50 protein-coding genes and 1 pseudogene (2 of these 51 only partly in view) are annotated in these 57,671 nt (G+C 61.7%); 25 read left to right on the top strand and 26 right to left on the bottom strand.

Annotated features, from left to right (window positions below):
- The 3 genes from AC07OP_RS20540 to AC07OP_RS20530 form a co-directional block, all read left to right on the top strand.
- Positions 1-907, top strand: the final stretch of a protein-coding gene (locus AC07OP_RS20540) for a DNA polymerase II (protein ID WP_495102322.1). 1,451 nt of this gene lie to the left of the window's left edge; only the last 907 of its 2,358 coding nucleotides appear in the window; its start codon lies beyond the left edge, outside the window; it ends in the stop codon at positions 905-907.
- A gap of 31 nt (positions 908-938) precedes the next feature.
- A complete protein-coding gene (locus tag AC07OP_RS20535; protein ID WP_495102321.1) occupies positions 939-1,571 on the top strand; it encodes a glutathione S-transferase family protein in 633 nt (210 codons plus the stop codon).
- 164 nt (positions 1,572-1,735) lie between these two features.
- Positions 1,736-2,311, top strand: a complete 576-nt coding sequence (locus AC07OP_RS20530; protein WP_027603094.1) for a DUF4174 domain-containing protein — start codon at positions 1,736-1,738, stop codon at positions 2,309-2,311.
- Positions 2,312-2,347: 36 nt separating this feature from the next.
- On the opposite strand, the gene AC07OP_RS20525 is transcribed toward AC07OP_RS20530, so the two are convergent.
- The 15 genes from AC07OP_RS20525 to AC07OP_RS20455 all read right to left on the bottom strand — a co-directional run bounded on the left by AC07OP_RS20525 (position 2,348) and on the right by AC07OP_RS20455 (position 22,171).
- A complete protein-coding gene (locus AC07OP_RS20525; protein WP_495102320.1) occupies positions 2,348-3,382 on the bottom strand; it encodes an acyltransferase family protein in 1,035 nt (344 codons plus the stop codon).
- Positions 3,383-3,396: 14 nt separating this feature from the next.
- Positions 3,397-4,815, bottom strand: a complete 1,419-nt coding sequence (locus AC07OP_RS20520) for a lipid II flippase MurJ (protein WP_495102319.1) — start codon at positions 4,813-4,815, stop codon at positions 3,397-3,399.
- On the bottom strand, positions 4,815-6,242 hold the full coding sequence (locus tag AC07OP_RS20515; protein WP_027603097.1) for an O-antigen ligase family protein: 1,428 nt from the start codon (positions 6,240-6,242) through the stop codon (positions 4,815-4,817). The genes AC07OP_RS20520 and AC07OP_RS20515 overlap by 1 nt, the downstream gene beginning before the upstream one ends.
- 2 nt (positions 6,243-6,244) lie before the next feature.
- Positions 6,245-7,348, bottom strand: coding sequence for a glycosyltransferase family 4 protein (locus tag AC07OP_RS20510; protein WP_495102318.1), 1,104 nt, complete (start codon positions 7,346-7,348; stop codon positions 6,245-6,247).
- A complete protein-coding gene (locus tag AC07OP_RS20505) occupies positions 7,339-8,556 on the bottom strand; it encodes a glycosyltransferase family 4 protein (protein ID WP_495102317.1) in 1,218 nt (405 codons plus the stop codon). Before AC07OP_RS20505 ends, AC07OP_RS20510 begins: the two co-directional genes overlap by 10 nt.
- An 8-nt stretch (positions 8,557-8,564) precedes the next feature.
- Complete coding sequence (locus AC07OP_RS20500; protein WP_495102316.1) at positions 8,565-9,893, bottom strand: GH39 family glycosyl hydrolase; 1,329 nt, start codon at positions 9,891-9,893, stop codon at positions 8,565-8,567.
- Entirely contained in the window at positions 9,883-11,073 is a 1,191-nt protein-coding gene (locus AC07OP_RS20495; RefSeq protein WP_495102315.1) for a glycosyltransferase, read from the bottom strand. The genes AC07OP_RS20500 and AC07OP_RS20495 overlap by 11 nt, the downstream gene beginning before the upstream one ends.
- On the bottom strand, positions 11,073-13,064 hold the full coding sequence (locus tag AC07OP_RS20490) for a GumC family protein (RefSeq protein ID WP_495102314.1): 1,992 nt from the start codon (positions 13,062-13,064) through the stop codon (positions 11,073-11,075). Before AC07OP_RS20490 ends, AC07OP_RS20495 begins: the two co-directional genes overlap by 1 nt.
- A gap of 14 nt (positions 13,065-13,078) precedes the next feature.
- Positions 13,079-13,855: a polysaccharide biosynthesis/export family protein gene (locus AC07OP_RS20485; protein ID WP_027603103.1), complete on the bottom strand. Its 777-nt coding sequence runs from the start codon at positions 13,853-13,855 to the stop codon at positions 13,079-13,081.
- Between the two features lie 29 nt (positions 13,856-13,884).
- A complete protein-coding gene (locus AC07OP_RS20480; RefSeq protein ID WP_495102313.1) occupies positions 13,885-14,796 on the bottom strand; it encodes a glycosyltransferase family 2 protein in 912 nt (303 codons plus the stop codon).
- Position 14,797: 1 nt separating this feature from the next.
- Entirely contained in the window at positions 14,798-16,258 is a 1,461-nt protein-coding gene (locus AC07OP_RS20475; protein ID WP_495102312.1) for a mannose-1-phosphate guanylyltransferase/mannose-6-phosphate isomerase, read from the bottom strand.
- Positions 16,258-17,697, bottom strand: coding sequence for an undecaprenyl-phosphate glucose phosphotransferase (locus AC07OP_RS20470; RefSeq protein ID WP_115488783.1), 1,440 nt, complete (start codon positions 17,695-17,697; stop codon positions 16,258-16,260). Before AC07OP_RS20470 ends, AC07OP_RS20475 begins: the two co-directional genes overlap by 1 nt.
- A 430-nt stretch (positions 17,698-18,127) precedes the next feature.
- Complete coding sequence (locus tag AC07OP_RS20465; RefSeq protein WP_495102311.1) at positions 18,128-20,614, bottom strand: TonB-dependent siderophore receptor; 2,487 nt, start codon at positions 20,612-20,614, stop codon at positions 18,128-18,130.
- Between the two features lie 104 nt (positions 20,615-20,718).
- Positions 20,719-21,669 (bottom strand): FecR domain-containing protein, encoded by a 951-nt coding sequence (locus AC07OP_RS20460; RefSeq protein WP_495102310.1) that lies wholly within the window; start codon positions 21,667-21,669, stop codon positions 20,719-20,721.
- Positions 21,656-22,171, bottom strand: coding sequence for a sigma-70 family RNA polymerase sigma factor (locus AC07OP_RS20455; RefSeq protein ID WP_053132260.1), 516 nt, complete (start codon positions 22,169-22,171; stop codon positions 21,656-21,658). The genes AC07OP_RS20460 and AC07OP_RS20455 overlap by 14 nt, the downstream gene beginning before the upstream one ends.
- A gap of 161 nt (positions 22,172-22,332) precedes the next feature.
- On the opposite strand from AC07OP_RS20455, the gene AC07OP_RS20450 reads away from it, so the two are divergent.
- Positions 22,333-22,962, top strand: coding sequence for a LysE family translocator (locus tag AC07OP_RS20450; RefSeq protein WP_495102309.1), 630 nt, complete (start codon positions 22,333-22,335; stop codon positions 22,960-22,962).
- 183 nt (positions 22,963-23,145) lie between these two features.
- Here the strand turns inward: AC07OP_RS20450 and inhA are convergent, their stop codons facing one another.
- Complete coding sequence (gene inhA, locus AC07OP_RS20445; protein ID WP_495102308.1) at positions 23,146-23,826, bottom strand: isonitrile hydratase; 681 nt, start codon at positions 23,824-23,826, stop codon at positions 23,146-23,148.
- A gap of 90 nt (positions 23,827-23,916) precedes the next feature.
- Here inhA and AC07OP_RS20440 point away from each other — a divergent pair, with 90 nt between their 5' ends.
- On the top strand, positions 23,917-24,885 hold the full coding sequence (locus tag AC07OP_RS20440; RefSeq protein WP_065939402.1) for a GlxA family transcriptional regulator: 969 nt from the start codon (positions 23,917-23,919) through the stop codon (positions 24,883-24,885).
- Here AC07OP_RS20440 and AC07OP_RS20435 read toward each other — a convergent pair.
- From AC07OP_RS20435 to AC07OP_RS20425, 3 genes are all read right to left on the bottom strand, one after another.
- Positions 24,882-25,781, bottom strand: coding sequence for an alpha/beta fold hydrolase (locus tag AC07OP_RS20435; protein WP_495102307.1), 900 nt, complete (start codon positions 25,779-25,781; stop codon positions 24,882-24,884). The genes AC07OP_RS20440 and AC07OP_RS20435 overlap by 4 nt on opposite strands.
- Positions 25,782-25,861: 80 nt before the next feature.
- Positions 25,862-27,688 (bottom strand): glycoside hydrolase family 15 protein, encoded by a 1,827-nt coding sequence (locus tag AC07OP_RS20430; RefSeq protein WP_495102306.1) that lies wholly within the window; start codon positions 27,686-27,688, stop codon positions 25,862-25,864.
- On the bottom strand, positions 27,681-28,481 hold the full coding sequence (locus AC07OP_RS20425) for a glucose 1-dehydrogenase (protein WP_098479958.1): 801 nt from the start codon (positions 28,479-28,481) through the stop codon (positions 27,681-27,683). The genes AC07OP_RS20430 and AC07OP_RS20425 overlap by 8 nt, the downstream gene beginning before the upstream one ends.
- A 247-nt stretch (positions 28,482-28,728) precedes the next feature.
- Between AC07OP_RS20425 and AC07OP_RS20420 the strand changes: the two are divergent.
- The 15 genes and pseudogenes from AC07OP_RS20420 to AC07OP_RS20350 form a co-directional block, all read left to right on the top strand.
- A pseudogene (locus AC07OP_RS20420) lies at positions 28,729-29,325 on the top strand (HAD family hydrolase); the annotation flags it as partial.
- A gap of 123 nt (positions 29,326-29,448) precedes the next feature.
- A complete protein-coding gene (locus AC07OP_RS20415; RefSeq protein ID WP_495102325.1) occupies positions 29,449-30,672 on the top strand; it encodes a transaldolase family protein in 1,224 nt (407 codons plus the stop codon).
- On the top strand, positions 30,669-31,397 hold the full coding sequence (locus AC07OP_RS20410) for a sulfotransferase-like domain-containing protein (protein ID WP_027603117.1): 729 nt from the start codon (positions 30,669-30,671) through the stop codon (positions 31,395-31,397). The genes AC07OP_RS20415 and AC07OP_RS20410 overlap by 4 nt, the downstream gene beginning before the upstream one ends.
- A gap of 10 nt (positions 31,398-31,407) precedes the next feature.
- Entirely contained in the window at positions 31,408-32,133 is a 726-nt protein-coding gene (locus tag AC07OP_RS20405) for an SDR family NAD(P)-dependent oxidoreductase (RefSeq protein WP_495102305.1), read from the top strand.
- Complete coding sequence (locus AC07OP_RS20400) at positions 32,130-33,266, top strand: Rossmann-fold NAD(P)-binding domain-containing protein (RefSeq protein WP_495102304.1); 1,137 nt, start codon at positions 32,130-32,132, stop codon at positions 33,264-33,266. The genes AC07OP_RS20405 and AC07OP_RS20400 overlap by 4 nt, the downstream gene beginning before the upstream one ends.
- 7 nt (positions 33,267-33,273) lie before the next feature.
- Positions 33,274-34,044, top strand: a complete 771-nt coding sequence (locus AC07OP_RS20395) for a class I SAM-dependent methyltransferase (protein ID WP_495102303.1) — start codon at positions 33,274-33,276, stop codon at positions 34,042-34,044.
- A gap of 10 nt (positions 34,045-34,054) precedes the next feature.
- Positions 34,055-35,284: an MFS transporter gene (locus tag AC07OP_RS20390; RefSeq protein ID WP_495102302.1), complete on the top strand. Its 1,230-nt coding sequence runs from the start codon at positions 34,055-34,057 to the stop codon at positions 35,282-35,284.
- Entirely contained in the window at positions 35,281-35,895 is a 615-nt protein-coding gene (gene cysC, locus AC07OP_RS20385) for an adenylyl-sulfate kinase (RefSeq protein WP_495102301.1), read from the top strand. Before AC07OP_RS20390 ends, cysC begins: the two co-directional genes overlap by 4 nt.
- Before the next feature lie 96 nt (positions 35,896-35,991).
- On the top strand, positions 35,992-36,627 hold the full coding sequence (locus AC07OP_RS20380) for a CGNR zinc finger domain-containing protein (RefSeq protein ID WP_495102300.1): 636 nt from the start codon (positions 35,992-35,994) through the stop codon (positions 36,625-36,627).
- A 91-nt stretch (positions 36,628-36,718) separates the two neighbouring features.
- Positions 36,719-37,219 carry a sigma-70 family RNA polymerase sigma factor gene (locus AC07OP_RS20375; protein WP_495102299.1) on the top strand — a complete coding sequence of 167 codons (501 nt, stop codon included), beginning with the start codon at positions 36,719-36,721 and terminating at the stop codon, positions 37,217-37,219.
- Positions 37,220-37,248: 29 nt separating this feature from the next.
- Complete coding sequence (locus AC07OP_RS20370; RefSeq protein WP_495102298.1) at positions 37,249-38,202, top strand: FecR family protein; 954 nt, start codon at positions 37,249-37,251, stop codon at positions 38,200-38,202.
- A gap of 97 nt (positions 38,203-38,299) precedes the next feature.
- Positions 38,300-40,705, top strand: a complete 2,406-nt coding sequence (locus AC07OP_RS20365; protein ID WP_495102297.1) for a TonB-dependent siderophore receptor — start codon at positions 38,300-38,302, stop codon at positions 40,703-40,705.
- Positions 40,706-40,903: 198 nt separating this feature from the next.
- Positions 40,904-41,881, top strand: a complete 978-nt coding sequence (locus AC07OP_RS20360) for a type III secretion effector protein (protein ID WP_495102296.1) — start codon at positions 40,904-40,906, stop codon at positions 41,879-41,881.
- 141 nt (positions 41,882-42,022) lie between these two features.
- Positions 42,023-42,340 (top strand): type III secretion protein, encoded by a 318-nt coding sequence (locus AC07OP_RS20355; protein WP_495102295.1) that lies wholly within the window; start codon positions 42,023-42,025, stop codon positions 42,338-42,340.
- A 127-nt stretch (positions 42,341-42,467) separates the two neighbouring features.
- The gene (locus AC07OP_RS20350) at positions 42,468-43,373 is read left to right on the top strand and encodes a hypothetical protein (RefSeq protein ID WP_495102294.1); all 906 of its coding nucleotides are present in this window, start codon (positions 42,468-42,470) and stop codon (positions 43,371-43,373) included.
- Positions 43,374-43,430: 57 nt separating this feature from the next.
- On the opposite strand, the gene AC07OP_RS20345 is transcribed toward AC07OP_RS20350, so the two are convergent.
- Positions 43,431-44,582, bottom strand: a complete 1,152-nt coding sequence (locus AC07OP_RS20345; protein ID WP_495102293.1) for an MFS transporter — start codon at positions 44,580-44,582, stop codon at positions 43,431-43,433.
- A 343-nt stretch (positions 44,583-44,925) separates the two neighbouring features.
- On the opposite strand from AC07OP_RS20345, the gene AC07OP_RS20340 reads away from it, so the two are divergent.
- The 5 genes from AC07OP_RS20340 to AC07OP_RS20320 all read left to right on the top strand — a co-directional run bounded on the left by AC07OP_RS20340 (position 44,926) and on the right by AC07OP_RS20320 (position 52,018).
- Positions 44,926-45,912 carry a diaminopimelate epimerase gene (locus AC07OP_RS20340; RefSeq protein ID WP_115488764.1) on the top strand — a complete coding sequence of 329 codons (987 nt, stop codon included), beginning with the start codon at positions 44,926-44,928 and terminating at the stop codon, positions 45,910-45,912.
- A gap of 310 nt (positions 45,913-46,222) precedes the next feature.
- Complete coding sequence (locus tag AC07OP_RS20335; protein WP_495102292.1) at positions 46,223-48,244, top strand: type VI secretion system Vgr family protein; 2,022 nt, start codon at positions 46,223-46,225, stop codon at positions 48,242-48,244.
- On the top strand, positions 48,244-49,080 hold the full coding sequence (locus AC07OP_RS20330; RefSeq protein ID WP_495102291.1) for a DUF4123 domain-containing protein: 837 nt from the start codon (positions 48,244-48,246) through the stop codon (positions 49,078-49,080). Before AC07OP_RS20335 ends, AC07OP_RS20330 begins: the two co-directional genes overlap by 1 nt.
- On the top strand, positions 49,073-49,855 hold the full coding sequence (locus AC07OP_RS20325) for a hypothetical protein (protein ID WP_495102290.1): 783 nt from the start codon (positions 49,073-49,075) through the stop codon (positions 49,853-49,855). Before AC07OP_RS20330 ends, AC07OP_RS20325 begins: the two co-directional genes overlap by 8 nt.
- 12 nt (positions 49,856-49,867) lie before the next feature.
- A complete protein-coding gene (locus AC07OP_RS20320) occupies positions 49,868-52,018 on the top strand; it encodes a lipase family protein (RefSeq protein WP_495102289.1) in 2,151 nt (716 codons plus the stop codon).
- A gap of 9 nt (positions 52,019-52,027) precedes the next feature.
- On the opposite strand, the gene codA is transcribed toward AC07OP_RS20320, so the two are convergent.
- From codA to AC07OP_RS20290, 6 genes are all read right to left on the bottom strand, one after another.
- Positions 52,028-53,263, bottom strand: a complete 1,236-nt coding sequence (codA, locus tag AC07OP_RS20315) for a cytosine deaminase (RefSeq protein ID WP_495102288.1) — start codon at positions 53,261-53,263, stop codon at positions 52,028-52,030.
- Positions 53,264-53,290: 27 nt separating this feature from the next.
- The gene (locus AC07OP_RS20310; protein ID WP_495102287.1) at positions 53,291-54,496 is read right to left on the bottom strand and encodes a PucR family transcriptional regulator; all 1,206 of its coding nucleotides are present in this window, start codon (positions 54,494-54,496) and stop codon (positions 53,291-53,293) included.
- On the bottom strand, positions 54,493-55,755 hold the full coding sequence (gene codB / locus AC07OP_RS20305; RefSeq protein WP_495102286.1) for a cytosine permease: 1,263 nt from the start codon (positions 55,753-55,755) through the stop codon (positions 54,493-54,495). The genes AC07OP_RS20310 and codB overlap by 4 nt, the downstream gene beginning before the upstream one ends.
- Before the next feature lie 190 nt (positions 55,756-55,945).
- Entirely contained in the window at positions 55,946-56,569 is a 624-nt protein-coding gene (locus AC07OP_RS20300) for an NUDIX hydrolase (RefSeq protein ID WP_495102285.1), read from the bottom strand.
- 88 nt (positions 56,570-56,657) lie between these two features.
- Positions 56,658-57,014: a 6-carboxytetrahydropterin synthase QueD gene (gene queD / locus AC07OP_RS20295; RefSeq protein ID WP_003237990.1), complete on the bottom strand. Its 357-nt coding sequence runs from the start codon at positions 57,012-57,014 to the stop codon at positions 56,658-56,660.
- 76 nt (positions 57,015-57,090) lie between these two features.
- Positions 57,091-57,671 carry the 3' portion of a patatin-like phospholipase domain-containing protein gene (locus AC07OP_RS20290; protein ID WP_495102284.1) on the bottom strand. It continues 499 nt past the right edge of the window, so the window shows 581 of its 1,080 coding nt (coding positions 500-1,080); the start codon falls outside the window, past its right edge; it ends in the stop codon at positions 57,091-57,093.

Genomic DNA, 57,671 nt, shown 5'->3' with positions numbered 1-57,671 from the left:
CAACGCGCCGCTGTCCCAGGCGCTGAAAATCATCATGAATGCGTTCTACGGCGTACTCGGTTCCAGCGGTTGCCGCTTTTTCGATACACGCCTGGCTTCCTCGATCACGATGCGCGGCCACCAGATCATGCGCCAGACCCGCGAACTGGTTGAAGCTCAGGGGTATGAGGTGATCTACGGCGACACCGACTCCACCTTCGTGTGGCTCGGCAGCGCGCATTCCCAGGACGACGCCAGCCGTATCGGCCAGGCGCTGGTCAAGCACGTCAACACCTGGTGGCGCGAGCACCTGCACAGCGCGTTCGGTCTGCAAAGTGCCCTGGAGCTGCAATACGAAACCCACTTCAGCCGCTTCCTGATGCCGACTATTCGCGGCGCGGAGGAGGGCAGCAAGAAGCGCTACGCCGGCCTGGTGGTACGTGCCGACGGCAGCGAAGAGATGATCTACAAAGGCCTGGAGACCGTACGCAGCGACTGGTCGCCCCTGGCCCGCCGGTTCCAGCAGGAACTCTACCAGCGCATCTTCCACCGCCAGCCCCATCAGGACTACATACGCGACTACGTGCGCCGGACCTTGAGCGGCGAGTTCGATGAACTGCTGATCTACCGCAAACGTCTGCGCCGTCAACTGGATGACTACGAGCGCAACGTGCCGCCCCATGTACGCGCGGCGCGCCTGGCCGATGAATACAACGACCGCCTGGGGCGCCCGCGCCAGTACCAGCGCGGCGGCTGGATCCGCTATGTGATCAGCGTCAACGGCCCCGAACCGCTGGAAGTACGCCAGGCGCCGATTGATTACGACCACTACGTCACCCGGCAATTGCAACCGGTCGCGGATGCGATACTGCCGTTCGTGAGTGACGATTTCAGCACCCTGGTCGGCGGGCAAATGGGCCTGTTCTAAAATCCTTGATTCATCCAATGGAGGAAAGGCTATGTACACACTCTATGGCATCGACGAATCCGGCTCCTGCATGATCGAAATCGCCCTGCAACGGTGCGCGGTACCATGGCGACGGGTGGACGCCGCCTCCTGGGCCGACGGCGAGGGCAGCGACGAGCTTGCCCGTATCAACCCGCTCAAACAGGTGCCCACCCTGGTCACCCCCGATGGGCAGGTGCTGACGGAAAGTGCCGCGATCCTGATCCACCTGGGCCTGGCGTTTCCCGATGCGCATCTGCTGGGCGGCGACCGTGACCAGATCATTCGCGGCCTGGTGTACATCGCGGCCAATTGTTATTCGGCGATCGGCATCATCGACTACCCGCAACGCTGGCTGGGCAACGTCGATGAAGCGGTGCAGACGCAATTGACCACCGGCACGCGCCGCTATCTGCATCAGGCCTGGGTGGTGTTTGCGGAACAGTTTGCCGGCCAGCTGTTCGCGCCCGACGGCGCACCGAATGCGTTGGGCATCATGGCGGCGGCGGTGTCGCGCTGGGATGAGGCGCGTGAGGCCTTGACTGCCTTGGCGCCAGGCTTTGCCCAGATCCTGGCGCAGGTGGATGCCGACCCGATCGTGGCGCCTGTCTTTGCCCGCCATTGGCCGGGCTGGAAGGTCTCGTAATGTTTCCGCAATCAAAGGAAACAATGCCGCATGTCGCCGCCAAGTCCTTGCGGAGCGGGCGTCCTGGCCTACGCTTTCTGAACGCGGTGTAGGAATCATCCTTGAATTTGACTGTCGCAGACATGAAACTCAAGAACCCTGCATGGAATTCAAAGGAGGTGCGCATGCTCATCCGGTCGCTGACCCTGGCTACCTTGATGGCTTTTACGGGGCCGCTGTTGGCTGCTGATGATATCAACCCGCTCAAGCAGGACCTGGGCAAAGCCCGGCCACTGGTGGTGGTGGAGCTTGATTCCGGCAACGACACACTGGCGACCCTCAAGAAACAACTGGACGAGCCTGCCACCAAGCAGTCCTTTGAAGAGCGCAGCATGGTGTTCTACACCGTGAAGTTCGGCAGCATCGGTGCCGAAGGGGAGAAGTTCGCCAAGGACCCCAAGGACAACAAGAAGCTCACGCCGCCCGAGACCAATGCGCTGATCCGCGCCCTCAAACTGGGCGCCGGCAGCGGCACCAAAGTGATCCTGGTGGGCAAGGATGGCGAGAAGAAAGTCGAGAAGACCGTGCCGCCGGATAGCCTCGACTTGAAAGAGTTTTTCAGCGCCATCGACCAGATGCCGATGGCCGAGAAAGAAACCGCCGCCGCCCCGGAACCCGAGCCCGTTGCTCCGGCTCCGGCCAAGGGCGCCAAGCCGGCTAAACACGCCGGCAAGCCCGCCGCGCAACAACTGGATGACTGAACCTGATACTCGGTAGGAGCACGCTCGCTCCTACCGTTATCTGGCAGCCTTGCGCAGCGGAAATGGAAAGTAGAAAAACCGCAGGAACGCCACCCGCTTGATCACTTCCCCGATCAACAACGGCACCACCACCGCCACCACAAAGCCGATACAGGCCGCGACAAACGCGTGCAGCCCCAGACGCTCCATCAAGTCGAATGTCTTGTGCTGGATCTCCCCATGGAAGATCAGCAGGATCAGGGTCGACTGGCCGATGTAGGTCATGACCCGGGTGATCAGGGCCGACGCCATCAGCACCCGCGCCAACGCCCAGCACAGGTACACCCCAATCACCGCCAGCAGGCTGGTCCACAGCCAGTGGTCGTAGCGACGCTGCGCCAGGTCCATGGTGTCGCCCCGGTAGAGGAACACCGCCGCGAACAGCGCCACCGACACCAGCAGGGTCAGCAGGGAGCCCGCATGGGTACGCAGCCAGTCACGCAGCAGGTAGCCGTAGACGAAACACGCGCTGCTGATCAGGGTGATATCCAGGCTGAAGGGCAGGCCGGGCAGCACCCAGGTTTGCCCGCCGAGAGTCACCGGCAGTTGCCAGAACCACGGCAGCATCCAGATGCCGATCAGCAGCGGCACCAGCATCACTGCGCAACTCAGCGCCAGCGGCGGGCGCTGGATCAGCCGCAGTACCGCCCAACTGAACAGGATCGCCACCCAGAAGTGCGGCAAAAACCACAGCGCCTGCCACGGGATGGTGTCCACCGAGGCGTACAGCACGCCGCCGATATCCGGCAGCAGCGGTTGGCCGCGCAGCACATCGCGCACGATCACATACACCAGCATGGTGAAGAAAAACGGCTTGAGCAGGCCGTCGGCCTTACGCACCGCCATCTCGACAAACGGCTGTTCAGGTTTGAAAAACACCCCCGACAGAAAGAAGAACAACGGCAGTACGAACGACGCCAGGATCGGGTACATCAAGTCCGGCGACGTGGCGACAAACCAACTGTGGGCGTACACGATCACCAGGATGCCGATGCCCTTGGCGATATCCATTTGAATCCAGCGATTTTTCACCTGAGTGCTCCCGATCAATCATTCAATGCCTTGCGCCACGGCTTGAGCCACAGCCCCATGCCGAGCAGCACCACGGCGCCGGCCAGGGTGCTCAGCCCCAGTTGCAACCACACGCCTTCAATACCAAACAGCATCAGCGCCGCCAGCCCCATCAGCAGTGCACTGAGCAGCCAGTGCCGGGCCCAGGGCAGGGCGTCGAGCAAGGCCTGGCGCTGCATCAGCAACAGTGCGGTGCAGATCACGCCGGCCAGTGCGGCCAAGGGGATACCGGCCAGGCCAAACACCCAGGGCAGCGCTCCCAGCAACAACACGTTGACCAGGCTGCCCAGCAACTCGCAGCGCAGTGGCTGGCGCGTATCGCCAGCGGCGTAGGCATAGCGCGCGAGCAAGGCGTTCCAGGCGCCGAACACCAACGGCACGGCAAACCAGGCCAGCAGCAGCGGCAACGGTGAATCCGCCGATTGCTTGGGCAGCAGCAGTGCCACCAGGCTCGGGGCTGCCGCCACCAGGCCGACGCCGGCGGGCAGGGTCAGTACGCTGGCGGTTTCCAGGCCGCGCTTGAGCAGGGCCAGGCGCTCATCGCCCTGACGGCGGCTCATCATGCCCAACAGCACCTGGTTGAGACTCATCAGCGCAATCAGCGGCAGGTTCATCAGCTTGCGCGCCAGGTTGACCCAGGTCACCGCGCCTTCGCCCAGCAGCGATGCCACCAGCCGCTCGATCAGCGCCAACCCCTGGCTGGCGCCATTGCTCAGCAACAGCGGGCCGATGCGCTGGCCCAGCTCCCGCAAGGGTGCGACGCTCAGTTGCCAGCGCCATGGCCGCCAGCCTTGGCGCCACATCGACGGCAACAGCGCCAGCGGCATCAACAGGCTGCCGGCCAGGCAGGCCAGGGCCAGCGCGTGCGGTTGGCTGGTGGTGCCCGCGAGGGCGAGGTACGTCACTGGCGGCAGGTTGAACAGCAACGAGCCCAGCCCCGCGAGGACAAAACGTTCACCGGCCTGCAAGGGAATGCTGAACAGCCCATGCAACATCAAGCCCGGCACACACCAGGCGACGATCTGCAGGTTGCTGCTGGCCAAAACTGTGGCGGTGTCGGCCAATCCCGGGCCGAGCACTTGCACCAGCCACGGCGCCAAAAGCGTCAGCAGCAGGCTCATGACCAGCGCGATCAGCAGCAACGCCGGGAACAGCACCGCCAGCCACTCCAGGCGTTCGCCATGCTTGCGTTGCAGGTACAACGGCAGCGCGGCGGCGCTCAGCACACCGCCGGCCAACGACATGCGCAGCGCTTCCGGCAAAAACAGCGCGATCAGGAAGGCATCGCTGCGCTCTCCGGCGCCCCAGGCCGCCACCAGCAACCATTCACGGGCGAACCCCAGGCACAGGCCCAACAAGGTCGCCAGGGTCAGCCAGGCGGCAGAGCCGAGCATCAGGGCCGTGCCCCATCAGGCAGGTGTTTGCGGTAGGCCACGGTCTTCACCTGCGGCAGCCGCGCCGGAAACAACCGCCGCGCCTCCAGCACATTGATGCCCACCATCAGCCAGAACAACGCCACCATCACCACTGCAAAACTGAAGTAGTGGTCGAACAGGCCGCTGACCAGCGCCGACAGAATCCCGCCGGTCGTCCCCAGCCACAGGGCATTGTCCTTGGTCAGGCGGATCGGGCCTTTTTGCGGACGCGCCTCACGCCACCAGCGCACGGTCACCGCCACAAAGAACAGCATGCCGACGATGCCGGTCTTGTAGATGAAGTTCAGCCACAGGTTGGAGATCCCCAACAGGTGGGTGCCCGGTACCGGCGGGTCAACCTTGAAGCCGATCCCGAACGGATAAGACACCACCGCCTGCGGGAACATGCGGTACTCATCGAACCGCACTTCGGTACTGGCGTTGTCCGACGAGAAAATCGTCGCCAGGCGTTCCTGTAACGGTGGGTAGGCCATTACCAGTGCCACGGTCAGCGCCGCGCCGATCATCAGCAGGCGCCCGGTGTAGGGCACGCGGCGCGTAGCCATCCACACCAGCACCAACGCCAGGCTGACCATCGCGCCACGGCTGCTGGCCAACAGCAACGCCGCCGCGCCCAGGCAGGCGACGCCCAGGCCCAGCGCACGTTTCCAGCCCTGTTCGGTCACGCCGAAGCAGAAGGCCAGGGGCAGCAGCAATGCCATGATCCCGCCGATGGCATTCGGGTGCATCCACGGCGAACCCATGCGCGAAGACATGGCCTCCAGACCAAATTTCAACATGTCGAAATTGCCGTAGTTGAACAACGCCAGAATCGGCGCAATGCCGGCCCCGGAGCGCGTGCGCACGAACACCGCAATCGACAGCACCAGCATCGCCAGGCTGCCCAGCAACAGTGCGATCACCAAGGATTCACGCTGCTTGCGGTCCACCAGTAACCTGGCGCAGAGGAACACCGCCGACAGGCTCAGCAACCAGCGCAGCCAGTTGGCCACGCCGCTGCTGTCGGCGTGGACGGTGACTTGGCCGACGATAAACGGGAACACGCTGAACAGCATCAGCCACAGCAGCATCTGGTCGGTGGGACGGCGGGTCAGGCTGGGCGTATCGGGCAGGCGGGCCAGGAAGTTGTGCCACAGCACCGCGCCCCAGGTCAGGGCCAGGATCGCTTCGCTGACGGTGCTGCGGATCCCCAGGTTGATAGTCGAGTACGGCATGAACGTGGCGATCATGGCGAACAGCAACAGCCCCCACAACGGAAAGCGCAGGATGGTCACTGCCCCCGCCAGGCCGACTACGGCCAGGAACGCCTTGGCCGGCGACAGCAGCAGGGCGAGGGCGCCAAACAGCAGGCCGAAGAGGATCGCGACGAGGCTTGCCAGGTTCACTCTCACTGAAGTTCCTCGATCAGTTCGGCCAGGCGTTGGCGATAAGCATGATGGTTGAAACGTTGCGCCCACAGGCGCCGTTGCTCGGCGCAGTCTTCATCCGGGCGCGCGCCCAGGCTGAGCATCAATTGCACCAGCGCCGGGCCATCGGTGGGCGAAAACCGCGGGGCCGACGGCGGGGTGATTTCATCCAGCGAAGTGCCGCTGGCCACCGCCACCGGCGTACCGACGCTCAGGGCCTCGATCACCGGCAGGCCAAAGCCTTCGGCATAGGACGGCTGCCACAGGCGTGATGCCTGGCGGTACAGCGCCTGCAACTCCGCGTCCGACACGCCACTCAGCGCGCGAATCCCCGGCAATGTGCGCTGGGTTTCGGGCAAGTGTTCCAAACTGCCCACCAGCACTAACTCCGGCACCGAAGGGGATTGGCGCCGCGCCTGCTGCCAGGCGTCCACCAAAAACGGCACGTTCTTGCGCAACTCACGGGTGCCCACCAGCAGCCAGTAGCGCTCGGGCAACTGATGCCGGCTCAGGTCCGCCACCAGCCCGGCAAAGCCATCGACCTGATTGGGCAGCACACGAATCTTGCCCACCGCCTTGGGAAACAGCCGCGCGGTTTCATCGGCGCTGTATTGCGACGGCGTCCACACGCGGTCGGCGCTGTGCACCGCGTAGGTAATCGACAGGCGATCGCTGGTCTTGTAGATCAGCGCCTTCAAGCGGTTGGCATGGTAGTTGTCCAGGGTGATCTGGAACAGGTCATGCAGCAGTACCACGGTGCGCAAGCCTTTCGGTTTGGGCGGCAAGGGCAGGCCCATGTTGAAGGTGCTGATGTACAGGTCGATACGCTCCTCGCGCAAGGCACGCGGCAGAAAACCGGCCTCAAAGCGCAGACGATTCTGCGGCTGGTGCATGGCGGTCTTGGCACAGCCCCACGCCGGGCAGTGGGCCTGCAGGCGCGTTTCATCGCCCAGTGGCGCCACGGTAAACCGTTCAAGCTCAATGCCCGGCAAGGTGTGCAGGGCGCTTTCCAGTGCATACACCTGGCGGCTGATGCCCGATTGCGGCGAAGTGCCGACGGTGCGGTAATCCAGGCCTATACGCATGCGTGCTCCCTCTGGCTCAGCGGCACGAGGGTGGCGTACACCTGCTCCAGTTGGCTGGCGGCGACGCTCCAGTCATGGGCGCGGCGTACGTAGGCGCGGCCCGCCTCACCCATGGGCGCGGCGGCTTCAGGGCATTGCAGCAGGCGCACCACGGCATCGGCCAGGTCGTCGGCGCTTTGCCCACCGAGGTAGTCCAGGCCTTCCACCAGGTCCAACCCCGACACGCCTTGTTCGGTGCTGGCCAGCGGCAGGCCGGCGGCCAGGGCTTCGAGCACCTTGAGCTTGGAGCCGCCGCCATGGCGCAACGGCGCCAGGAACACCGAACAGCTCGATTGCAGGTCGAGCAGGTCGGGCACGAAGCCTTGCCACTCGATACGCGGGTCTTTCCAACGCTCGCGCCAGCTGCCGGGCATGCCGAAGCCGCACACACTCATGCGCACATCCGCACAGCGCGCCCAGACCTTGGGCAGGATTTCATCCAGGGCCCATTCGATGGCGTCCACGTTCGGCGCGTATTCATAGTTGCCGAGGAACAGCACGCGGCGTGTCGACGGGTCGGGATGGGCGGCGGCGAAGTGATCGCAGTCCACGCCATTGACCACCACCGGCACGGGTTTTCCGGCGATTTTCTCCAGGGTGTGCGCATCGCTTTGAGTGACCGCCACCACCTGCGTGGCCTGGCGCATCACCCGGCGTTCCCAGCGGGCATAGCGCCATTGATCGTAGCGAATGAACGGCAGCGACCAACGCGGCAAGCGGTCGTAGGTGGCCGCGCCCAGGGCCGATTCCACATTGTGTTCGGTCAGCACAAAGGGCTGTGATTTACGCGCCAGCGCATCTTCGTAAGGCTGGAAACTGTAGCTGTGCTCGATCTGCACAACGTCCCACTGCTCACCCAGCAACCAGTTGAAGGTGTCCTGCAACTCGCCCGCCAGCCCATTCACGCTGGCCAGCAGCGGGTAGGGGGCAAACAGCCCCGCCACCAGGGTCTTGAGGCTGCGCAACGGCCGGCGCGGCAGGATGATCAACTGTTCGACAAACGCTTCCAGCATCTGGCGGTCGGCAGGGGACACCGGATGCTTGTCATGCAGCAGCAAGGTGATCCGATGCCCCCGCGCCGCCAGGCTGCGCAGCAGGTGGAACTGGCGGGTCTTGCCGCCGCTGGTGGCGGGCCAGGGCGTGTAGGGCAGGATCCATAAAATGCGCATGGCGGGCCTCACTCCCATAACAGAATTTGCAGGTTCGGCTTGACCATGACGGTCAGCCCGTGGGTGCCGCTTACCGGGGTTTGCGTACCGCGCAGCGGGTCATACAGGGTGGCGCTGGCCAGGTTGGGCAGGTGTGCGTTGCCGCCCCCGGCCGCCCAGAAGAACCATAGCTTGCGCCCGTCGGCGCGGGTCCAGCCGATGCTGAACAGGCCGTCGGGCAACTGATCGGCGCTGGGCGGATCACCGGGGGTGAGCGCCGGACCGCTGACGTCGAGGAAATTTTTCAGCGCGGTGTAGACCGGCTTGGGATTGGCGTCGATGTCGAGCAAACCGTAAGACTGATCACGCACACTGGCGCGCTGGTCCAGATCACTGAGGGTAAACAGGAAGATCCGGTCGTAATCCAGCGCACTCATCAGCGCCAGGCGGCGCACCACGTAATCGGCCTGGGCCTGTGGGGTGATGATGTCCTGGGCGTCTTTGGGACCGGTGTAGGTCGACCAGCCCCACTCGGTGCTCCACAGGGTCTGCACGCCGCCGTTGCGCAGGGCCTGGTTGAGCGTGGTGGTCCTGGCGATAAAGTCCAGGTTGGCCGGGTCGTTGCCTTCGGGCAATTGGGTATAAGGGTGGTACGAGACGACGGTATTGAGGCTGGCGACGCCCAGGGCGCCGAGGGCATCGAACATGCTCTGGCCGTTGGGCATTTCGCTGAAGAATGCCATGCCGGCGGCCACCACCGGTTTGCTCGGGTTCATTGCGCGCAACGCGGCGGCGGTGGTGGTCAGCAGTGCGGCGTAGCCGGCCGGGTCGGCTGCCGGGCGCCAGAAGCCCAGCAGGTTCGGTTCGTTCCATACCTGCCAGGCGTCGACACTGGGGTAGCGCTGGGCCAACAGCGCCATGCGGTTGGCGAACACGTTCGGGTCTTTCGGCGGGTACTGGTCCTGATACGGCGCACCCACCGGCGCAGTGGTGGCGAACGGCGCCGACCCCACCAGGTAGAACACCGACTTGAGCTGGTTGTCCTGCAGTTTGCCCACCAGCTGATCCAGCGTCGCAACCTGGTACTGCCCTTCGACCGGCTCCAGCTGGTCCCAGTGCAAATCCAGGCGTACCCACTCCAGGCCCAGCGCCTTGAGACGGTCGATCTGCTTCTGATAGCGCTCAGGGGCGAACCACAGGAACTGCGCGTTCACCCCGAGGAAATCCTTCCACACCACGGTTTTGTTGCCCTTGAGCACATGGCTCTCGGCATCGGCCTGGCGCCCCCACAAAAACGCGGTCAGGCCCAGGGCGGCGACTACGACCAGGGTGGCGATGTAGGTGCGTTTACGCGCCATGGTGGCTGCCCTCGATGGCTTGCTCAAACAGAGCCTTGAACTTTTGCGCGGTCAACGGCCATAAGCGCTCGCGGCCGATTTCGCCGGCGCGTTCGGCCCACTCCCGGGCCAGCAGCGGCGTGCGCGCCAGGCGCAGCAGTTGCGCGCTGAGGGCATCCACATCGCCTTCGGGGTAGATGGCACCGTTGCCGCTGGCGACTTCCTCGGCAAACGCGCGAGCGTCGGAGGTAATCGCCCCACGCCCGCAGGCGGCAGCCCAGGACAGCGCGCCACTGGTACCGCGCTGGCGCCCGAGCAGGCCGAGTTTTTTCGATTCGCGATAGGGCAGCACCATCACATGGTGGGCCTGGATGGTCTGGGCAATCTCGTCGGCCGGCAGGTTCAGCTGCCAGTCGATGGTATCCGCCAAGCCGAGTTCGGCGATCTGGCGGTTCAACTGCTCCAGGTAATTACCACTTGCGCCAAACGCCATTTCGGCGGCGGTGCCACCGGCCAGGGTCAGGCGCACACGCTCACGCAATTCGGGGGCCTGCTTGAATACGCCGGCCAGGGCCTCTAACAGGTCTTCGATGCCTTTACCCCGGTAGATAAACCCGAAGTACAGCAGGCGCAGCGTATCCAGGGGCGGCAACGGCGCCGATGCAATCGCCAGGTTGGCATGGTTGATCACCGCGACTTTCCCCGCCGGCAGTTGCATGCGTTGGCCCAGGCACTCGGCGCCCAGGCGGGTGAGGGTGATCAAGCGGGTCAAGCCGGCGGCGACCTGGCGCTCTTCACGCAAGGTCAGCGGATCGGCCAGCACCACTGCGGCCTCTGGCATCGGGCTGGGCAAGCGCTCCAGCAGGTTCAACGGGAATGGCAAGCGCTCGCGCCGCCAGACGATGCGTTCCGGATCATGCACCGTGGCGGTCAAGGGCAGTGCCGGGTAGGCCTTGCGCAATTCGCGCAGGGCCAGGAACTCCCCCAGCCGTCCGCCGCCCAGCTCGGCGTGGACCAGGTCCACGCTGTGCCAGTCGAAACCACCGATGGCCTGTTTGATCGCCTCGCTGTTGCCCGCCACCCCGGCCAACGGCGTCAGCACCGTCACCTCCAGTTGTTCCAGTGCCGTGCGGAAATGGTTCGCGTAGTCGGCGATGCCATTTTTCTCCGGTGGCAACGGGGCGAGCAGGGCGACGCGCATCAGAATGCCCCTCGGTACTTGGCGATGGTTTTCAGCACCTTGGCCGGCACTTCGAATTTGCGCCGGTTGATGATGATGCCGTCGACCTTGCCGAACGCGGTGTTGAGGATCGACAGCGCGTGCTCCACCACCGGCACCGTGCTCTTCTGCGCTTCCACCACCAGCGCAATCAGGTCGGCCCGACGCAGGTTGATAAACGCATCGCGGTTATCCAGCAGCGCCGAGGCGTCCAGCAGCACCACTTCACCTGGCGCCGCCGGTTCGGCGCCGCCCACACGCACGTTGATACCGTTTTCCTGCAGCAACTGACGCAGTTGCTCCACCACGAAGGTCACCCCTTCGCCATGACGTGCCGAGGTCAGCCCCAGGGTCAGGCCCTGCTCGGCGATGCGCTCCAACTGCAGCAACCCGTATAGCCGGTAGATGCTCGCATTGAACGCGTTGGTGCTTTGGGCGGTGCTGGTGTCCAGCTCGGGCAAGGTGGTCCACAGCGGCAGGCCGAACTTGCGTTCCGCCAGGCCGCCATCGTGGATGCGCTGGTCGAGCAGGTAGCACAGGTAGATCACCAGCAGGCCGACGACGAGGGCGAATGGGACCGCCAGCACCAGCATCACCAGGGTCTTGGGGAAGATACGGCCGGGGTTCAGGGTGGCCTCTTCGATCACCGCGATGTTGCTGATCTGGCTGTTATCCAGTTCACGGTCAATGCGTGATTTTTCCAGGTTGTCCACATACAGCGCGTAGTTGCGTTCGGCGGCGCCCAGCTCCCGGGCGAGGCGTGTCAGTTCCGGTTCGATCTCCAGGGCTTGCTTGCGCTGGGTTTCGAGGTTGGCCAGTTGTTTCTGTTGTTGAGTCAGTTGGGTACGCAGCGCGAGGTTGTTGCTCGACTCATCCAACAGTACTCGCTGCAAGTGGATTTCCAGGGTATTGGGCGCGCGGTTTTCCGAGCTTTGCACGGTGTTGCTTTCACTCGCGACATGGGCCTGCATTGCGCGGATCGACGCATCCAGGGCTTTGACCGGCGGCGCGTTGTCCGTGTAGGTGCGCATCATGTCGGCCTTTTCCAGCAGCTTCTGGTTCAGCAGGCGGCGCAGGTCCTGCTGCTGGGGGTTCAGTGCGATCTGGCGCACCGTGGTGACTTCCTTGGGCTGGCTCTTGAGCTGGGTGCGGGTGCTCTGGATGGCGCTGTCGGAGGAGGCGATCAGGCGCGTGGTGTTGAACGTTTCGCCCCGCAGTACGTTGATGCGCTCGGACAAGTCTTCCAGGCGATCGGTGATGCTCGCCGCGCCGATCTGGTTCAGGTGCGTGAGGATCTGCTGCTTGTAGCTCTGGATCTCGGTGGCGCTGGTGGCTACCTGGCCTTCATAGAAGACGTACAGGCTCTTGCGCCCCAGGGCCTGGGTGCGTTCGTTGACATAGGTCTCGACCCAATCCTTGACCACCGCCTGGGCTATCTCCGGGTCGCCCCAGGTAAAGTTGATGTCCATGACCGTGGAGCCGGCCGCGTGGCTCACCTCGAAGTTCTTTTCCAGGCCCGCCGCCAGGCGCTCCACCGGCGTGGTTTTTTCCACCACGCCGACAGTTTCCAGTACCACGCGGATGCCATCGAACACCGCGCCTATGCCACTCTTGACGTAATACTTGGTGCGCTTCCAGAAGCCTTCCGGTGGCGGTGCGTTACTGATCACTTCCAGGTAGTGCTCGGCCACCGCCCGCACAATCGGGCGCCCGGTGAGCAGGCGCTCCTCGTCGACAATCGGGTCGCGCTGGGTGCTGGGCATTACCAGCGCCTGGCGATTGCTGATCTCGATGGGCAAGGTCGAATCACGCCCCGGCTTGACCAGCAGGCGCGCCGTGGATTCGTACTTGGCCGGTAGCAGGAAAGCCCCCAGCAGAATGATCACCAGTGCCGCAATGGCGGCCAGTTTGAACTCGTGGCGGAAGATGAAGAACAGGCGTAGCAGATCACGAAAAGAACGGATCTCGATCATGGGATGTCGCTCCTTTAATTGCTGCCGCCGCTGGTTCGCGTGTAGTTGTAGCCGACCCCGATGGACTTGGTGAACGGGATCAGTTGGTTCATGTAGGTGTCCACGCCCTGGATGCGCTCGCCGACGTTGGACTTGGGCACGAACACCACATCGCCGCGTTGCAGGCGCACCGGCTTGCGCCCGTTGGCGCCGGTCTTGAGGAGCTGGCTGAAGTCCAGGAAGTAAGCACGATAGGCGCCCTGGGCATCTTCGCGCAGCAGCGCGACCATGCTCGCGTTGCCCGCCGGGCTGACCCCGCCGGCGCCGACAATCGCCTGTTCCAGGGTGTTGGCCGTGGCGATCTGCACCGCCGTGGGGTTATTCACCGCACCGCCGACGATCACCGAGTTGCTCGGCGCCTGGTTGATGTTCACCGTCACCCGGGGTTCGCGGTAGGTCGCCGCGAGCTCGTGGGTCAGTTGGGTGGCCAGCTCCGATGGCTGGCGCCCGGCAACCTGGATCGGCCCCAGGAACGGGTAGTTGATCTTGCCGTCGGTCTGCACCGTGTACAGCGTCAGCTCGTAGATGGTGCTGACGTTGAACGCCGACAGCGTCGGCATCTCGCCAGCATCGCGGACGATGCGCAACTGGTCGCCGATACGGATTCGTTCCACTGCCGGTGGCAGCTGGGCCAGTTGGTCGAGGGCGCGCTTGCCGTCCTCGACGGTCTTGCTGTCCGGTGGTTCGATACGCGCCGGGGTGTTGCAGGCGGCCAGGGCCAGCATGGCCAGGGCGAGCACGCTTCGCTTCATCAAGGGGGACTTCCTGTGGGTCATGCTGCTCACCTCCAATAACCGGGAAACATGCTGATGCGCCGCTTGAGGGCGAGCGGCAGGCGGCGTTCAAGATGGCCCAGGCGGTAACCGAGCAGTTTGAACGCACTGCGCACCAGCACCTCGGGCACGCGGTGCAAGGCGCCGGCTTTGCGCAGCGCCGCGAGTTCGGCCAGCACATAGCGTTTGCCCTCGCCACCCGCGTCGCCAAAGGCCTGCTTGATCCACGGCTCGCGGCCGTAGAACACGCCAATGTCGAAGTAGCGGTGAAACTCGTCCATGAGTTTGTAATCGTGGGAGTGATGCACCAGCGCGGTGGCGGCATAGCGCACCTTGTAGCCGTCGAGCAGCATGCGTGCGGCCACAAAGGCGTCTTCGCTGCCGATCACGTCGGCAGGGAAGCCACCGACGGCCTGCAACACACTGCGCCGGTACACCGAAAACGAGTCGGAGCTGAAGCAGGTCTTGATCCCAAGCTCCGGAGCATCGGCCAGGCTTTTGCTGCGGCTGTGTTCCGGGTAGTTGAAGTGCCGCGATTGCGCGCCCAGTACGCCGGCATCGGGGTGGGGCAATTGCCGTCCATAAGCGACGCCGTTGAGCGGGTCCTGCTGCAATTCATCGAGCAGGTTGGCAAAGGTCTCGGGCGTCGCCGGGATGGCGTCCTGGGTCATTACGATCAGCGCGTCGCCACCCACCTGTTCGCTGGCCCAGCGGCGGGTGCCGCCATGGTTGAAGTCACGGGCGTCGATCACCTCGACCCGCGCGCCGAACGTGCGAAAGCGCGCCACGGTGTCATCGCTGGAGGCGCTGTCCACCACCAGCATCTCGTCAGGTTGCAGGGTTTGCATCTTCAGCGCAGGCAGCAGGCGTGCCAGGTGGCTGGAGGCGTTACGGGTGGGGATGATCAATGAAGTGCGCATGTCATTTTTTCACCTCGGCGGGCGCGCGGCCGTAGATGTCGTCGAAGCGCACGATGTCGTCTTCGCCCAGGTACTCGCCGCTCTGCACTTCGATCATCACCAGGTCGATGATGCCGGGGTTGGTCAGCCGGTGTTTGTGCCCGGCGGGAATGTAGGTGGACTCGTTGGCGTTGATCAGGAACTCGCGGTCGCCATTGGTGATCTGTGCCGCGCCACTGACCACCACCCAGTGTTCGCTGCGGTGGTGGTGCATCTGCAACGACAGCGAGGCCAGGGGCTTGACCACGATGCGCTTGATCTTGAAGCGGCTGCTTTCCTCCAGCACGGTGTAGGTGCCCCACGGCCGGGTCACCGTGCGGTGCAGGCTGTACGCCGGATGGTTCTGGCGCTTGAGCTCGGCGACGATATAGCGCACATCCTGGCTGCGGTGGGCGTCGGCGATCAGCAGTGCGTCGGGGGTATCCACGATGATCAGGTCGCGCACCCCCACGGCGCCCAGCACGCGCTTGGGCGAGTCGATGTAGCAGTTGTGCACGTCATGCAAAATCGCCTCGCCATTGACCTGGTTGCCATGGGCATCGCTGGGGGTGAGCTGGCGCAGCGCTTCCCAGGACCCGATGTCGCTCCAGCCAATGTCACAGGGCACCACGGCCACTTGCCGGGACTTTTCCATCAAGGCCACGTCGATGGAAACATCCGGCGCACTGCCGAACGCATCCGCATCCAGTTCACGTTGGCGCGAGGTTGTGTTCTGCAGGCTCTGGCTGTGCTCCAGCGCGGCGCGTGCGGCCTCCAGCACGTCGGGTGCATGGGTGGCGAGCTCATCCACCAGGGTGCTGGCCTTGAAGCAGAACATGCCGGCGTTCCACAAGTGCTTGCCGCCGTCCAGGTAGGCCTGGGCGGTGGCCAGGTCGGGTTTCTCGACGAAGCGTTTGACCCGGTAGCCGTGGCTCAGCGCCTCGCCTTGCTCGATATAGCCAAAGCCGGTTTCGGGGTGGTCGGGCTGGATACCGAACGTCACCAGGTAGCCGGCTTCGGCCAGGTCGCGGGCCTGGGTCACGGCCTCGGCGAACGCCACTTCATTGAGGATCAGATGGTCGGCGGGCATTACCAGTAACTGTGCGTCGCCGCCGAAATGCTCCTGCACATGCAGGGCCGCCACGGCGATGGCCGCCGCCGTGTTGCGACCGAACGGTTCCAGCAGCAGGTCCAGGGGCAGGCGGGCGTTGTTCACTCCGCGGTAGTCGTCGAGGGTGCGAAACAACAGGTCGCGGTTGGTCACCGTGAGCACGCTTTCCACGCCGGGCAGTTTGGCCGCGCGCAGGAAGGTTTTTTGCAGCAGGCTCTGGCCATCGCGCATGCGCATGAAGGGCTTAGGCATGTTCTGCCGCGACACCGGCCACAGTCGAGTGCCCGAACCACCGGAAACGATGCAGGGAATTAATCCGTTGAGGGTCTTCATCAATAGACTTCCTTGGTGGAAAGGACGGCCGGGACCGTCATGAAAACGATGTACAGGTCAAACCACACCGACCACTTGGAGATGTACTCCAGGTCGTACTCGACACGTTTCTGGATCTTGAACAGGGTGTCGGTCTCACCCCGGTAACCGTTGATCTGCGCCCAGCCCGTAATCCCCGGCTTCACGCGGTGGCGCGAGCTGTACTCGCTCACCGCCACTTCGAAGGGAATGCCGGCGGCTTTGGTCGCCGTGGCATGGGGGCGCGGGCCGACCATGGACATGTTGCCCAGCAGCACGTTGAACAACTGCGGCAGCTCGTCGATGCTGGTCTTGCGGATAATGCGCCCCACCCGGGTGATGCGCGGGTCCTGGCGGGTGGTCTGGCGTTCGGCGGTGAAGTCGCTCTGGTCGGTGTACATCGAGCGGAACTTGAACACGCGGATCTCGTTATCGTTGTAGCCAAAGCGATTCTGGCGAAACAGGATCGGCCCTTTGGAGTCGAGCTTGATCGCAATCGCCGTCGCGACCATCACAGGGGACAGTGTCACCAGCGCCAGGCTGGCCAGCAGCACATCCTCCAGGCGCTTGATCACCGGCGACCAGCCACGCAACGGCAATTGCGAGGTGTTGAACATCAGGATCCCGCCCACGTCGGTGATACGGCTATGGCCATAGCGCAGGGCGGCCATGTCGGGCACCAGCATCACGTTCACCGACATCTGCCGCAGGCGATTGACCAGCCCGTGGATGCGCTGCTCGGCGGCCCAGGGCAGGCAGATCATCACTTGGTTGACCTGCTCGGCGCGGATGAGTTTCTCCAGGTCACGGGTGTTGCCCAGCAGGGGCAGGTTGCTCAATTCCTTGGGGATCCGCTCGGTGCGATCGTCGATAAAGCCGATCAGGCCGGAGCGGATATCACCGTTGCGTTGCAGGTGATCGGCGACGTGCATGGCGGTGTCGGTAAAGCCCAGGATCACCGTACGTTGCAGGTATTTGCCCTTGCGCATCAGGCTGCGGTACAGGCGCAGCATCAGCAGGCGCTCAAGGCAGAACAAGCCCAGGCTGGCGACGTACCAGGCCACCAGGTTACGCGGGGTCAATTGCGGGAAAAACTGCAGGATCTGGTACATGAACAACAGGATGCAAAACGCCGCCGACCATGCCTTGACCTTGGTTTTCAGGCGCAGCCGGTTGCTGAACAGTTCTTCGGAATAGATGCCCAGGGCCTGGAACAGAATGATCGTCAGGACCGCGAAAAATACCAGCAGGCCGAGGAAGTGCCCGCGCAGTTCGGGGTCCATCGGGTCGATGAACATCACCAGGATCAGCGGGGGCAAAATGGCACTCAGGCCATGTATGAACTTGACGAAAACAACAAAGAACTCAACAAAACCGGCGCGCGTTAAAAACAGGCTGTCGACGGACGACTTCTCTCGCATAAAACATCCCTCATTGCACGCCAGAGCTATTGTTTGGATGTTTGTTCAATAAAGCAGCGAACTGCTTTAGAGGGCACTTCCAACTATGGCTACTCTGGGTAATACGCAACTATCAATTCAAATGCGGCTATCCATTTGAAGGGAATTCGCGGGGGTAGTGACTACAGGAGTGTTCCCTTAATCAATTTGTCAATGAATTGACGATGGTGCGGAGGTGGCAGGGCAGACAGGTTTATCAGTGTTTTGTTCGGCATTTTATTGACATTCCTTGTCCGGGTAAGCGGTGATTGGGTGTGTTTTTGAGTGTAGAAACAAATGCAGGATTTTTCCTGCATAAAGGAAAAACCTTTTTTCAAAGGCGGTAGGAAGGGGGGACAAAGAGGGGGTGGCAGGGCGCACGAAGTGCCCTGCCTGCGGGACTTTCGCCAGATCAGAAGTTGCCTTTCAAACTCACCGTAAAATTTCGCGGCTCGCCATAAAAGTTACCCCAGGAGGCTGTACCCACCGTGTTGTAGTAACTTTTATCGAACAGATTGTTGCCGTTGAGTGCGACGGTCCAAGTGTCGTCGATACGGTACGCCACACGGGCACTCCAGGTTGCGTAACCGGCCTGTTCGAGCTTGATGGTCTGCACGCGGTAATTGCTGCTCTGAGCGTTGACGCCGGTGCCCACGCTCCATTTCGACAGGGCGCCGTCGAGCTGGTAGTCGCCCCACATGCGCAGCATGTGTCGAGGTACGTAGGTGTTGGACGTACCGCCCTCCAGGGCGGTATCGATGTTCTTCAAGGACTTGGTCTGGGTGTAGGTGTAGCCGCCGGATACCTGCAGGCGCTCGAGCACTTCACCGCTGATTTCCGCCTCCACGCCCTGGGCGCGCACCTTGCCGCTGTCGGTGTAGCAATAGCCGTCGGCGGAGGTCGGGCACTGGGCGATGTAGTCGGATTCGGCCGCGTTTTTCTCGACGGCGCGGAACAGCGCCAGGGAGCTGTTGAGGCGCCCGTCGAACCATTCGCCCTTGATACCCAGCTCGTAGTTGTCACCGATCTTTGGCTTGAGCGCGGCGCCATCAAGCGTGGCATAGGAACTTTGCGGCTGGAAGATATCCGCGTAGCTGGCGTACACCGACAGGTGCTCATTGAGGTCGTAGATCAGTGCGGCAAACGGCGTCACTTCACCGGTTTCCCGGGTGCGGGCATCCTGCAAGGCCCACTCGCCCCAGGCCAGGTTGTTGGACTGGCGACGGTTCTCGTACCAGCTCACGCGGCTGCCTACGATAAACATCAACGGCTCGGCCAGGCGCAGGCGCAAGGTGGTGTAGGCGCCGTACTGGGTGGCGGTTTCTTTCACCGTGCCGCCGCGATACATGTTCGGCCAGAAGGTGCTGTTGGCCGGCTCCGGGAAATGGTGGTCGGGTTGGTAGATGCTTTGGCGTCTGGGCAGGTTCTGGATCGCGTACACATCGTCCTGGGTACCACGGCTGCCATTGGCACCGAGGATCAGTTCGTGTTCCAGCCCGAAGGCTTCGAACTTGCCGTCCACATAGGCGTCGAGGCCGAAGTCCTTGTGGTCGTAGTCCATCAGCGCCGCATAGGAGTTGGCCGTAGGCGTCGGGTTGCCGTAGGCAATGGTGCCTTCGCTGGCGGCGTATTTGGTGTCTTGCAGGTTGCGGCTGTGCACGGCCGCAACCTTGAGTTTCCAGTCATCGTTGAAGTGATGGGTGAGGTCGGCGAAGAAGGTGGTGCGCCGGCTTTGCCAGTCGTTCCAGGATTGGCCCAGGCAGGTGGAGCGGCTGAGGTGGGCGCTTTTGCCGTCGGCATAGCGCGGCAGGCCGCCCCAGCACGGTGTGGCGTCGACGTCTTCATAGCTGGCGCCGAAGCCCAGGGTGGTGTCGGCGCTGAGATCGACATCCAGGGCGCCATAGAAAGCCTGGTCCTGGCGCTTGGAAATGTCCATGTAGGAACCGCGATTCTGTTGGCTGATCGCCGCGCGGCCGCGCACCGTACCGCTGTCATTCAGCGGGCCGCCGGTGTCGACGTCGGCGCGGTAGTTGTCCCAGGTGCCGGCGGACAGCGACAGGCTGGTGGTGGGCTTGGCCTGGGGCCGCTTGCGCACGAAGTTCACCGCGCCGCTGGCGGTGCCGGCACCCTTGAGCATGCCCGCCGCGCCCTTGAGCACTTCCACGCGGTCGTAGATCGCCATGTTCGCGCTGAAGCTGTCGGCCTGCACGTAGTCCTTGCCCATGTCCAGGGGCACGCCGTCGTACTGGTACTGGCCGAGCATCTTGAAACCACGGGAATAAAAATATTTGCCGCCCATGGGTGATTCGTAAGTGGTGATCCCGGGCGTGCGTTCCATCACGTCATCGATGGTGGTGAGGTTCTGGTCATCCATCAATTGGCGGGTCATCACACTCACCGATTGCGGCGTTTCCCGCAGGCTGTGCTCGCCCTTGCCGATCGTCACCGCACCCGTGGTGTAGGCACCGGTGCCATCGGTGGTGGCGCCCAACCGCTCACCGGTGACCGTGGTGGCGCCCAGGTTCAGCGCGCCGCCGTCGGCCACTTGCGGCAGCAGCAGCCAGGTACTGTTGCCCTGGCGCTGGGCTTGCAGGCCCTGGCCACGCAGCAACTGGCCGAGCGCCTGCTCGCGGTCCAGGCGAGCACTCAGGCCCTGGCTGGTCTTGCCGGCGACGCTGGTGGCGTCGTACGACAGGCTGATGCCGGCTTGGCGGGCGAACTGGTCCAGCGCGGTGGCCAGGGAACCGGCGGCGATGTTCCAGTCGCGGGCCTGGGTGTCGCTGGCCGGCGTTTCGGCCCATGCGAACGGCGGCGCGGTTGCGCAGCTCAGGCAGGCGCCGAGCAAGGCGGCGTGCACCGCGTGCTTGAGGGGTGAGCGTGGGAAGGGGAACGCTTGCATGACCGCGGGATGCTCCTGAAGGAAGTGAACAGAACCGGCCTGTTGATCGGCCTTTCCTTACAGGTCGAGCGGCAATGAGAATTCACCTCATTTATTTTCGAATGTTAAACGCGGGCGGTGACGGTCACCCAGTAGCGGCTGCGGTAAGTGACATCGAGCTTGAGTGAGTGGGCTACCAGGCCCAGCACCTCATCGGTGTCGTCCAACTGATAAGTGCCCGACACCCGCAATCCGGCCACCGCTTCGCTGCAGCGCAGCAGGCCGTTGCGGTAGCGGCCCAGTTCGGCGAGGAAAGCATCCAGGCGCATGTCCCGGGCGCTGATCACGCCTTCGCTCCAGGCCCAAGGGTCCAGGCCATTGGAGGCGAGAGAACGAATGCCACTGCGGTCGAACAGCACCTGTTCGCCGGGGTTGATCACTTGGCGCGCGCCGGCGGCGTGGTTGTCGGCAAACACCGCCACCGTGCCCTGCTGCACGGCGAGCATGGTGCCTTGGGTCTCTTCGCGCACCAGGAAGCGCGTGCCGAGGGCGCGCAGGTAACCGTCACGGGTCTGTACCCAGAAGGGCCGCGTGTCGGCACCGGTATTGACCAGTATTTCACCCTGGCGCAATTGCACCAGGCGCCGTTCCTGAGTAAACGCCGTGTCGAATGCGCTGGCGCTGTTCAGTTGGATGCGGCTGCCGTCGTTCAACGCCACCCAACGCCGTTCGCCGGTGGCAGTGCGATAGTCGGCCATCAAGGCGGGCAGCGGGGTGTAGTCGCGGCCAAACCAGGTCAGGCCGGCCGCACCAGCCACCAGGCCGAGCAGCTTCAACCCTTCGCGACGGCTGATACGTCGACGTGCACCGTGCAGGGCGTGGCGGCCGACCTGCGCGGGCAGGTGGCTGAACTCATCATTCATCGCCGCCACCCGCTGCCAGACCTGCTGGTGTTCGGCGCTGGTGTGCAGCCAGCGCTCGAACGCAGCGGTGCTGGCGTCGTCGGCGACGTTGAAGCGCAGCTTGATCATCCACTGGATGGCCTGGTCGAGCAGGCGCGGGTCAGAGGTCGGCATAGCGCAACCGATAGCAGGCGTGCAGCGCCTTGGACAGGTCACGCTCCACCGTGGCCTTGGACACCCCGAGGCGCAGGGCGATCTGCGCGCAGGTCAGGCCGTCCAGTTGCGCCAGCAGGAACGCTTCACGCACCCGCGGCTTGAGCTGGTCGAGCAGGCGGTCGATACGTTCCAGGCTGTCGAGAATCAGCAGGCGGGTTTCTTCCGACGGCACGTCGGCCTGGGGGAAATGCGCAAGGCTTTCGAGGTAGGCGCGCTCCAATTCCCGGCGTCGGTACTGGTCGATCATCAAGCTGCGGGCGATGCTGCTCAGGTACGCGCGCGGCTGCAGCACGGCCTGCTGTTTGCGTGCGTTGAGCAGGCGCACAAAGGTTTCCTGCGCCAGGTCGGCGGCACGTTCACGGCAACCGGTACGTCGGCTCAACCAGCCGCGCAGCCAGGAGTGATGGGTGTGATAAAGCTGGCCGATGGCGGCATGGTCCAGTGGGTGATCGCTCGACATGGGCATCCTGGCGCAGCAGTCTTAATTGATAATGTTTCGCATTCTAGACGCTGGTCGTGGCCATTCGCAATTGCCGATGAACAATGTATCCAGCACAATTTTTTGTTCGCCCCGGGCCCACGCACTAATCTGCAGGCTTTTCCCCGGTGGACGGCTTGAGCATGATCGACTTTGCGACCCTGGCGGTTTTTTCAGGTGCTGTGCTGTTGTTGCTGTTATCCCCGGGGCCGAACATGGCCTTTGTGATCAGCCATGGCGTCACCCACGGCTGGCGTGGGGGAGTGGCCTCGGCCCTGGGCATCGGTGTCGCCGACATACTGCTGAGCGCATTGACCGCCAGCGGTGTGACGGCGTTGGTCGCCAGTTGGCCGCCATCCTTTGACGTGATCCGCTATGCGGGTGTGGTCTACCTGCTGTGGCTGGTGTTCAAGACGCTGCAGAAAAAACCTGGGCCAGATACTGCCCACCTGCACCGTGTGCCCCTTGGCCGGGTGTTTCTGCAGGCCATGCTGAACAGCCTGCTCAACCCCAAAGCGTTGCTGTTTTTTGTGGTGTTTTTGCCGCAGTTCGTACGGCCCCAGGCCGGCTCCATCGCCGTGCAGTTGATGCTGTTGGGCGGCGTGCTGACCTTGATCGCTGGGGTGTTTCACCTGCTGCTGGGCATTTTCGGCGGGGCGCTGAGCCGCTTCTTCGCCAGGCGCCCAAAAGGCGCCTGGCTACAGAAATGGGGCTTGGCGACGGTGCTGAGCGTGCTGGCGGTGCGCCTGGCGGTGATGTCGCGCCCAACCTGACCCCATGGGGTGAAGGGATTGTGCGGCGAGCAAGCGGTCTGGGGCCAAACGAGCTTGTTGTGGCCAGACGAACTTGTTGTGGTGAACGAGCTTGCTCGCGCCGGGGCTGCGCAGCAGCCCCTCCAAAGCTTGGGGCCGCTTCGCGCCCCAGCGCGAGCAAGCTGGCTCACCACAGGTACAGGCTCAGCCCAGCCGTGCTGCTGCGCGCGCGACGATTTCACCGCGCACCCTGCGCGATTCGGCGGTGCGTTTGTTGGCTTCTTCCCGCACATGCGCAGGCGCTGTGTCCGGGCGACCCGAATTGAACGGCGGCGCCGGCGCGTATTCGATCTGCAACTGCACCAGTTGCGCCGCCGCTTCGCTGTACAGTTCCGCCGCCAGCACCAGGGCAAAGTCGATACCGGCGGTAATGCCACCGCCGGTGAACAGGTTGCCGTCACGCACCACGCGCTCCTGTACCGGGATGGCGCCGAGCGGGGCGAGCATGTCGTGGTAGGCCCAGTGCGTCGTCGCCTTGCGCCCGCGCAGCAACCCCGCCGCGCCGAGCACCAGCGAGCCGGTGCACACCGAGGTCACGTAGCGTGCGGTATGCGCCTGGGCCTTGAGGAAGTCCAGGGTCTGCGGGTCTTCCATCAATGGGCCCACGCCGGAACCGCCGGGCACGCAGATCACATCCAGCGTCGGGCAGTCGGCATAGGTCATGGTAGGGGTGAACACCAGGCCCGTGCTGGAGGTGACCGGCGCCAGGTCCTTCCATACCAGGTGCAGTTTCACGTCCGGCAGCGAACCCAATACGTCGTAGGGGCCGGTCAGGTCCAGTTGCTGAGTGCCGGGGAACAACAGAAAGCCGATCTGCAAGGTCATGAATGAAGCTCCGAGAAAGGGGTAGACGACCTCACTCTAGCGGCCTAGGCTTTGGCGAATACGCCATTGAACCCACGAATCACGCCAACTATGCCCAGAATTGTCCACGTACTCGCTTTCGAGAATGCCCAGGTGCTCGACGTCACCGGGCCGCTGCAGGTGTTTGCGTCGGCCAATGACCTGGCGCGCCAGCGTGGCGTGCCGTTGCCTTACGCGGTCACGGTGATCGCCGACCAGGCCGGACCGGTAATGACCTCCGCCGGCCTGGCGCTGGTGGCCGAGCCGTTGCCTGCGGTCGACCAGCCCTGCGACACCCTGGTGATCGCGGGTGGCTGGGGCGTGTACGGCGCCGCTGAAAAGCCTGCACTGGTGGATTGGGTGCGCGAAAAAGCCCGGCATACCCGGCGCATGGCCTCGGTGTGCACCGGTGCGTTTTTGCTGGCGGCCAGTGGCTTGCTCGATGGTTGCCGCGTCGCCACCCACTGGACCCGTTGCGAAGAACTGGCGCGCAAGTTTCCGGCGCTGACCGTGGAGCCCAACCCGATCTTTATCCAGCAGGGCGCGGTGTGGACCTCCGCCGGTGTGACCGCCGGCATCGACCTGTGCCTGGCCCTGGTCGAAGAGGACCTGGGCCGCGCCGTGGCCCTGGAAGTGGCGCGGCACCTGGTGGTGTTCCTGAAGCGCCCCGGCGGCCAGTCGCAATTCAGCGTGACCCTGTCCCTGCAAAAGGGCGGCAGCCGTTTCACCGAACTGCATGCCTGGATAGCCGAACATCTGACCCTCGACTTGAGTATTCCGACCCTGGCCGCCCAGGCCGGCATGAGCGAGCGCAGCTTCGTGCGCCACTACCGCGCCGAAACCGGCCAGACGCCCGCGCGCGCGGTGGAGCTGATCCGTGTCGAAAGCGCGCGCCGGCAACTGGCCGACAGCACCACGTCGATCAAGCGCATCGCCGTGCAGTGTGGTTTCGGCTGCGAAGAAACCTTGCGCCGCAGCTTTATGCGGGCCTTGTCGGTGACGCCCCAGGCCTACCGCGAGCGGTTCTCGCCGGTGGCCTAGGCGAGCAATTCAAACAGGGCGTCGAGGGTAGCCTGCGGTGCTTCCTGGGGAATATTGTGGCCCACGCCCGGCAATACCTGGCGTCGGTAAAAAGCGCTGAAATGCTCCACGTCGTCATCCTCTTGCGACGGCGGGCCCACGCCGTCATCGGCGCCGCACAGCGAAATGCTCGGCACCGCAATCGCCGGTTGCCGCGCCAGGGCCTGCTCGATGGCTTCCAGCGCCGGATCGCCAGGCGCATACATGAAACGATGGCGATAGGAGTGAATCACCACCTCGACAAAGTCCGGGTTATCGAATGACGGCGCCGTCTGCCCATACAGCCCCGGCCCTTCGGCCCAGGACGGCGACCACAGCGACCACAGCAACTCACACAGTTCGCGGCGATTGGCCGTCAGCCCGTCCACACCGCGCTGGGTGTGGAAGTAGAACTGGTACCACAACCGATGTTCCGTCACCGGCGCCCGTGGCTGGCGCGACCTGGCAATGTCCTGGATGTTATAGCCATCGCCCGTTACCAGCCCGCGTACCCGTTCGGGCCACAGCGCCGCGACGATACACGCGGCGCGCCCGCCCCAGTCATACCCGGCCAGGGTGGCGCGCGGGATCGACAGCGCATCCATGAAATCCAGCAGATCCTTGCCCAGCGCCGCCTGTTGGCCGGAGCGCATCACCTGCGCGTTGATAAACCGCGTAGGGCCATAACCGCGCAGGTACGGCACCAGCACCCGGTAGCCGCGTTCGGCCAGCACCGGCGCAATCTCGTCATAGCCGCGTGGGTCGTAAGGGAAACCATGCAGCAGGATCACAGGCTCGCCGTCGATGGGACCGTGGGTTTCATACGCCACATCGAGCATGGAGGTGCGCACGTAGAGGAGGGGGGCGGTGATGGTCATGGTGGGCTCCTGTCAGGTGTTGGAACTCTAGTCGAAAGACATGACGGGATGCCCTGCCTGTAAAGGCAGGGCAGGGCGCCTCAGGGCTGCCAGGTCGTCTTCTCGCCACTGAGCTTGCGGTCCAGGAACGTCGCCGCGCTGATCAACGCCAGATGGCTCAACGCCTGGGGCGTATTGCCCAGGTGGCGGGCCTGGCTGTCGAACTCTTCGGCATACAGGCCCAGCGGGTTGGCGTAGCGCAGCAGTTGTTCGAATTCCAGGTGGGCCTTCTCCACTTGCCCGGCGCGGGCCAGGCATTCGACGTACCAGAACGAGCAGGCGGCGAATGCGCCTTCGGTGCCTTGCAGGCCGTCGATCGCGTTGTCGTCGTTGCGGTAGCGGTAGACCATGCCGTCGCGCACCAGGCTTTTCTGGATCGCCTGCAACGTGCTCAGCCAGCGCGGGTCGGTGGCGGCGACAAAACGCACCAGCGGCATCAGCAGCATCGAACCGTCCAGGGCGGTGCTGCCGATGTGCTGCACGAAATGCCCGCGTTCTTCGTTCCAGAAGTTGCTCCAGATATCGGCATAGATCGCCTGGCGGGTCTGGTCCCAACGTGCAAACGGCGCCGGCAACGAGCGCTTGGAGGCCAGGCGGATCGCACGGTCCAGGGCCACCCAGCACATCAGCCGCGAATGCAGGAAGTGATGCTGCTCGCCGCGCATTTCCCAGATGCCCACGTCTTTCTGGTTCCAGATTTCACACACCTGGTCAGCGACTTCCACCGTGTGTTTCCAGCCCTCGTGGGAGATGGCTTCGCCGTACTTGTTGACCAGGTACACCGCGTCCATCAACTCGCCATAGATATCCAGCTGGACCTGGTCGACCGCGCCATTGCCGACGCGCACCGGCTTGGCGCCGCCGTGGCCGCCGAGGTGTTCCAGCGCGGTTTCGGGCAGCTCCTGGCGGCCGTCGATGCCGTAGAGGATATGGATCTTGGTCGGCTGGCCACAGCAATCGCTGACCCGGCCCTTGAGCCAGCGCATATAGGCGTTGGCCTCGTCGACAAAACCCAGGCGCATAAACGCGTAGACGGTAAACGAGGCGTCGCGGATCCAGGTGTAGCGGTAGTCCCAGTTGCGTTCGCCCGCAGGCGTTTCCGGCAAACCGAAGGTGGCCGCGGCGATGATTGCGCCGTGTTTGCGCGAGGTCAGCAGCTTGAGGGCCAGGGCCGAGCGGTTGACCATTTCGCGCCAGCGCCCGCGGTAGTTCGACTGCGCAATCCAGCCGCGCCAGAACTTCAAGGTGTGGGCCAGGGCCAGGTCGGTGCAGACACTGCCCACACGCTCATCGTCCTGGCCGCCGAGTACAAACTCGGCGCCTTCTTCCTGATCCAGGGTGAAGCGGGCCACGGCGGCGTTATCTTCGATCTGCAACGGATGGCTGCCGCACAGGCGCATGCCCGGCTGGCCATCGGCGTTGAAACAGACGCTGGCGTTATCCAGGCTCGTCTCGGTGGGCGCTCGCGCATAGTCATGGCGCACGGCGCAGCGCAGGTGGAGGGTGGCTGTGCCGCTGACCACGCGTACGCGGCGAATCAGCAGGGGCAAGTCGTCGATTTCTTCGCTGATGACCAGCAGGTCGGTGATTTCCACCACGGCTTCATCGCTGAGCCAACGGGTTTGCAGCACATTGGTGTCGGGCAGGTAGATCTGTTCGCGGCGGGCGTTGGGCAGGTCCGGGGTGAGTTGGAACGTGCCGGCATCGGGGGTGTCGAGCAGTGAGCAGAAGATCGACGGGCTGTCGAACTCCGGCCAGCAGAAGAAATCGATGCTGCCTTTATCGTTTACCAGCGCTGCGCTGCGCATGTCGCCGATGATGCCGTGGGCATCGATGGCGCTTTGTGGTTCTTTTTTCAAATCAACCATTGTCACGAAACTCCGGGTAAAGGCTCATGCCGCCATCAATGAACAGGGTGCTGCCGACCACGTAATCCGAGGCGTCACTGGCCAGCCATACCACGGCGTTGGCCACGTCCTCCACATCGCCGACCCGGCCATAGGGGATCAACTTGAGCAGCGCCTGTTCCGCCGCACCTTCGGTGGCGGCACGGTTGATCGCCGTACGAATCGCCCCCGGCGCAATGCCGTTGATACGGATGCGCTGTTCACTGACCTCCTGGGCGAGGGTGCGCATCAGCATCTCAACGCCGCCCTTGGACGCCGCGTAATTCACATGCCCGGCCCAGGGGATCAACTGGTGCACCGAGCTCATGTGGATGATTTTGCCGGCGGCGCGGGATACGCCTTCACGGATGCCCTGGCGCTTGAAGAGGCGCACGGCCGCACGGGCACAGAGGAACTGGCCGGTGAGGTTGACGCCGATCACGGCGTTCCAGTCGTCGAGGGTCATGTCGACGACGGCGGCGTCCTTCTGCATGCCGGAGTTGGCCACCAGAATGTCCAGATGGCCGAACGCCTCGAGGGTCTTTGCGAACAGGCGTTCTACATCGGCTTCTTTAGACACGTCGGCGCCGATGGCAATCGCCCGGCCGCCCTCGGCGTTGATCTGCTCTGCCAAGGCCTCGGCAGGCGCGGCCTGGCTGTTGTAATTGAGCACCACCGCAGCGCCGGCTTGCGCCAGGGCCCTGGCCGCACCGGCGCCGATACCGGAACTGGCGCCCGTTACCAGTGCCACTTGTTGCTCCAACGAGATATGCATTGCCCACCCGACCTTGAATTCGTGAGTTCAAGTAGCTGACTGGCGGTGCGTAACGGAAGTTCAGCCGTGTGAAATTAGCGACTACAACCATGGTGAAAAATGGAATAACAGAATAATAAAAAATAACCATAAGATACTAAAAAACCGCTAAAAAGCGTTTGACAGGGTTTTTTGCCCCGTGTCTTATAAGCACACCTCAACCCGTTCCGCTGGTAGTTCGGAAGTCATGCGGAGTCACCTATAAGAGATGCCTATGTGTTTATCGGCAGCTATAGGGGAACTACCAGAGCAGGGAGCTACGCCGTTGCCTAAGTTAGTCATCTTCGATTGCGACGGTGTACTTGTCCAAAGCGAAGAGATCACCCTGTCTGTATTGATCGGCATGCTTAATGCTCACGTACAGGACGGCAAGACACTGGATAGTGCGTATTTCATTGAGCACTTTCGTGGAAGGAAGATTGCCGATTGCCTGCGCGAAGTAGAACCGTTATTGGGTATTTGTTTGCCCCCTCAGTTTGAAGAGGACTTCCGAGTTCGAGCGCTGGAAGCATTGACGCTTAATGTGAAAGCGACTGATGGGATACTTGACGTATTGGAAGTGCTGGAAACTCCCTATTGCGTAGCCTCGAGTGCGCCGCGCAATAAGATAGAACAGTGTTTACGCCTTGTGGGGTTGTTGCCTTATTTCGAGGGGCGAATATTCAGTTGTTATGAATTGGGGCGTTGGAAGCCTGATCCGCTGGTGTTTTTAACGGCGTGTGAAACTTACAGCGTTGAACCCTGTGATGCGCTGGTGATTGAAGACAGTGTCACAGGGATTCAAGCCGCCGTGGCAGCCACTATAAAAGTCCTGGGTTTTGGTCCGTTATCTCGACATCGAATATTGGCCGAAGCCGGCGCGTTACCTTTTGCCGATATGCGTGAGTTACCGACCCTCATTGATCACGTTACTCAAGGAGCAAGTGTTGTGGGAACACTGGGTTATATAGAGCGACTTAAACGTAATGATCCACGTTCGGAAGTGTGGTGGGATTCGTCGCCCGTGGTGTACGCACCGTATAAACAGCATTTGTTGGACAAGTACCCCGCGGCCGCCGCCCATATCGAACAGTTGATGCCGCAGGATCTCTCCCAGCCCTGGGGCTTCAGCAGTGTGACCACCAATCCCCGGCTGGTGACGGCGGCGATCCTCGACAAGAAAGAGTATTGGTCGTCGCGTTTTAATCTGGCCAGCCTGTCTCCCGGGGAATTGCGCAAGCAGCTGTACAACGAAGTGATTGCAGAAGGCGCCTCGATGCTCAAGCCGCTGTGGGTGCAATCGGCTCAGGCCGATGGTTGGCTATGCGCCCAGGTCGACCCGTCGGACGTGCGGTGCAGCGAACGCATGACCACGCGGGGCCTGGAGCTGCATCGCCTGGCCGCGAATGTGATGGTGAAAGTGCCGGGCAGCCTGGAGGGTTTCGCGACGATCGAACACCTGGTGGCCCAAGGCGTTTCGGTCAACATCACGTTCTGCTTCACCGTTTCGCAGTTCCAGGCCGGTATCCAGGCGATAGAGCGGGGCATCGCCTGCGCCCACCGCAATGGCGTCGACACCGGCCGTTGCAAGTATGTGATCACCTTTATGATCGGGCGTTTTTCCTGCCAGCCCGAGTTCGCCTTGCAGGCCGCCGAGCGTGGCCTGACGCTGGGCCCGGAGGACATGCGCTGGGCTGAGCTGATGATCTACCAGCAGATCCAGGCCCTGGTCGCGGCTTCGAAGGTGCCGGTCAAGACCCTGCTTTCCAGTATCAAGGTCGACGTTGACGAGCGTGGCCACAAGCACTGCTGGCACCTGGAAAAGACCGGGCTGACCACCACGTGCTACACGCTGACGCCGGAGGTGGTGGAGTTTCTGATCGAGCGTGAAAGCCACGGCAAACCGGTGGCACCCGCCTGTGAACCCCAGCAGGCGCCGGCTGAGACGTTCGCCCGGCTCATTCGCATTCCGTACTTCTGCGAAGCCTATTTCATCGACAGCATCGAGCCCTACGACTTTGGCAATCACGAGGCGTTTATTAACGCCTGCAACGAGGCCAACAGCGCGCATCGGCGCCTGACCGATTACTGCGTGCGCCTGTGTCCGGTGGCGAAGCCTTTCGCACGCTCGCTCAACGCCATCCTGGCCGCTGAATACGGGGTGCTGGCATGAACAAGATGGTCGGGTTGTGGGCGCACCCGCGTTCCCGTTCCACCGTGTTGGAACGGGTGTTTATCGAGCGGGGGGATTTTGAGGTCTTCCACGAGCCGTTTGCCCATATGGCGTTTTCCGCAGATTCAGTGATTCCTTCGGATGAATGGGATCACAGTTTGCCCACCACCTATCAAGGCATCAAAGAGCAACTGCTCAAGGCCCGGGAAAGTACCAATGTCTTTCACAAAGACATGTGTTACCACTGCCTGGATGACTTGAAAGTTGACCGGGACTTCCTGGCGCAACAACACAATATTTTTATTATTCGCGAACCCGCCAGCAGCATTATTTCCCATCACCGGGTACACCCCGATATGCCCGTGCAGGCCATCGGGCATAAAGCCTTGTACGAGATTTTTTGTGTGGTCACCAAACTCATCGGAAAAGTGCCTTATGTGATTAATGCCGATGACCTTGCCGCCGAGCCGGAGCGTGTCATTCGTAAACTGTGTGACTACTTGCAGATTGAATTTTTGCCCCACGCCATGACATGGAAACGCGAATGTCCACGACAGTGGAAAACCTGGAGAAGTTGGCATGTGGCGGCGGAGAACAGTGAACGCATTGCTCTGCCGGATAAACCTGCTATCGATATGGACGCTTTCGATCGGTCGCCAAAATTAAAAGCCTTTTACGAATACCACCGACCCTTCTACGCACGCATGAATGAATTTTGCCAATAAGGATTGTTGTATGAAAAAGTTGATTGTCACCGGTGCGGCCAATGGGATCGGCCGGGCTACTGTGGAAAAGGCTATCCAGGCAGGTTATTTCGTTATTGGTGCCGACAAGGATGCCGAAGGCCTGCGTGCGTTACAGCGCACTTATACGGCGGATGTATTGGAAACCCATTTCGCAGACTTTTCGGATAATGCGCTGATCAAGGGGTTTATACCTGCGCTGTACGAGCGCCACGCAACTATTCATGCATTAATCAATAACGCCGGTATTTACCACGGCAAAAGTATCTACGCCTATTCCGATGCCGAAGTGGACGAAATCCTGACTGTGAACCTCAAGGCCTTGGTCTATCTCTCCAAAGACTTCGCCGAACGGGAGATGAAACACGAGGCGCCGCGCAGCATCGTCAATATCGCCTCGGTGGCGGGCGAAGTGGGCAGTTGCGATGCCTTGTACGGCGCCACCAAGGCGGCGGTGATCGGCCTGACCAAAGCCAATGCCTGGAATTTCGCGCCGTTCGTGCGGGTTAACGCAGTGTCGCCGGCGCTGATCCATGACACCGCCATCTACGACACCATCCCTGAATACCGCCGCGCCGAGTACGCGCGCCAGGAGATCCTCAAGGAACCGATCCTGCCCGGCGGTGTTGCCGAGGTCATTTTGCTGGTGATCAGCGATGCCATGCGGCATGTCACCGGCAAGGTCATTCCGGTAGACAACGGAGCCTACCCACGATGAGCCCGTCAGCCCCCAAGAAGAAACTGCTGCTGGTGGGCGCAGGCAACCTGTGCCTGCAGATCCTGAAGATTCTCGGGCCGAAAAATGCCTTTGAATTCGTGGTGCTGGGGCGCAATGAAGACGCGACCGTGCGGCTGTGCAACCTGGTGGCACTGTCGTGTGCACAGTTGGGGCAAGACATCACGATCAAGCCGGTGATCGCCGACCTCACCGATATCGACCGGGTCACCCAGGTGCTGCGTGCAGAGGCGCCGGACCTGGTGGTGAACTGCGCGTCGTTGCAGTCGTGGCGGGTGATCACCGGGTTGCCCAGGCTCTCGTTCGAGCAGCTCGACCAGGCGCAGTTCGGCCCCTGGCTGCCCATGCACCTGACGCTGATGCATCACTTGATGCAGGCGGTGAAAGCCTCCGGTATCGCGGCCAGGACGGTCAACGCGGCCTTTCCCGATGCGGTCAACCCGATCCTGGCCAGGGTCGGGCTGGCGCCGGATATTGGCGTGGGCAATGTAGCCAACCTGATCCCGGCGCTGCGATTTTCCATCGCGCGGCTGCTGGAGTGTGCGCCCGCCGATGTGCAGGTGCATCTGTATGCCCAGCACTATTTCAGCCACTACGTGCCGCGCGGCGGCTTGCCCCCGCGTGCCAGCTACCGCTTGTTGTATGAGGTGCGCGACCGCCCGGCTGCGGCCCACCTGCCGGCCGAAGCGATTTTTTCCACGGTTAAATCCGAGTTCCGCCGCCTGGGCGGTATCGATGGGCAGTTCCTCACGGCGTGCTCGGCCGTCACCGTGATCGAAGGGCTGTTTTCGCCCACGCCGGTGCTGGTGCACGCGCCCGGCCCGCTGGGGTTGCCGGGCGGCTATCCGGTGTGGCTGCAGGAGGGGCAGATCAAGGTGCAGTTCAGCGCCGACTGCCCCCAGGACGAAGCGGTGCGCATCAATACCATCTGCCAGAGCCAGGATGGCATCGATGAAATTCATTGCGATGGCTCGGTCACCTATAACCCGCAATGCATGGCCGTGATGCAGGCGATGCTGGGGTACTCGAAGAAAACCATGTCCATCGAACAGTCCGCCGAATTTGCCCGCGAGCTGTCGAGCAAATACCTGTCTTTCAAACATTCAACCTGGTAGGTGTGTGATGAATCGGATGTCGGTGCACAAGCGCGGCGAAGTCGCCAGTTACGCCACGCAATACTCGAAAAAATTCGTCGAGCGCTGGGATGACTTGATCGATTGGGACAAAAGAAAGGCGGGGGAGAACGGGTTCTTTGAAAACCTGCTGAAGCAGCACGGCGTGAAGTCGGTGATCGACGTCTCCACGGGCAGTGGTTTTCATGCGGTCCAGCTTAAGCAGGCGGGGTTCGATGTCGTCGCCACGGACGGCAGCAGCACGATGTTGACCAAGGCCCGGGAGAATTTTCGGCAACGCGGGTTGGCGATCGAATCGCACTACCGGGATTGGCAGGCCCTCGATCCCGCCGAGCTGGGGCGCTTCGATGCCGTAGTGTGCCTGGGCAGTTCGTTGTGCCATGTGTTTGCCGCCCATGAACGGCTGGAGGTGCTGGAGAGATTCAGGGCATTGCTCAATCCGGGCGGCTTGCTGATTGTGGATCAACGTAACTTCTTTGCCATTCGCGCAGGCAAGTTCAAATCCAGCGGTCATTACTATTACTGCGGCACGCAGGCATCCGTCGGCCTGGGGCAGGTGGATGAGCACGTGTGTGAGTTCATCTACTCCTTTGATGACGCCGAGCAGTACCGGTTGCAGGTCTATCCGCTGTTGCCGGGTGAGTTGAAGGGGGAGGTGCTCAAGTCCGGATTTTGCGCCCATGAGAGTTACGGGGATTTCCAGCGTGACTACGACATGATGAATTGTGATTTTGTCATCCACACCGCACGCGCCGTTTAAGGAGTACCTGATGAGCACACTGGTACACAGTAGCGCGCGCCCGTTGGACAGCGTCGTGCTGGCGGTGGTGTTGACCGGGTTCGTGGCCAGTACCTACGGGTTTGGCGTCTACCTGTTCGCCAACCTGGTGGTGGACATGCGCCGCGACATCGGTTTCGACTACACCACGGTGGGCCTGATCACCGGCGGTGCGCAGATCGGCTTCCTGCTGTTTTCATCGGTCACCAGTTATATCAGCCGTTTTTTCGAAGGCTGGAAAATCAGCCTGGTGTCGACGCTGATGACCTCCCTGGCGCTGTTGGGGCTGAGTGTCAGCAACAGTATCTGGCTGTCCGGGGCGTTGTTGATTTTGCTCGGCGGCTGCTCGGCCTCGGTGTACATCCCGTTGGCGGAGATTGTCACCAAGGGCTTCAGCCCGGGGAATCGCTCGCGGGTCATGGGGCTGATTTCCAGCGGCACCAGCTACGGCGTGTTCATCAATGGCTTGCTGGTGTCGTTCCTCACCCTGCAGGGTGGCTGGCGCTCGATCTGGCTCACCGCGGGCCTGATCTCGGTGGCCCTGTGCGTGGTGGCCTGGTTTCTGCTGCGCAACCTGGTGGCGGACAAGGACGCCGGTTTTTCCGGGCAGCGTTCGACGGTCTTCGACAGTCACGCACCTTGGTTGAGTCGCTCGCTGTACCTGACCTGGGCCATTGCCTTTTTGAACGGGATGGCGCTGTTGCCGTTCCAGACTTACCTGGCTCCGTTTCTGCGGGATGAGTTGGGAGTGTCGGTGCAGGACGCCGGGTTTGTCTGGACCACCATCGGTGCGGTGGGCATGGCCTCGGGCTTTCTGGTGGGGTGGATCGCCGACAAGGTGGGCGTCAGGGCGTCGCTGGCCATGTGCTTTCTGAGTGCGGGGCTGGCCGCCACCCTGGTGTTCAGTTTCAACAGCCTCCCGCTGTTCTACCTGGCGGCATTTTTGTTTGCGCTGGCGTTCTACCCCATCTTCGGGCTTGTCCCCAGCTACATCGGGCAAATCGTGCCGGTCAGCCGACTGACCCAGGCATTCGGCATTGCCAATGTGCTGATCGGCCTGGGGGGCGTGTGCGGCAACTTCCTGGGCGGTTTCTCCAAGGACCTGACCGGCTCGTTCGCAACCGTCTACTGGGTGGTTGCGCTGTTGCTGTTCGTGCAATGCGTGATGGTGTTCCTGTTGGGTAAACCGCCTGTGGCGGTGACGGAGGGTGAGCGGCCATGAGTCATTTTGCGGAACGTCCAGAGCGGAATCTGCATGCGTTTGCGTTCAGCCATCTCGGCGCGGAACGCTCGCGTATGGGGCAAAAGCCCTTGGTCATCTGGATGACGGGCATCTCGGCGGCCGGCAAGTCGACGATTGCCGATGCGCTGGACAGCGCCTTGCAGGCGCAGGGGCGCTTGACCTGCATCATTGACGGCGATTCGGTGCGCGGCGGCCTGTGCCGCGACCTGGGTTTTACCGACAGCGACCGCGACGAGAATATCCGGCGGGTCGCGGAGGTCGCGCGCTTGATGCTGGAAGCGGGGCTGGTGGTGATCGTGGCGCTGATCTCACCGTCGGCGGCCAGCCGGCATTACGCGCGCGCCATTATCGGCAATGAGCATTTTGTCGAGGTGCATGTGGACGCGCCGCTGGAAACGGCCGAACAACGTGACCCTAAGGGCTTGTACAAAAAAGCCCGCCTGGGGTTGATCCAACACTTCACCGGGATTGACTCGAACTACGACGTGCCGATCTTTCCGGAAGTGCACGTGGACACCCAGGCGCTGTCTGTCGAACAGTCTGTCGCGACTATTCTCGATTGGATGGCCCGCAACGACGGGCGTACATAGCCGCTGGTCTTTGCGCCGCGGTGGCGGTGCCTGCACCTTCAGAAAACAAGGTAATCTGCGCCATCGCAGGCATACCGCGTTTTTTCAGGAGCAGGCATGACGCATTTCACCGGCACTGCAAAATCCATCCGTCTGATCGGCGGGGCCCAGGTGTTGGACTTCATCAATACCACCAACGGCCGCCGCCCTGGTTCCCCACTCAAGGTCATGGAAGAGCGGCTCACCAGTTTTCAGTTTTTCTTTGAATGGGCGCTGCACGCCTCGCTGATCTCTGCCCAGGAGTTCGCTGAATACAAGGCCATGGTGTTTGAGTCGCCTATTTCCTACCAGCCGGATCTGGACGCCATCATTGCGTTCCGCGAATGCCTGTATGCCGTGTTTTATCCATTGTCCTTGCGCCAGGCTGCGGCCGATGACGCCTTGCAGCAGATCAACCTGAATTTCCAGCAAGGCACCACCTGGCGGGTGCTGCGCACGGTTGACGGGACGCCGGCCTGGGCGTGGAAAACCTGCACCTCTGCCCAGGAACTGAGTGCAATGTTGATCGGGCGCCTGGCGATCGAGGCCACGCAGTTGCTGGTGTCCGGTGATCTTCGCGTGCTGAAGTGCTGCACGGCCACCGACTGTGATTGGCTATTCCTGGATATCTCCAAGAACAAACTGCGCAAATGGTGCCAGATGAGCGTGTGCGGCAGCCGGGAGAAATTGAGTCGCCTTAAACAGGCGCTTTAGTTTCCAGGCAGTGGCGCGGTCGACGGGTAGCAATTGCTCCACTTAATAGGAAGCATTACTATTCACGCCCCGCCTCCCCAGTGCCCTCGCGATGATCCCTCAGCCGCCCCGCAGAACAGGCTTTTTCGAGCACTACGAAGAGTTGATCGGCACCTGGACACGCCGCCTGAGAAACCGTCAGCAGGCCGAGGACCTGGCCCATGACACCTTTGTGAGAGTGCTGGAGACCACCACCTCCCAGGTAGAGCAACCGCGCGCTTATCTGCATCAAACTGCGCGAAATATCGCCGTGGACGCCTACCGACGCGAAGACCGGCGCGAAGCCATGGCGTTGGAAGCCTTTGATCAGAGCCAGCCCCACGGCGGTGACCCGGAGCATTTCATGCACGCGATCCAACTGGCGGACTCCATCGAGCGGGCATTGGCCGAGTTGCCGCTCAACTGCCGCAGGATCTTTATCTGGCAGAAGATCGAGGGCCTGACCCAGCAGGAGATCGCCGAGCGCCTGGGCTTGTCCAAGAACATGGTGGAAAAGTATATGATCCGCACCCTGCGGCATTTGCGTGACCGCCTGGACGCGATGGCCCCATGACACAAGCTCGCTCTGAAACAGGACCTTCCATGATGGATAACCGTGCCCGCGACGAAGCCGCGCAATGGTTTGTACGCCTGCAAGACGCTGGGTTGGACGCCACCGAGCGCGAGCGTTTTGATGCGTGGCGCAGTGAAAAGCCCGAGCACCAATATGAATTCGATGTGCTGCAAGGCCTGTGGAGCGCCGCCGACCTGGTGCCCAAGGCCCGCTTGCAGGCGTTGGGCGAGGCGCCGGCCGGGCGTCCAAAACGTCGTGGCGTGTTGCGTTACGCCGTCGCGGCCAGTGTGGTTGCCGTGGCCTTGGGGCTCGGCTTGTTCAGCGGCCTTGATCATCCGAAGCCCTACCGGGCCGATTTCAGCACGCGCCTGGGTGAGCATCGCCAGGTGGCATTGCCCGACGGCTCGATGATGGATTTGAACAGCCGCAGTGTTGTCTCGGTGCACTACGAAAAAGGCCGCCGCAGTGTTGAACTCAAGCAGGGCGAGGCCATGTTCAGTGTCGAGCATGACACCCGCCGTCCCTTTGTGGTCGCCGCCGGTGCAGGGCAGGTGACGGTCACCGGCACGCGCTTTGATGTGCGTCGCGATGACGACCAGACCCGTGTGGTGGTCGAGGCCGGTACGGTGAAGGTGCAAGGGCGCTCACCGAACGAGGGGGTGACGCTGACGGCGGGGCTGGGGACCCATATCAATGACCAAGGCCTGGTGGCAGCGTCCTACGCAGTGAATGCCGAGGAACTGACGGCCTGGCGCAGCGGCAAACTGGTGTTCAACAACGCCTCCCTGGGTGAAGTCGCCCGTGAGGTGTCGCGTTATCGCGAGCGCCCGTTGCGCGTCAGCACACCTGCCGTTGGCAACCTGCGACTGACCAGTGTGTTCAAGGCCAATGACACCGATGCCTTGCTCAAGGCCTTGCCCCATATCCTGCCCGTGGCCCTGCGGACCTTGCCGGACGGCAGCCAGGAAATTATTTCACGCTGAGATTCAGGTTTTTTCCGAGTTCTTCGTCTTCTCCTGCAACTGCAACTGGTTTGTATTAACAGCCGTGCACTCTTGCGATCACAGGACTAGGTTCGACGTGAAAAAACTTGCCGCCCATCACAATAAAATCTCCCACTGGGTGCCTCTGGCGCTGGTGCTCGCTGTCAGCACCTCCCTGCCTCTGGCCTACGCTGCCGAGGGTATTCATATCCAGGCCCAACCCTTGGGCGCGGCGCTGAGCCAGTTGGGCCAGCAGACTTCCCTGCAAGTGTTCTTCAGCCCCGAGTTGGTCGCCGGCAAGCAGGCGCCGGCGGTAGACGGCAACCTTTCCCCAGAACAGGCCCTGCGCCAGCTCTTGCAAGGTAGCGGCTTGGACTATCAGATCGATGCGGGCTCCGTGACCCTGCGCCCGCTGGGCAACGGCACCGGCGAGGCCGGCGCGCCTCTGGAACTGGGCACCACCGATATCAAGGTGGTCGGTGACTGGCTCGGCGATGCCGACGCCGAAGTGGTGCAGAACCACCCCGGCGCGCGCACGGTGATCCGCCGCGAAGCCATGGTCGAGCAGGGCGCAATGAACGTCGGCGACGTACTGCGCCGCGTGCCCGGCGTGCAGGTGCAGGAAGCCAACGGCACTGGCGGCAGTGATATTTCCCTCAACGTAGGCGTACGCGGCCTGACGTCGCGCCTGTCGCCACGCTCCACTGTGCTGATCGACGGCGTACCGGCGGCGTTCGCCCCGTATGGCCAGCCACAATTGTCGATGGCGCCGATTTCCGCCGGTAACCTGGACAGCATCGACGTGGTACGCGGCGCCGGCTCCGTGCGTTATGGGCCACAGAACGTCGGTGGCGTGATCAACTTTGTGACCCGTGCGATCCCCGAGAAATTCTCCGGCGAAGTCGGCAGCACCCTGCAAACCTCGGCCCACGGCGGCTGGAAGCACATCGACAACGCCTTTATCGGCGGCACGGCCGATAACGGCATCGGCGCGGCCTTGCTGTACTCCGGGGTCAATGGCAACGGCTATCGCAACAGCAACAACGGCAACGATATCGACGACGTGATCTTCAAGACCCACTGGGCGCCGACCGACCAGGACGATTTCTCGCTGAACTTCCACTATTACGACGCCAGCGCCGACATGCCTGGTGGCCTGACCCAGAAGCAGTTCGACGCCAACCCCTACCAATCGGTGCGTGACTGGGACAATTTCAGCGGCCGCCGCAAGGACGTGTCCTTCAAGTACATCCGGCAGATCGACGACCGTACCCAGGCTGAAGTGCTGACCTACTATTCCGACAGTTTCCGTGGCAGCAACATCGCCAACCGCGACCTGAAAACCCTCGGCTCCTACCCGCGCACCTACTACACCTTCGGCATTGAACCACGGGTGTCCCATGTGTTCGATGTAGGCCCCAGCACCCAGGAAGTCAGCGTCGGTTATCGCTACCTCAAGGAAGGCATGCACGAGCAGGCCACCAGCCTCAACCTGGTCAATAACGTACCGACACCGGGCGGGCAGAGTGATGGTCATGTCTACCAGGACCGCACCGGTGGCACCGAGGCCAACGCCTTTTATATCGATAACAAAGTCGATATCGGCAAGTGGACCATCACCCCGGGTATTCGCTTCGAAGACATCCGCACCGAATGGCACGACCGCCCGGTGGTTGCGTTGAACGGCACTCGCACTCAGGAAAAACGCCGCGAGATCCACAACAACGAACCGCTGCCGGCACTGAGCGTGATGTACCACGTGTCCGATGCCTGGAAACTGTTCGCCAACTACGAGACCTCGTTTGGCAGCCTGCAATACTTCCAGCTCGGGCAGGGCGGCACCGGCGACCAGACCGCCAACGGCCTGAACCCGGAAAAAGCCAAGACCTACGAGGTGGGGACACGCTACAACGACAGCGTGTGGGGCGGCGAGCTGACCTTCTTCTACATCGACTTCTCGGATGAGCTGCAATACGTCAGCAACGATGTGGGCTGGACCAACCTCGGCGCTACCCAACACACGGGTATCGAAGCCTCGGCCCACTACGACCTGTCGAACCTGGACCCGCGCCTCGACGGCCTTACGGCGAATGCCGGCTTCACCTACACCAAAGCCACCTCCGAAGGCGATGTACCCTTCAAGGGGCGTGACCTGCCGCTGTACTCCCGTGAGGTGGCCACCCTGGGCCTGCGCTACGACATCAATCACTGGACCCACAACCTGGATGTGTACGCCCAGTCCGGCCAACGCGCACCGGGTACCACCAGCACTTACGTCACCCAAGGCTCGGCGGACGGGCAGTTCGGCGATATTCCAGGTTATGTTTCGGTCAATGTGCGCAGCGGTTATGACTTCGGCGAACAGTTGTCGAACCTGAAGGTGGGCGTCGGCGTGAAAAACATCTTCGACCAGCAGCACTACACCCGTTCCAGTGATAACAATGCCGGCTTGTACCTGGGCGAGCCGCGTACGTTCTTCGTTCAGGCCAGCGTCGGGTTCTGATTCGTCCCGGTTTGGAAATATCGCAGCCCTTGGCCGGGCTGCGATTCTTCTGCCCATTTCCTACACTGTTTCGGCGCATCTTGCTGCTTGATCAGGAACCAATTCCGACAAAAAACCACACATGGGCTAGCTGACAAGCTTCGACTTCATGGTTGGAGCGCCCGGCTGAAGATTGCGCTCACCGTATTGGAGAAACTTATGTCGGTATCGATGCTCGATACACCCGTACCCACTTCATCAAACCCTGATCCTTCGCAGGTCAAATCCAGCCCTGCGGCAAACAACAGTCTTGCGGCACCGGCCGCACCCTCCTTCAGCGGTCAAAACGCTGCAAACGTCAGCTTCCAGTCCCGGGAAAGCGCGGCCGGGCCGGTGTTCGGCAGTCAATCGCCGGCGACTGCGCGTAATAGTGTTGCAGATCCGGTGGCCCATCAGAAAACCGCTCCTGCGCAGTCGGGCTTACTGGATCAGGTCAGGCATTGGGTGAACCCATGGTTGGGTTGGGGGCGACCACCGCACCATCCAGGTTGGAGCAATCCTCCACCCCGCCCCCTGCCTGTCATCAGCAACCCACCGCCACGACCCTTTCCTACTTGGCCAGGCAGGCCTGATCCGCATTATTCCCTCAAGAACAATGAACAATTGGCCGTGCAGTTGCGTGACAACTTCAATGCCTTCAGGGACCCAAGGAACCCTGGGTATATCAGCAACGACAGCATTCGAGCGATGGCGAATAAAGGGTGGTCTCCGTTTCCCAGCACCAACGAGAACATTCGCCTGGCCAAAGAACTGCTGCGACGTCCGGAACTGATGAGCGCGCTTGACCGGCACACCTCGACCGGTGCACTCGATGGTCTGATCGACCGGAATAATGTGAACGCGGTTATCTACGGACAAAACTACTTCAAGTACAAGACTGACGGGGAATTGGCTGGTGAGATGCTCAGGTCTTTCGAGAAGTTGAAAGGCCCCCACTCGAACCGAGAACTGCACGTCAACGACTTGAAAAACCTGGCTTACGAAAACCTGACGGACGACTCTGACAGGAATTACCTGATCCAGTTGTCCCAGGAAATTCTAAAACGCAGTGATGTACTGAGGCAGATGGATGACCTGCTCAGCAGGCCGGGTGACGATAGGATCAGTTGGGCTGGGCTTTACTTTCTGTTCCGCTGAGCGACATCCAGGCGCCGCGAATCGGATGCGGCGCCTGCATCCATCCTTTCAGGAACTGTTTACGCCAATTCACCACATAGATTTTATCCACCGGAATCAATCAATTCCGGCGGTTTTCAGATTCTGAGTGAGGGCTAACCAATGACTTCAACCTCGTTTCGTTCATCCCAGCCCAGTTGCCAAGAGCATTTTCGCAACCCCTCTGCAGAGGACACCACGGTGTTGGAGAGGGACGCCGCCTCGCGCGATCCCTTTGCCCCTTCGAATGTACATGCGGCCGAAGCCCAGCGGATGAAGGCTTTTGTCGGCCAGCACAAATTCCAGGCGCCCGTTGCGGGTGACTTTTTCCGCGGCCTGCCGGTGGAGGAAAAGAGCTCCCATGACAATCCGACTGCACTGAAAAACGCCGGCCTGCTCAATGGCCTGACCGCTTGGTGGCGCAAGCAGAAACTAGGTTGATGCTGCCGTGCGGTTACAAACACTCAAATTTTACTGGAGTCCATTTGGCCTCTCTCCGGAACCACTGTTTTCCGAGAGCCACTTAATCGCTGGCTTCCACGGAATCTAACTATGCTGGAGATGAACTATGAGTTACAGGATCAATAATCCAGGAGGCTTCCCACCTGGGGTGAATACAGCGACGGGGAACGGCCATGCCCGACCCGTGGTAGATGCCAGCGCGCTGGGCAAATCGCTCCCCACGGCGCAGCCTTCATTTGATGGTAGGTTTGCGAACGGTGCCCAGCGGCATTTCGACGGTCAAAACCTCTACGGGGGCATGACGAATGTAGGGAACCCCTATGTCAGTTCGCACGACCACGAGTTGGCGTCTCAACTGCGCAGCGTCTTTTCCATGCTGGGTGATTTTACGAAAGATGGCCGCCTGACCCTGAGGTCATTGACGGACATCGCCAACGAGAAGCCCAGCGAGAGCAAGGTCTACGAACGTACAATCATGCTTGCCAGGGAGATACTCAATCGCCCACGACTGGGCTACTCGATTGTTGACAAGCGTGGTGAAATCACCCCGTCCAGCCTGGACAAAGCCGCCGATTTGATGATTGGCAATACCAATCCCAACACTCAGAGCGCCGACCCCTACCATACGAAAACCGACGCACAGGTCGTCCAGGCGTTCAGGGGCATGTTTGATGACTTGCGGGACAAGTCGGAAGACCGCACCTTTTTTTTCGAGAAGCACCGGTATGTGAAGAAAGAGACGATTATCGAGATGAGCAAGGACCCTGACGAAATAGACAAAAGTGGTCAGGTTGTGCGGGATATGGCCACTGGGTTACCCAAGAAGAAATACAGCGAGCAGCAGGTATACATGGCCAAGAACCTGGTCGAACGTCCCGGGCTGTTGGCTTCGCTGGACAGCACCAAGGCTAACGGAACCAACATTTTCGGCAGCCATAACGATGATGGCTGGTTGAAGAACTACAGCATTGATCGCTGGTTGAAAAACGACAAGGAGGAGAGGGGCAGATAATCGCCCAGGCGTGAATGAGCTTCTTGAACGATTCAAGAGGCTCATGTTGTTCTTGGTTCATACCCGCAGTATTTTCCCGCTGACCGCCACCGCTACCAGCAGCACTCCGATCAACAGGAAGGCGGTTGCCAGGCTGCTGCCATGGGCAATGAACCCGATTACGGCAGGCCCGGTCAGAATGCCGGCATACCCCAGGGTGGTAATGGCCGGTACGGCAATGTGTTCCGGCATGACGTTTTGCTTGCCGACGGCGGTGTAAAGCACCGGAACAATATTCGAGCAGCCGGCCCCTACGAGGGCGTAACCCAACAGCGCCATTTCCCAGGCGGGTGATAGCGTGGCGAGGAAGATACCGGCTGCAGCCAGCGCGCCACCGGCCATGATTACCCAGGTAGCGCCCAGGCGCCGTACGATGGCATCACCGGTCAATCGCCCCGCCGTCATGGTCAAGGCGAACGCCGCGTAGCCCAGCCCGGCGTAGGCTTCATCCAGGTCGCGCTCGGCGCTGAGGAACACCGCGCTCCAATCGAGCACCGCGCCTTCGGCCAAAAACACAATAAAACACAGGCAGCCGATAAACAGCACCACGCCATGGGGAACCGCAAAGGCTGGCCCTGAGCTTTCACTGCCATAAGGCAACAGGTGGGGGCCGGCCTTGAGCAGCGCCGCCACCATGACAGCGATCACCACCCAGGTCGCCTGCAGTGGCGACAGGCCCAGCCCCAGAAGCCCGGCGACACCCGCCGCGCCGACAATCCCCCCCAGGCTGAACAACCCGTGAAACCCCGACATCATGGTTTTTCCGCTGGCTCGCTCGACAATCACCGCCTGCAAGTTGACTGTGGAATCCACTGTGCCCAGGCCGGCACCGAACAGGAACAAACCGGCCATCAGCAGCGGAATCGAACTGACCGTGGCCAACATCGGCAAGGCCAGGCAGATCATGATCGTGCCGGCGGTCAGCACCCGCCGGCAGCCAAAGCGCGACGCCAATGCGCCCGCCGCCGGCATGGCGATGATCGAACCCACCCCCAGGCACAACAGCAACAGGCCCAGCGTGCCCTCACTCAGGTCTGCGCGTGCCTTGGCATAGGGCACCAAGGGTGCCCAGGCGGCGATACCGAAGCCTGCGATGAAGAAAGCGATGCGGGTCGACATTTGCTCCAGGCGCCCGGGAACCACGGGCGCAGAGGTGGGGATGGCAGTCATGAAAAATCCTTGGTTTAGCGTTCAACGAACGATGTCCGGCGCGACATCCTTGCACATCAGGCCTTGAGGGGCGAGCCGGGTTCCCCTCAAGATAAGCGGCGCTGAATTTTTTTTACAAATTCGGGAACGCTATAGGCGTGGGTAACCACACATGGGTTGTCGCGGGAGGCGTTCTGGAAGGTGTGTAACTGCCGTGGGAACTGGTGAACCCCGGGTTTCTCATGGTGGATTACCACCTTCCAGACCGCCTCCCACACACCCTGCATGGTGTAATACGCTGCTGGCCCAATCCTGTAGGCAACCGAGCGGACGCACCGATGAAGAGAGCGAGGCAAGTGGCGCCATGACCCAGTTCTATGACGCACGGGGCAACATTTACGGGGTCGCCAGCCCGGGTTTTTTGCGGCAGCAGGGTATCGAGGTGCCCAACAGCGCGGCGCAGGCCGCGAGGACTCGCGAGGCGTGGGCTGCATCGGCCATAAGGTCCGAATGCGAGTGGGGCTCGACGCCGCGCCCGGCCAATGCCAAGGCCCACCGCTGTGATGGCTTGCTGGTGGGCCCGTTCCAGGCCGAGCCGCCGTTTGACCTGTTGATCGTGAACACCGACGGCTCCCTGGCCGAGCGCAGTGGCAATGGGTTGACGATTTTTGCCCAGGCGCTTACTGACCAGGGCTTGATGACCGAGGCCTGTGATTTGCGCGTGCATCATGACCAGCCTGACGGGGTGTCGCCGTTGGTGACTCGGGTCGAGCCTGCTGTCTATGGGCACCGTTCTGGATTCTGGCTGGCATTGGGGTTGCCCGGATTCGGGCCGTCGGCTGTGGGGGCGCAGGGGGTGGAGCAGGTGCTCCAAAGCGGCATTGAACTGAGCCATGTGAAGGCGTTGGCGGCAATCAACCCACAATGGGCGCACAGTCAGTTTGTGCGTGTGGGCAATCCTCATTGTGTGACCCTGGTCGAACACCTGTCAGCCTTGCCGGACAATCTGCAGATGCAACAGCCAGCGCTGTTCGAACCGTTGCAGGCGATTGCCTTCGCCCCCCCGGCAGGAAGCGGCGAGCCATGCTTGGCCGGAGTCAATTTGCAATGGGTCGCCAGGCAATCCGGCAACCGGGTGGTTGCCCGGGTGTTCGAGCGGGGAGAGGGCCCCACGGCATCCTCCGGCACCAGCGCCAGTGCCGTGGCCTGTGCGGCGTGGCGAGCGGGTTGGGTTGAGGGTGGTGAAGTTGCGGTGGTGATGCCGGGTGGCACTGCGCCGGTACGTTTGCATACCCAGGTCGATACGCTGCTGAGCGTCAGTCTGTTCGGGACTGCACGGCCTCGGACATGAAGTCTTTTGAGCAATTGACGCCCTGAGTGGGTGTCAGCTGTTTCGCTATTAATTAATTGACCAGATAAAAGTTGGTGTAGGGCATTTCTTATGTTTGAGAAGTGGCTCATTGACTCGATTTATTATTTTGTAAAAGACACTTCAATCTCAGTCGTACGAAACTTCTTTTTTATTTTTTCGAGGTCGATTTTTTCCTGAAATCGCTAAGCTTCAAGGCGTTCAGGCGCTTTTTCTCGGCAACTTATTTGATGTTTGGCGGGGGAAGTATCTCAGTCCGGTAATAACTATCGATAATGGCGGGTAACAACGGATGGTTAACGCGTTTGTTTCGTCACGTTTCAAATTAATCCTTCCAGGCATAAAGACTGACTTTCAAGTATTGGCGTTCAACGGTCAGGAGGTGCTTGATCAGCCGTTTTTCATCCAGGTGCAGGTGGTCAGCGAAAACCCTTCACTGGATCTGGAGTCACTGCTCCACCAGCCCGCCTACCTGGCGTTTGGCGACGCCGACGAAGGCCTGCACGGGCAGGTTTACGCGATTGGCCGCGATGATCCCGGGCGGCGGCTCACCCGTTATCACCTGACGTTGGCGCCGCATCTCGCCTACCTTGCCCATCGATGCGACCAGCGGATTTTCCAGCAGCGCAACGTTCCGCAGATCATCGCGGCAGTCCTCGAACACCACGGCATCCTGGCCGACCGCTATGCCTTTGAGTTGGGGCCGGTGGTCTACCCGCCGCGTACGTTCTGCGTGCAATACGCGGAAACCGACCTGCATTTCATCCAGCGGCTGTGTGAAGAGGAGGGCATTCACTACCACTTCCGTCACAGCGAGCACCAGCATGTGCTGGTGTTTGGCGACGACCAGACCGTATTTCAGCGCCTGCCTGCGCAGCGTTATTCAGCTGCCGGCGGCCCGCTGGCCGAGACACGGGTTATCCAGGGTTTCGACATACGCCTGGCGACCCGCAGCCAGCGAACGGTGCGTCGTGATCATGACTTCGAGCATCCGTCCTTATGCCTGCAAGACAGCGCGGGTTCTGCCTCAGCGCAACCCCTTGAGGACTACCGCTACCCGGCTGGGTTTACCGGCCATGCACGGGGGGGGCGCCTGGCGCGCAGGGGGTTGGAGCGCCTTCAGATCGGCCGATATCGGGCATTAGGCAAGAGCGACCAAGCGGTGCTGCGCAGTGGGCATTTTCTTGAGCTGCACGACCATCCGGATCCGGCCTGCAATGATTTATGGTTGATCACTTCGGTCCGTCACGAGGGTTATCAACCGCAGGTGCTGGAGGATGCGACTGGTGAGGAGGTGGATGCATTCCAGGGGTATCGCAACCGTTTCACCGCGACACCCTGGACTGCACCGTATCGCCCCCCTCTCAAGCACCCCAAGCCGACCATCCAAGGCACCCAGACCGCTACGGTGACCGGGCCTGTCGGTGAGGAGGTGCATTGCGATGCATACGGCCGGGTGAAAGTACGGTTTCACTGGGACCGACTGGACAAGAGCGATGACAAAAGCAGTTGTTGGGTGCGGGTGGCATCTGGCTGGGCCGGAGACGGGTTTGGCGCAACGATGATCCCGCGGGTGGGCATGGAAGTGCTGGTAACGTTCCTGGAGGGCGACCCGGACCAGCCGCTGATCAACGGTTGCCTGCCCAATGCGTTGCACATGCCGACCTATTCCTTGCCGCAACACAAGACCCGCAGCGTCTTGCGCAGTCGCAGCACCCCGGGCGGAGGTGGCGGCAACGAATTGCACCTGGAAGACCGCCGTGGCAAGGAGCTCATCTACCTTCGTGCCCAGCGGGACCTGGAGCAGCAGGTGGGGCATGACAGTCACCTGGAAGTGGCCGGTGAGCGGCGTGAAATCATCCGAGGGTTAAGTACGGCGCACCTGGAAAGCGAGGAGCATCGTCACGTCACCGGTGACCGCAAGGTTGTGCTCAAGGCCAGCGACCATCTGGACGTGCAGGGCGACAGCCGGACCTATATCGGGCAAACCCTGGTGATTGAAGCTGGGCAACAGGTGCATCTCAAGGCCGGCGCCAGCCTGGTGATCGACGCGGGCGTACAACTGAGTTTCAAGGCCGGCGGAGAGCACCTGGTGATCCAGGCAGGCGGCATTTTCAGCAGTCGGCCCATCACCCTAGGTGGAACCCCGTCCGCGACCGGGTCGGCGAACGCCCTGTTGGTTGCGCAGAGCCCGAAAATCTCCGCCACACAGGGCGCCATCATGTACTTGGCCAGGCAACTGGATGCGGACTTCTGTCCGGTATGCGAGGACTGCCGCGAAGGCCTCTGCACCGTCGGCGGGAGGGCAGCCTGATGGAAAACCTTCCAAACCGATGGATGAGCCAACAGCAGCAGGCAGGTCACAGGCTGTGCCTGATGCTTGAGGGAAAAAACGCAGCCTGCCAGCCAATGTTGGCGGCACGCGGTTTTCCAGCGTACTGCCACCTCTACGCACAAACCCCACTGGCGGAAATGGCCACGGCTGGCCCCGTGATCCTGTTGCTGGATCAGGGAGGGGAGCCCGCGTTGCTCGATCTTCTGCAAGAACCAGAGATGAATTGGGGGTGGCTGGGCAGCTTGCCGGATGCGGACCTGACGGACATGTCCCGGCATTGGCGCGACCGGCTGCTGATCGGACCGGAGAATAACCGGACGCTATACCGCCTTCACGACAATCGTACGTTGGCGCGGGCACTGAACCATCTGGGCCTTGAACACTGGCCAGCATTCCTCGGCCCACTGATCAGTGTGTGCTACTGGCATGAAGGCAGTTGGCACCGTGGCGACAACCCAGCCCCCGGTGACTATCCGGTGCCCGAGCCGGCCCCCTGGCTGAACACGCCCAACCCGAATGCCAGCGCCATCCTGCACGCCAATATCCTGCGTTACCTGCTGGCTGAACACAGTGAAGACCTGGCGGCATTGGTTGAATTCCAAGACCCCAGGGTTTGGCTGACCCAGGTCCTTGAACAGGCTCGCGCCTGGCAATGGAGCGGCCCGGAACAACTGGAGTTCCTGGTCGTGCGACGGCTGGAAGAGGCCACCTGCAGCAGTGTGATTCGTTGGCAGCCGATGGTTGGAGAAACACCGCAGGATCACTTTGAACGAGTTAAGCAGCAGTGGCTCATGTTGGAGAACAAGGATGAGTAAGCGTGTATGGGGCGTGCTGCTTGCGCTGGCGATGGCGGGACTTTCGGGATGTGCGATGAAGCCGGTTGATCGCTTTACCTTGGAGGTGGATTTACCTGCGGAGTTTAAACTTAAAACTGCCGCCAACTATGGGCCTGCAACGGGTGAGACCTGCACCTTGCCAAGGCGCCGAGGCAAGAGGCCGGAGCGGAAGGTCTTTTTTACTGAGTACGTGCCGGTGGCGAGTCGTGCGAGTTATGAGTTGCCGCTGAGTGAAACGGTACAGGGGTGTCCGTTGGTGCTGCGAAGTGTGGATTTTGATCTTTATGCGAAGTGGGGCAAGCGGGATTCGGACGTTGGGGGGGATATAGGGGGGATTTCCATTAGGGATCATCTGGAGGGGGATAGGCCTGGAATGCCGGAGTCGGGAGTTAAGGAGCTGTCTTGGCAGTGTCAGTGGTTGTTTCGGACTGCGGGGCGGAAGCACGTAATCATAAAGGTCCTTAAATGTGGATATGTGAGTGACAGTGGGGCGCTATCTAACGCTGGTACGAGAGGTGGTTTGCTGCGAGATGAACTGGGAGGACAAAAGGTACTGATAAAAGTAGGACTCAATCCCGAAGAGCGACCTTACATGGGCGATAACTGGATTCGTTTTCCTAGTGGGTGGAAGCGTTGTCTAGGGACGGATTTTGATGATCTTTATGCGTTCTGTAACGGGAATACTACCGACTTCAAGCCCATCACAATGCCCGATGGGCGTATATGCGACATCTATCCAACTTGTACTGAATAAGGATATCCAGGCATGACGATGGAAGAATGGAAGCACCCTTTTTTTGATGAAAGTATGCCTGCTTGCGCATTGCATGGAGGTTGGCTGAGTTTTTGTCTGGTGGATGAATCAGGTGATGGGAAAGCCTATGGAGGGCTTAGATATGAGGTTGTTGACAGCGCAGGGCAGCGGTACAAAGGCCATTTGAATGGAGAAGGGTTTGCACGGTTGGAGGGGCAGTGTCGCGGTCCTGTCGTGCTGGTTTTAGATGCTCCATATGAGGCACGGAGGGGCTACTATTCAACATTGCAGCAGCGAGACAGCTATCCATTACCGATCACCGATCTTCAAGTCCGAGCTGAACAAACCCGTTTTTCAAGCGTCGATGGTCGGCGAACTGAAAGCAATCCAGGACGACAGAGCTCAGATCGGTTTTACCAGGTTGAAGTAAGCGATCTGGTTCGCCATATCGCCCATCTTCCCCCCGTGGAAGAAACACCCCACCGCCCCCAGCGCCACGCATTAAAAATGATGGCCGACCTGGGCTTTGGCCCGCCCCAGCCAACCTTGTCGGGTATCGTGCTGTTCCCCAGCCAGCATACCGTTCTCGAAGTTCGACCGCTGCGAGCCCTGCGCCCGATGCTCTCCACTGAAGATGAGTTCTGTGCTTTGAACCTGTATCAGTTGGCTTTGTTTGCAGCGTTGAGTTACTGCGATTTTGGGCAGGAACCCTCAAAGAAACCCGTTGATAAAGTCCATTTCCCGCTGGACCCCAGCGTTGGGAATCTGTTTGGCAAGCAACTGTCTGGATACCGTGAAGCCTGGCGAGTTGATCCCGAGCAAACCCGGCGCTTTTATCCTCTTTATGAAGATGTCCCTTATTCCAAGCGCTTCGAAATCCTGCCATTCGACCCTGAGTTGTACCTGCAGAATCGCCCGGAGTTGGGCGAGAAGCAGGAACATCCCGCAAGTTTGCACTTCTTTGATGACGAAAAAGACGGCACTGACACCCAGGCGTTCATCACCCATCACGATGAGGTAATCCTGATTTCAGTGCGCGGAACTTTCAGCACGGCCGATGCACTACGGGATGCAAACGCCCACCAGGTTGCATTCGCCGACGGGGTCGGCAAGGCGCACGAGGGTTTCTATCAGGCTTACCGGGCTGTGCGTGACTTCGTGCTGCGTTACCTCAGTCAATTTCACATAGGCCAACGAATAGTTATTTGTGGTCATAGCTTGGGCGGCGCAATTGCGTTGTTACTGGCAGAAGCGTTACGTCGTATTCCTGAGCGTAACTACAACATCCTCCTCTACACCTACGGCGCCCCCCGCGCCGCCGATGCCGAGTTCACTGCCGGCGCTTCCACGTTGGTCCACCACCGCATCGTCAACCACAACGACCCGGTCCCCAGCGTCCCGGCCCCTTGGATGAACACCACCGCCAAACTCTGGATCCCCGGTGCCGTCAAGCTATTCAGCGCCCCCACGGCCGGGGGCCTGTTGTTCGCCGCCGGCCTGGTGCGTATTGGCGGCAACCCCTACCAACACCACGGCGATCAACAGCACTTCATGCCCATCGTGCTCCCGGACGGTACGCATTCCTCCGTGCTGTGGAGGCCGGGCTGCGAGTCCATTGAAGAAGCCGGCCGCAACCGAGCCTGGCAAACGCGCGGTGACATGCCCGATCGCGAAGGCCTGATCAAACAGTTGGTGCAATACAAACAGCATTTCATGACTGCCAGCTACATCCCCGCCGCCTGGGCGACGTTGCGTCGCTGGCAACAAGCTGTGGATAGCAACGGTCCTGTGGTGACCCAACGGGAGTTTGAACTGCTCGACCATGCCCTTGCGACCATGCGCAAGCAACTGCAAGACAAGCGGCGTGAACTGACTCGACAGCGCCCGGCCAACGACCGTGCCTATGATTACCATGAGCCGCTGAACGCTGAGATCGACCGCCTGCACACCAGTCGCGAACGCCTGCAAACCCTGCGCTGGCGTCGTCTTGAAGCGCGTGATGTCTACGGCAGCCATAGCCACTCCTCCAACCTGCAACCCAGTCTCAAGCGCTGGTTCCGCCATCGTGAAAACCAGGCGTTGCCTCAGGTCGCGAGCATCCCTCCCGCTGCGCAGAGTGAGCTGGGGAGGGTGCAACCGCTGGATCTCGACTCGATCGTCTGACCTGGGTGCTTAGACAAACTCCACCTGCGCCGGCTGGCGCTTCATCAACACCTTGCCGTGGCGAATCGAGTACAGCGGTAGCCCTTGGCTGCGAATCACCTCGTAGTCGCTGTCGGCCGAGAGGATCAGCAGGTTGGCTGGGCGCCCGGCTTCTAGGCCGTAACGGTCACCCAGGGCCATGGCCTTGGCGCTGTTGTCGGTTACCAGGTCGAGGGCGCTTTGCAGGTTGCGGTAGCCGAGCATATGGCAGATGTGCAAACCGGCTTCCAGCACGCGCAGGATGTTGCCGTTGCCCAGCGGGTACCAGGGATCGACGATGGAGTCCTGGCCAAAGCATACGTTCATGCCGGCCTCCAGCAGTTCGTTGACCCGAGTGACACCACGGCGTTTCGGGAAGCTGTCGAAGCGGCCCTGCAGGTGGATGCTTTCGGTGGGACAAGAGACGAAGCTGATCCCCGAGTGCCCCAGCAGGCGGAACAGTTTGGCGCAGTAGGCATTGTCGTAGGAGCCCATGGCCGTGGTGTGGCTGGCGGTGACGTGGGCGCCCATGTCGCGGCTGCGGGCTTCTTCGGCAAGTACTTCGAGGAAGCGTGAGTGCGGGTCGTCGGTTTCGTCGCAGTGCACATCCACCAGGCAGCCGGTGCGTTCGGCCAGGTCCATCAGGAACTTCACCGAACTCACGCCTTGGTCGCGGGTGTATTCAAAGTGGGGGATGCCGCCGATCACATCGGCGCCCAGGCGAATAGCTTCTTCCATCAGTTCGCGGCCGTTGCGGTATGACTCGATGCCTTCCTGGGGAAAGGCGACGATTTGCAGGTCGATCAGGTGCGTGCTTTCTTCGCGCACTTGCAGCATGGCCTTGAGCGCCGTGAGGTCGGGGTCGGTGACATCGACATGGGTGCGTACATGCTGGATGCCGTGGGCGGCGAGGGCCTGGATGGTTTTTTTGGCGCGGGTCCTGGTGTCTTCCTCGGTGATGGTGGCCTTGCGTTCGCCCCAGCACTCGATGCCTTCGAACAGGGTGCCGCTCATGTTCCAGCGCGGTTCGCCGGCGGTGAGGGTGGCATCAAGGTGAATATGCGGTTCGACGAAGGGCGGTATCACCAGGTTGCCGGCTGCGTCCAGGTCATTGGGCCCCACTGCCGGCGCTGTTGTTTGTGGGGTGATGCTGGCGATCCGGCCGTGTTCCAGGTGCAGATCATGCAGGCCTTCACGGTTGCGCAGGCGGGCGTTGATGATGTGCATGGGCAAGTTCCTCTTGGCTAAAAACAATCAGGCAGACAGCCGCCAGATCATCAGGGCGATGCCGATGTCCAGGCGGTCATAAGCGTTATCCAGTGTCAGACCGCACAGGGCTTCGATGCGCTGGACACGGTGTGTCAGGGTATTGCGGTGCAAGGCCAGGCGCTGGGCGGCAGCCACAAGGTTACCATTCTCGTGAAACCAGGCTTCCAGGGTCGGCATCAGGCTGGGGCCGTGGTGCAGGTCGTGACGCAGCAGCGGGCCCAGGCGTTCATTGAGGAATTGGTCGAGCAGGGCGCGATCACGCACACCGCTGAGCAGCTTGAGCACACCCAGTTCGTCATACACGCACAGTCCGGCACGCTCGCTGAAGCGTCGTGCGGCCACCAATGCCTGGCGTGCTTCGTCCTGCGCCTGGGCCAGGCGCGCGGGTGGGTGTGCAGCGGCGCTCAGGCCGATAAACAATTTCAGCGGCGCCAGGCGCAGGTTGAGCGGGTTAAGCCAGTTGGCCAGTTGCTGGCGGTTGGCCAAGGCCGTGACGGCATCCGGTGCCGGCAGCAGCAGGGTCCATTGTCCGGCGCGCCCTAGTACCGGCAGTACCGCCGATAATTGACGCAAGCGCCGACTGATAGCGTCGTGTTGCCGCGCCAACTGCGCCTCCACCTGTGCCGCGTCCCCCTCGGCAAACAGCAGCTCACTGCCTTCCAATTGCAGTTGGGCGACCTGCCAATGCCCGGCCAGTGGCATATTCAATTGCACGGCCCGATGCAGCAGCAAATCCAGGGATTGATAATCCCCGCTCAGCAAGCGCTCCAGCACGTCGTGCCGCGAGCGTCCCAGTTGCTCGGACTGGATCAGCGCCGAACCAATCGCCTGGGTCACCAGCACCATTTTCAGCGAGTAGGGCTGCTCGATCAGCGGCATGCCGGCGGCTTCGGCGGCGTCGAGCAAGCGCTGGGGAATCGCCTGGATATACGCCGCTCCCGTCAGGATCACCAACCCGGCCACTTGACGCTGGCAGGCTTCGTCCAGCAGTTGCAGGAGGTTGGCCTCATCCCGTGGGTGGTTGATGCCGGTGACGAACACCAATTCACCGCCCAGCACCCACTCGGCGATCCCACTGTTTTCCGCCACATAAGGCCAACGCACGACGTTATCCAGGGCGGCAGCCCCGGCGCGCAGGCGCATGGATTCCAGCCCCGGCAACGCCAGTACCTCAGCAATGGTCAGGCTCATGCCCGGGCATCAGCCAAAGGCACGCGCAGCACGGCGGTGAGTGCGACGTAGGTCAGCGACGCGGCTGCGATGCCCACCAACGGCGCGACCCACGGCGAGTTGAACGCCAGCACGGTACCCACCGCGTACGCCACCAGCCCGGCCCAGTTGAAGGCTGGCAGGCGCACATCCGCCAGGCGAGGGTAGTGGCCGCGCCAGCGGTAGAAGAAGTCCGCCATGATCACCCCGCCAATCGGCGGAATCACCGTACCCAGCAAGATCAGGTAGGGCACCAGCATGTCGTACATGCTCAGCAACGCCAGCAAGGTGCCGATCACCGCACCCGCCAAGGTCACGGTTTTGCGGCGTTTGGTGCGCAGCAGGTTGCAACCGGCCACGGCGAAGTTGTAGATGGTGTTGTCCTGGGTGCTCCAGATATTGAGCAGCAACATGGCCATTGCCGCCATGGCGAAGCCTTGCAGCAGCAACACTTCGACCACGTCGGGCTGTTGGTAGACGATCGCGCCATAGGCGCCGATCAGCACCATCAAACCATTGCCGATAAAGAACCCTATCAGGCTGGCCAGCACCGCGACCTTGGCCGAGCGGGAAAACCGCGTCCAGTTGGTGGCCTGGGTGGCGCCGCTGACGAACGTGCCGAACACCAGGGTGATCGCCGTGGACAAATCCATCTCGCCGGTCGGCACCACCGCCAGCAGCCCATCCAGCCCGCCGACTTTTACCGTGGCGACCCACATCGACAGCAACAGCAACAGGCCCATGGCCGGCACCGCAATGTAGGAAAGAATCTCCAGCCCGCGATAGCCCACGTAGGCCGTGGCGCAGAACGCCAGGCCGAACAGCACCATCAACGCCAGCACGCTGCCCTGGCTCAACTCGAAATACTTGCCCAGCACCACGGCCGCCGTGGCGGTGCCCCAGGCGTACCAGCCGATCTGGGTGAACCCGAGGATCAAGTCACTGAGCTTGCTGCCCACCTCGCCAAAGCAGAAGCGGCCCATCAACACCGAGTTCAACCCGCTCTTGAACGCGATGTAACTCAGGCCTGCGGCGTAGATACCCAACAGCAGGTTACCCAGGGCCACCACGCCGAGCATCTCGGTGAAACTGAACGCCACCCCGAGCTTGCCGCCGGCAAACATGGTCGCGGTAAAAAAGGTAAAGCCCAGCAGCACCATGGCGGTCGACGCCAGGCCTTTGCGCGCATGCATGGGGACTTCGCTTAAGGGGTAATCGTTGCCCGGTTCTTGCTGCGTCATGTGCGTGCTCCCTGAATGAGTGACGCAGGCCTGTTGCACCGGGCGTGCCAAATCACCGGCAGTGACAGGCGCACGGTCGCGGCTGTGCACCGTGCACAGTATTTATAGCCAAACAGGCGGGGAACGCAGGCGGGAGTGTTCGTTGTGCCCAGTCGGGCACGAAAGCGGTGCAGCAGTGATACAAATTGGATCAGTCGAACAGCGTCTGCGTGGTCTCGCCGCGATGAAAGGCGAACGCCGCCTCCAGATCACTTTCGATGGTGCGTCCACGGGACAGCGGCGGCAGCTCGTCCAGGCTGAAAAAGCCCACCTCGGTGGTCTCGAACCCGGCCACCGGCGCCAGTTGATCCACCCGTTCACACAGGAAATACAACTTGTAGAAATCCCGCACATCCGGCCGGTACAACCCCTTGGCCTTGTGGGTGACGCTATACAGTGCCCGCGCAGTAACGCTCAGCCCGGCTTCCTCGCGAATTTCCTTGATGATGTTTTCCGCCGCCGACAACCCGATATCGGCATAACCACCAGGCAGCGCCCAGCAACCGTCGGTGGCCTCGCGCACCAACAGAATCCGCTCACCCTCGATCACCGCGCCACGTACGTCGACCATCGGCGTCGAATAGCGCTGGGCGAAATCCGACACCAGCCCGGTGATGCGCTCCAGGGGCACATTGCCCAGCTGCGCCAGCATGCTGTGGGCAATCTCGGCGATTTCTTCCAGGCGTTCGCGCTCGAAATCATCGGTGCAAAAGTGCAGCCCCGTGGAGGCCAAGGCTTGCAAGCGTTTGGCCTGGGCCAGCCAGGTAGTTTCCATGGACATCTCCTCGGTCGCGAAGAAAGGCAAGGGTGCTACGGGATGCACAAAAAAACCACCGCAAGGGTGGTTTTTTAACGGCGCAGGCTTACTCGCCGCGATAGATGCAGCCACTGGTGCAGGTCTCGTGGATACGGATCGCACTGAGCTCCGGCAGCAGCGGCTTGAGTTCAGTCCAGATCCACTTGGCCAGCACTTCGCTGGTAGGGTTTTCCAGGCCAGGGATGTCATTGAGGTAGTTGTGGTCGAGGCGTTCGTAGAGCGGCTTGAAAATCGCCTTGATCTCCGAGAAGTCACGAATCCAGCCGGTATGGGGATCCAGGTCGCCACTCAGGTGGATCGCCACCTTGAACGAATGCCCATGCAGGCGCCCGCACTTGTGGCCTTCCGGTACGTGGGGCAGGCGGTGGGCGGACTCGAAGGTAAACTCTTTGAAGATTTCCACAGTATTTTCAGCTCGGTCAGGTATCTGGCAGGCGGCGAGTTTAACAGCTTGATCCCATGCCGCGCATACCGCTGGGTCAAAGCGCCTGCAAGCGCTCGCCAAGGCCACCGTTATCGGCCAGTTGCAGAAACTCATCCCCCAGTCGCCGGCTCTCGCTCATCGCGGTTTGCCAGTACTTGTTGCGGCTCGGGTCGTCGCCCATGAAGCGCTTGAAGTCGCTGCGGTCCGGCAGTTTGCCGTGGGGCAGGCGGGCCAGGTAGTCCTTGGACGGCGCCAGCAGCAATACATCCTGCAAGCCTTGCGGGTTGCTGCGCCGCCATGGCAGGCCCTTGTCGAACCAGCCGGGGATGACCCGGTCGGTGAAGTGCGGGTACAGCACGATGTCGTCGCCGTGGTAGGGCAGGTCGAGGTGGTAGTCCAGCAGGCCGCCGTCGCGGTAAGTGCCGGTGCCGGCTCCGGGCAGGTCGCGCACGCCTTGCATCACCATGGGGATCGACCCGGACGCCAGCAATGCCTGGCGCAGGTTGCCCATGTCCAGCGCAAGGAAGCGCGAGGGGAAATCCTTCAGCGGGTGCACCGGCGGTGCCTGGCGCGGGTCGTGGATGATCAGCCGCTCGAAATGCCGCGCCAGTCGCGCACGGCCGCGCAGGTTGTCGG

Source organism: Pseudomonas sp. GW821-FHT09D08, assembly GCF_059416305.1.
This window is presented reverse-complemented; position numbering and strand designations above follow the sequence as displayed.

What these genes read in the sequence shown, in the direction of transcription:
- AC07OP_RS20455 (WP_053132260.1), bottom strand. Translation starts at nt 22,171, where the DNA reads ATGTCGAGCGATCACCCACTGGACCATGCCGCCATCGGCCAGCTTTAT.
- AC07OP_RS20510 (WP_495102318.1), bottom strand. Translation starts at nt 7,348, where the DNA reads ATGCGTATAGGCCTGGATTACCGCACCGTCGGCACTTCGCCGCAATCG.
- AC07OP_RS20435 (WP_495102307.1), bottom strand. Translation starts at nt 25,781, where the DNA reads ATGACCATCACCGCCCCCCTCCTCTACGTGCGCACCTCCATGCTCGAT.
- AC07OP_RS20345 (WP_495102293.1), bottom strand. Translation starts at nt 44,582, where the DNA reads ATGACTGCCATCCCCACCTCTGCGCCCGTGGTTCCCGGGCGCCTGGAG.
- AC07OP_RS20300 (WP_495102285.1), bottom strand. Translation starts at nt 56,569, where the DNA reads ATGGAAACTACCTGGCTGGCCCAGGCCAAACGCTTGCAAGCCTTGGCC.
- inhA (WP_495102308.1), bottom strand. Translation starts at nt 23,826, where the DNA reads ATGACCTTGCAGATCGGCTTTCTGTTGTTCCCCGGCACTCAGCAACTG.
- cysC (WP_495102301.1), top strand. Translation starts at nt 35,281, where the DNA reads ATGAGTCATTTTGCGGAACGTCCAGAGCGGAATCTGCATGCGTTTGCG.
- AC07OP_RS20430 (WP_495102306.1), bottom strand. Translation starts at nt 27,688, where the DNA reads ATGGTTGATTTGAAAAAAGAACCACAAAGCGCCATCGATGCCCACGGC.
- AC07OP_RS20400 (WP_495102304.1), top strand. Translation starts at nt 32,130, where the DNA reads ATGAGCCCGTCAGCCCCCAAGAAGAAACTGCTGCTGGTGGGCGCAGGC.
- AC07OP_RS20375 (WP_495102299.1), top strand. Translation starts at nt 36,719, where the DNA reads ATGATCCCTCAGCCGCCCCGCAGAACAGGCTTTTTCGAGCACTACGAA.
- AC07OP_RS20520 (WP_495102319.1), bottom strand. Translation starts at nt 4,815, where the DNA reads ATGCTCGGCTCTGCCGCCTGGCTGACCCTGGCGACCTTGTTGGGCCTG.
- AC07OP_RS20475 (WP_495102312.1), bottom strand. Translation starts at nt 16,258, where the DNA reads ATGAAGACCCTCAACGGATTAATTCCCTGCATCGTTTCCGGTGGTTCG.
- AC07OP_RS20465 (WP_495102311.1), bottom strand. Translation starts at nt 20,614, where the DNA reads ATGCAAGCGTTCCCCTTCCCACGCTCACCCCTCAAGCACGCGGTGCAC.
- AC07OP_RS20330 (WP_495102291.1), top strand. Translation starts at nt 48,244, where the DNA reads ATGGAAAACCTTCCAAACCGATGGATGAGCCAACAGCAGCAGGCAGGT.
- AC07OP_RS20450 (WP_495102309.1), top strand. Translation starts at nt 22,333, where the DNA reads ATGATCGACTTTGCGACCCTGGCGGTTTTTTCAGGTGCTGTGCTGTTG.
- AC07OP_RS20440 (WP_065939402.1), top strand. Translation starts at nt 23,917, where the DNA reads ATGCCCAGAATTGTCCACGTACTCGCTTTCGAGAATGCCCAGGTGCTC.
- AC07OP_RS20395 (WP_495102303.1), top strand. Translation starts at nt 33,274, where the DNA reads ATGAATCGGATGTCGGTGCACAAGCGCGGCGAAGTCGCCAGTTACGCC.
- AC07OP_RS20460 (WP_495102310.1), bottom strand. Translation starts at nt 21,669, where the DNA reads ATGCCGACCTCTGACCCGCGCCTGCTCGACCAGGCCATCCAGTGGATG.
- AC07OP_RS20535 (WP_495102321.1), top strand. Translation starts at nt 939, where the DNA reads ATGTACACACTCTATGGCATCGACGAATCCGGCTCCTGCATGATCGAA.
- AC07OP_RS20350 (WP_495102294.1), top strand. Translation starts at nt 42,468, where the DNA reads ATGAGTTACAGGATCAATAATCCAGGAGGCTTCCCACCTGGGGTGAAT.
- AC07OP_RS20335 (WP_495102292.1), top strand. Translation starts at nt 46,223, where the DNA reads ATGGTTAACGCGTTTGTTTCGTCACGTTTCAAATTAATCCTTCCAGGC.
- AC07OP_RS20380 (WP_495102300.1), top strand. Translation starts at nt 35,992, where the DNA reads ATGACGCATTTCACCGGCACTGCAAAATCCATCCGTCTGATCGGCGGG.
- AC07OP_RS20320 (WP_495102289.1), top strand. Translation starts at nt 49,868, where the DNA reads ATGACGATGGAAGAATGGAAGCACCCTTTTTTTGATGAAAGTATGCCT.
- AC07OP_RS20390 (WP_495102302.1), top strand. Translation starts at nt 34,055, where the DNA reads ATGAGCACACTGGTACACAGTAGCGCGCGCCCGTTGGACAGCGTCGTG.
- codA (WP_495102288.1), bottom strand. Translation starts at nt 53,263, where the DNA reads ATGCACATCATCAACGCCCGCCTGCGCAACCGTGAAGGCCTGCATGAT.
- AC07OP_RS20505 (WP_495102317.1), bottom strand. Translation starts at nt 8,556, where the DNA reads ATGCGCATTTTATGGATCCTGCCCTACACGCCCTGGCCCGCCACCAGC.
- AC07OP_RS20480 (WP_495102313.1), bottom strand. Translation starts at nt 14,796, where the DNA reads ATGCGCACTTCATTGATCATCCCCACCCGTAACGCCTCCAGCCACCTG.
- AC07OP_RS20310 (WP_495102287.1), bottom strand. Translation starts at nt 54,496, where the DNA reads ATGAGCCTGACCATTGCTGAGGTACTGGCGTTGCCGGGGCTGGAATCC.
- AC07OP_RS20325 (WP_495102290.1), top strand. Translation starts at nt 49,073, where the DNA reads ATGAGTAAGCGTGTATGGGGCGTGCTGCTTGCGCTGGCGATGGCGGGA.
- AC07OP_RS20495 (WP_495102315.1), bottom strand. Translation starts at nt 11,073, where the DNA reads ATGCGCGTCGCCCTGCTCGCCCCGTTGCCACCGGAGAAAAATGGCATC.
- AC07OP_RS20530 (WP_027603094.1), top strand. Translation starts at nt 1,736, where the DNA reads ATGCTCATCCGGTCGCTGACCCTGGCTACCTTGATGGCTTTTACGGGG.
- AC07OP_RS20370 (WP_495102298.1), top strand. Translation starts at nt 37,249, where the DNA reads ATGATGGATAACCGTGCCCGCGACGAAGCCGCGCAATGGTTTGTACGC.
- AC07OP_RS20485 (WP_027603103.1), bottom strand. Translation starts at nt 13,855, where the DNA reads ATGAAGCGAAGCGTGCTCGCCCTGGCCATGCTGGCCCTGGCCGCCTGC.
- codB (WP_495102286.1), bottom strand. Translation starts at nt 55,755, where the DNA reads ATGACGCAGCAAGAACCGGGCAACGATTACCCCTTAAGCGAAGTCCCC.
- AC07OP_RS20340 (WP_115488764.1), top strand. Translation starts at nt 44,926, where the DNA reads ATGACCCAGTTCTATGACGCACGGGGCAACATTTACGGGGTCGCCAGC.
- AC07OP_RS20405 (WP_495102305.1), top strand. Translation starts at nt 31,408, where the DNA reads ATGAAAAAGTTGATTGTCACCGGTGCGGCCAATGGGATCGGCCGGGCT.
- AC07OP_RS20425 (WP_098479958.1), bottom strand. Translation starts at nt 28,481, where the DNA reads ATGCATATCTCGTTGGAGCAACAAGTGGCACTGGTAACGGGCGCCAGT.
- AC07OP_RS20355 (WP_495102295.1), top strand. Translation starts at nt 42,023, where the DNA reads ATGACTTCAACCTCGTTTCGTTCATCCCAGCCCAGTTGCCAAGAGCAT.
- AC07OP_RS20490 (WP_495102314.1), bottom strand. Translation starts at nt 13,064, where the DNA reads ATGATCGAGATCCGTTCTTTTCGTGATCTGCTACGCCTGTTCTTCATC.
- AC07OP_RS20470 (WP_115488783.1), bottom strand. Translation starts at nt 17,697, where the DNA reads ATGCGAGAGAAGTCGTCCGTCGACAGCCTGTTTTTAACGCGCGCCGGT.
- AC07OP_RS20360 (WP_495102296.1), top strand. Translation starts at nt 40,904, where the DNA reads ATGTCGGTATCGATGCTCGATACACCCGTACCCACTTCATCAAACCCT.
- AC07OP_RS20410 (WP_027603117.1), top strand. Translation starts at nt 30,669, where the DNA reads ATGAACAAGATGGTCGGGTTGTGGGCGCACCCGCGTTCCCGTTCCACC.
- AC07OP_RS20500 (WP_495102316.1), bottom strand. Translation starts at nt 9,893, where the DNA reads ATGGCGCGTAAACGCACCTACATCGCCACCCTGGTCGTAGTCGCCGCC.